This is a genomic window from Streptomyces sp. NPDC050617, assembly GCF_040654795.1.
Taxonomy (GTDB): domain Bacteria; phylum Actinomycetota; class Actinomycetes; order Streptomycetales; family Streptomycetaceae; genus Streptomyces.
The window spans coordinates 56,099-113,769 of the sequence record NZ_JBFAIS010000027.1 but is presented as its reverse complement, the minus strand read 5'-3'; the positions used below and the strand labels follow the sequence as shown (position 1 = coordinate 113,769).

47 protein-coding genes, 1 tRNA gene and 3 pseudogenes (2 of these 51 running past the window's edge) are annotated in these 57,671 nt (G+C 69.9%); 24 read left to right on the top strand and 27 right to left on the bottom strand.

Annotated elements, in window-relative coordinates; translation table 11 throughout:
- Positions 1-546, top strand: partial view of a GntR family transcriptional regulator gene (locus AB0I49_RS29730; protein WP_363230203.1) — the 3' portion only. Its footprint begins 141 nt before the window's first position; 546 of the gene's 687 nt are visible here — the last part of the coding sequence; its start codon lies off the left edge, out of view; its stop codon occupies positions 544-546.
- Positions 547-726: 180 nt separating this feature from the next.
- Here AB0I49_RS29730 and AB0I49_RS29725 read toward each other — a convergent pair whose 3' ends face one another.
- The 3 genes from AB0I49_RS29725 to AB0I49_RS29715 all read right to left on the bottom strand — a co-directional run bounded on the left by AB0I49_RS29725 (position 727) and on the right by AB0I49_RS29715 (position 5,098).
- The gene (locus tag AB0I49_RS29725) at positions 727-2,121 is read right to left on the bottom strand and encodes an OFA family MFS transporter (RefSeq protein ID WP_363230220.1); all 1,395 of its coding nucleotides are present in this window, start codon (positions 2,119-2,121) and stop codon (positions 727-729) included.
- Between the two features lie 199 nt (positions 2,122-2,320).
- A complete protein-coding gene (frc, locus tag AB0I49_RS29720; RefSeq protein ID WP_363230202.1) occupies positions 2,321-3,580 on the bottom strand; it encodes a formyl-CoA transferase in 1,260 nt (419 codons plus the stop codon).
- A gap of 228 nt (positions 3,581-3,808) precedes the next feature.
- Complete coding sequence (locus AB0I49_RS29715; RefSeq protein WP_363230201.1) at positions 3,809-5,098, bottom strand: DUF2254 domain-containing protein; 1,290 nt, start codon at positions 5,096-5,098, stop codon at positions 3,809-3,811.
- A gap of 141 nt (positions 5,099-5,239) precedes the next feature.
- On the opposite strand from AB0I49_RS29715, the gene AB0I49_RS29710 reads away from it, so the two are divergent.
- Positions 5,240-5,324: transfer RNA gene (locus AB0I49_RS29710), tRNA-Leu, on the top strand.
- 165 nt (positions 5,325-5,489) lie between these two features.
- Here AB0I49_RS29710 and AB0I49_RS29705 read toward each other — a convergent pair.
- Complete coding sequence (locus AB0I49_RS29705) at positions 5,490-6,212, bottom strand: DUF998 domain-containing protein (protein WP_363230200.1); 723 nt, start codon at positions 6,210-6,212, stop codon at positions 5,490-5,492.
- A 403-nt stretch (positions 6,213-6,615) separates the two neighbouring features.
- On the opposite strand from AB0I49_RS29705, the gene AB0I49_RS29700 reads away from it, so the two are divergent.
- Positions 6,616-7,653 (top strand): amidohydrolase family protein, encoded by a 1,038-nt coding sequence (locus AB0I49_RS29700; protein ID WP_363230199.1) that lies wholly within the window; start codon positions 6,616-6,618, stop codon positions 7,651-7,653.
- 110 nt (positions 7,654-7,763) lie between these two features.
- Here AB0I49_RS29700 and AB0I49_RS29695 read toward each other — a convergent pair whose 3' ends face one another.
- The 4 genes and pseudogenes from AB0I49_RS29695 to AB0I49_RS29680 form a co-directional block, all read right to left on the bottom strand.
- Positions 7,764-8,315, bottom strand: a complete 552-nt coding sequence (locus AB0I49_RS29695; RefSeq protein WP_363230219.1) for a lanthionine synthetase LanC family protein — start codon at positions 8,313-8,315, stop codon at positions 7,764-7,766.
- A gap of 94 nt (positions 8,316-8,409) precedes the next feature.
- A pseudogene (locus AB0I49_RS29690) lies at positions 8,410-8,808 on the bottom strand (lanthionine synthetase LanC family protein); the annotation flags it as partial.
- 267 nt (positions 8,809-9,075) lie between these two features.
- Positions 9,076-10,008 carry a thiopeptide-type bacteriocin biosynthesis protein gene (locus tag AB0I49_RS29685; protein WP_363230218.1) on the bottom strand — a complete coding sequence of 311 codons (933 nt, stop codon included), beginning with the start codon at positions 10,006-10,008 and terminating at the stop codon, positions 9,076-9,078.
- 207 nt (positions 10,009-10,215) lie between these two features.
- Positions 10,216-12,271: pseudogene (locus AB0I49_RS29680) on the bottom strand (lantibiotic dehydratase family protein); the annotation flags it as partial.
- 265 nt (positions 12,272-12,536) lie between these two features.
- On the opposite strand from AB0I49_RS29680, the gene AB0I49_RS29675 reads away from it, so the two are divergent.
- Together AB0I49_RS29675 and AB0I49_RS29670 are read left to right on the top strand one after the other, a co-directional pair.
- On the top strand, positions 12,537-12,680 hold the full coding sequence (locus AB0I49_RS29675; RefSeq protein WP_363230198.1) for a hypothetical protein: 144 nt from the start codon (positions 12,537-12,539) through the stop codon (positions 12,678-12,680).
- A gap of 416 nt (positions 12,681-13,096) precedes the next feature.
- Positions 13,097-14,134, top strand: coding sequence for an NAD(P)-dependent alcohol dehydrogenase (locus AB0I49_RS29670; protein WP_363230197.1), 1,038 nt, complete (start codon positions 13,097-13,099; stop codon positions 14,132-14,134).
- Positions 14,135-14,268: 134 nt separating this feature from the next.
- Here the strand turns inward: AB0I49_RS29670 and AB0I49_RS29665 are convergent, their stop codons facing one another.
- The 7 genes from AB0I49_RS29665 to AB0I49_RS29635 form a co-directional block, all read right to left on the bottom strand.
- Positions 14,269-15,834: a carbamoyltransferase C-terminal domain-containing protein gene (locus tag AB0I49_RS29665; protein WP_363230196.1), complete on the bottom strand. Its 1,566-nt coding sequence runs from the start codon at positions 15,832-15,834 to the stop codon at positions 14,269-14,271.
- Positions 15,828-16,664, bottom strand: a complete 837-nt coding sequence (gene hisN, locus AB0I49_RS29660) for a histidinol-phosphatase (RefSeq protein WP_363230195.1) — start codon at positions 16,662-16,664, stop codon at positions 15,828-15,830. Before hisN ends, AB0I49_RS29665 begins: the two co-directional genes overlap by 7 nt.
- A 79-nt stretch (positions 16,665-16,743) precedes the next feature.
- A complete protein-coding gene (locus AB0I49_RS29655; protein ID WP_363230194.1) occupies positions 16,744-17,433 on the bottom strand; it encodes a methyltransferase in 690 nt (229 codons plus the stop codon).
- Positions 17,434-17,521: 88 nt separating this feature from the next.
- Positions 17,522-18,811: a DegT/DnrJ/EryC1/StrS family aminotransferase gene (locus tag AB0I49_RS29650; protein ID WP_363230193.1), complete on the bottom strand. Its 1,290-nt coding sequence runs from the start codon at positions 18,809-18,811 to the stop codon at positions 17,522-17,524.
- A 125-nt stretch (positions 18,812-18,936) separates the two neighbouring features.
- Positions 18,937-19,914 carry a Gfo/Idh/MocA family oxidoreductase gene (locus tag AB0I49_RS29645; RefSeq protein ID WP_363230192.1) on the bottom strand — a complete coding sequence of 326 codons (978 nt, stop codon included), beginning with the start codon at positions 19,912-19,914 and terminating at the stop codon, positions 18,937-18,939.
- A gap of 168 nt (positions 19,915-20,082) precedes the next feature.
- Positions 20,083-20,592: an NUDIX domain-containing protein gene (locus AB0I49_RS29640; RefSeq protein ID WP_363230191.1), complete on the bottom strand. Its 510-nt coding sequence runs from the start codon at positions 20,590-20,592 to the stop codon at positions 20,083-20,085.
- An 864-nt stretch (positions 20,593-21,456) separates the two neighbouring features.
- Positions 21,457-22,314, bottom strand: a complete 858-nt coding sequence (locus AB0I49_RS29635; protein WP_363230190.1) for a methyltransferase domain-containing protein — start codon at positions 22,312-22,314, stop codon at positions 21,457-21,459.
- 634 nt (positions 22,315-22,948) lie between these two features.
- Between AB0I49_RS29635 and AB0I49_RS29630 the strand changes: the two genes are divergently transcribed.
- A complete protein-coding gene (locus AB0I49_RS29630) occupies positions 22,949-24,328 on the top strand; it encodes an SUMF1/EgtB/PvdO family nonheme iron enzyme (protein WP_363230189.1) in 1,380 nt (459 codons plus the stop codon).
- 14 nt (positions 24,329-24,342) lie between these two features.
- A complete protein-coding gene (locus tag AB0I49_RS29625) occupies positions 24,343-25,404 on the top strand; it encodes a hypothetical protein (protein WP_363230188.1) in 1,062 nt (353 codons plus the stop codon).
- On the opposite strand, the gene AB0I49_RS29620 is transcribed toward AB0I49_RS29625, so the two are convergent.
- Positions 25,401-25,928, bottom strand: coding sequence for a GNAT family N-acetyltransferase (locus AB0I49_RS29620; protein WP_363230187.1), 528 nt, complete (start codon positions 25,926-25,928; stop codon positions 25,401-25,403). The genes AB0I49_RS29625 and AB0I49_RS29620 overlap by 4 nt on opposite strands.
- Before the next feature lie 50 nt (positions 25,929-25,978).
- Here AB0I49_RS29620 and AB0I49_RS29615 point away from each other — a divergent pair.
- The 3 genes and pseudogenes from AB0I49_RS29615 to AB0I49_RS29605 all read left to right on the top strand — a co-directional run.
- Positions 25,979-26,116 (top strand): annotated as a pseudogene (locus tag AB0I49_RS29615) (serine/threonine-protein phosphatase); the annotation flags it as partial.
- Positions 26,117-26,281: 165 nt separating this feature from the next.
- A complete protein-coding gene (locus AB0I49_RS29610) occupies positions 26,282-26,575 on the top strand; it encodes a hypothetical protein (RefSeq protein WP_363230186.1) in 294 nt (97 codons plus the stop codon).
- Positions 26,576-26,734: 159 nt separating this feature from the next.
- Complete coding sequence (locus AB0I49_RS29605) at positions 26,735-27,352, top strand: GDSL-type esterase/lipase family protein (protein ID WP_363230185.1); 618 nt, start codon at positions 26,735-26,737, stop codon at positions 27,350-27,352.
- A gap of 166 nt (positions 27,353-27,518) precedes the next feature.
- Here the strand turns inward: AB0I49_RS29605 and AB0I49_RS29600 are convergent, their stop codons facing one another.
- The 8 genes from AB0I49_RS29600 to AB0I49_RS29565 form a co-directional block, all read right to left on the bottom strand.
- Positions 27,519-28,718, bottom strand: a complete 1,200-nt coding sequence (locus tag AB0I49_RS29600; protein WP_363230184.1) for an MFS transporter — start codon at positions 28,716-28,718, stop codon at positions 27,519-27,521.
- A gap of 61 nt (positions 28,719-28,779) precedes the next feature.
- A complete protein-coding gene (locus tag AB0I49_RS29595) occupies positions 28,780-29,520 on the bottom strand; it encodes a class I SAM-dependent methyltransferase (RefSeq protein ID WP_363230183.1) in 741 nt (246 codons plus the stop codon).
- A gap of 179 nt (positions 29,521-29,699) precedes the next feature.
- Positions 29,700-30,545, bottom strand: a complete 846-nt coding sequence (locus tag AB0I49_RS29590; protein WP_363230182.1) for an enoyl-CoA hydratase-related protein — start codon at positions 30,543-30,545, stop codon at positions 29,700-29,702.
- On the bottom strand, positions 30,542-31,708 hold the full coding sequence (locus AB0I49_RS29585; protein ID WP_363230181.1) for a CoA transferase: 1,167 nt from the start codon (positions 31,706-31,708) through the stop codon (positions 30,542-30,544). Before AB0I49_RS29585 ends, AB0I49_RS29590 begins: the two co-directional genes overlap by 4 nt.
- 98 nt (positions 31,709-31,806) lie before the next feature.
- A complete protein-coding gene (locus tag AB0I49_RS29580; RefSeq protein ID WP_363230180.1) occupies positions 31,807-33,609 on the bottom strand; it encodes a class I adenylate-forming enzyme family protein in 1,803 nt (600 codons plus the stop codon).
- Positions 33,596-34,792, bottom strand: a complete 1,197-nt coding sequence (locus AB0I49_RS29575) for a hypothetical protein (protein ID WP_363230179.1) — start codon at positions 34,790-34,792, stop codon at positions 33,596-33,598. Before AB0I49_RS29575 ends, AB0I49_RS29580 begins: the two co-directional genes overlap by 14 nt.
- 406 nt (positions 34,793-35,198) lie before the next feature.
- A complete protein-coding gene (locus AB0I49_RS29570) occupies positions 35,199-35,594 on the bottom strand; it encodes a DUF6234 family protein (protein WP_363230178.1) in 396 nt (131 codons plus the stop codon).
- A 311-nt stretch (positions 35,595-35,905) separates the two neighbouring features.
- Positions 35,906-36,922 carry a LacI family DNA-binding transcriptional regulator gene (locus AB0I49_RS29565; RefSeq protein WP_363230177.1) on the bottom strand — a complete coding sequence of 339 codons (1,017 nt, stop codon included), beginning with the start codon at positions 36,920-36,922 and terminating at the stop codon, positions 35,906-35,908.
- A gap of 453 nt (positions 36,923-37,375) precedes the next feature.
- Between AB0I49_RS29565 and AB0I49_RS29560 the strand changes: the two genes are divergently transcribed.
- Positions 37,376-38,716 (top strand): MFS transporter, encoded by a 1,341-nt coding sequence (locus AB0I49_RS29560; RefSeq protein ID WP_363230176.1) that lies wholly within the window; start codon positions 37,376-37,378, stop codon positions 38,714-38,716.
- A gap of 386 nt (positions 38,717-39,102) precedes the next feature.
- On the top strand, positions 39,103-40,398 hold the full coding sequence (locus tag AB0I49_RS29555) for a hypothetical protein (RefSeq protein WP_363230175.1): 1,296 nt from the start codon (positions 39,103-39,105) through the stop codon (positions 40,396-40,398).
- On the opposite strand, the gene AB0I49_RS29550 is transcribed toward AB0I49_RS29555, so the two are convergent.
- Positions 40,370-41,170, bottom strand: a complete 801-nt coding sequence (locus AB0I49_RS29550) for a class I SAM-dependent methyltransferase (RefSeq protein ID WP_363230174.1) — start codon at positions 41,168-41,170, stop codon at positions 40,370-40,372. The two genes, AB0I49_RS29555 and AB0I49_RS29550, sit on opposite strands and share 29 nt — an antisense overlap.
- Positions 41,171-41,869: 699 nt before the next feature.
- On the opposite strand from AB0I49_RS29550, the gene AB0I49_RS29545 reads away from it, so the two are divergent.
- The 12 genes from AB0I49_RS29545 (at position 41,870) to AB0I49_RS29490 (ending at position 56,652) form a co-directional block, all read left to right on the top strand.
- The gene (locus AB0I49_RS29545; RefSeq protein ID WP_363230173.1) at positions 41,870-43,117 is read left to right on the top strand and encodes an MFS transporter; all 1,248 of its coding nucleotides are present in this window, start codon (positions 41,870-41,872) and stop codon (positions 43,115-43,117) included.
- 368 nt (positions 43,118-43,485) lie between these two features.
- Entirely contained in the window at positions 43,486-44,298 is an 813-nt protein-coding gene (locus AB0I49_RS29540; protein ID WP_363230172.1) for an NAD(P)-binding domain-containing protein, read from the top strand.
- 193 nt (positions 44,299-44,491) lie between these two features.
- Positions 44,492-45,409, top strand: a complete 918-nt coding sequence (locus AB0I49_RS29535; protein WP_363230171.1) for a hypothetical protein — start codon at positions 44,492-44,494, stop codon at positions 45,407-45,409.
- Positions 45,410-45,491: 82 nt separating this feature from the next.
- The gene (locus AB0I49_RS29530) at positions 45,492-46,553 is read left to right on the top strand and encodes a GNAT family N-acetyltransferase (protein ID WP_363230170.1); all 1,062 of its coding nucleotides are present in this window, start codon (positions 45,492-45,494) and stop codon (positions 46,551-46,553) included.
- A complete protein-coding gene (locus tag AB0I49_RS29525; protein ID WP_363230169.1) occupies positions 46,540-47,538 on the top strand; it encodes a DegT/DnrJ/EryC1/StrS family aminotransferase in 999 nt (332 codons plus the stop codon). Before AB0I49_RS29530 ends, AB0I49_RS29525 begins: the two co-directional genes overlap by 14 nt.
- A 41-nt stretch (positions 47,539-47,579) precedes the next feature.
- Positions 47,580-48,743, top strand: a complete 1,164-nt coding sequence (locus tag AB0I49_RS29520; RefSeq protein WP_363230168.1) for an aminotransferase class I/II-fold pyridoxal phosphate-dependent enzyme — start codon at positions 47,580-47,582, stop codon at positions 48,741-48,743.
- Between the two features lie 7 nt (positions 48,744-48,750).
- Entirely contained in the window at positions 48,751-50,097 is a 1,347-nt protein-coding gene (locus tag AB0I49_RS29515) for a histidine phosphatase family protein (RefSeq protein ID WP_363230167.1), read from the top strand.
- Between the two features lie 137 nt (positions 50,098-50,234).
- Complete coding sequence (locus AB0I49_RS29510) at positions 50,235-51,494, top strand: hypothetical protein (protein ID WP_363230166.1); 1,260 nt, start codon at positions 50,235-50,237, stop codon at positions 51,492-51,494.
- Positions 51,491-52,243 (top strand): TIGR00730 family Rossman fold protein, encoded by a 753-nt coding sequence (locus AB0I49_RS29505; protein ID WP_363230165.1) that lies wholly within the window; start codon positions 51,491-51,493, stop codon positions 52,241-52,243. The genes AB0I49_RS29510 and AB0I49_RS29505 overlap by 4 nt, the downstream gene beginning before the upstream one ends.
- Before the next feature lie 88 nt (positions 52,244-52,331).
- Positions 52,332-53,264, top strand: coding sequence for a glycosyltransferase (locus AB0I49_RS29500; protein WP_363230164.1), 933 nt, complete (start codon positions 52,332-52,334; stop codon positions 53,262-53,264).
- Positions 53,261-54,742, top strand: a complete 1,482-nt coding sequence (locus AB0I49_RS29495; RefSeq protein ID WP_363230163.1) for a DUF6271 family protein — start codon at positions 53,261-53,263, stop codon at positions 54,740-54,742. The genes AB0I49_RS29500 and AB0I49_RS29495 overlap by 4 nt, the downstream gene beginning before the upstream one ends.
- Before the next feature lie 65 nt (positions 54,743-54,807).
- Positions 54,808-56,652: an asparagine synthase-related protein gene (locus AB0I49_RS29490; protein ID WP_363230162.1), complete on the top strand. Its 1,845-nt coding sequence runs from the start codon at positions 54,808-54,810 to the stop codon at positions 56,650-56,652.
- A 36-nt stretch (positions 56,653-56,688) separates the two neighbouring features.
- Here the strand turns inward: AB0I49_RS29490 and AB0I49_RS29485 are convergent, their stop codons facing one another.
- Positions 56,689-57,192: a hypothetical protein gene (locus AB0I49_RS29485; protein WP_363230161.1), complete on the bottom strand. Its 504-nt coding sequence runs from the start codon at positions 57,190-57,192 to the stop codon at positions 56,689-56,691.
- 127 nt (positions 57,193-57,319) lie between these two features.
- Positions 57,320-57,671, bottom strand: partial view of a hypothetical protein gene (locus AB0I49_RS29480; protein WP_363230160.1) — the final stretch only. 584 nt of this gene lie beyond the right edge of the window; only the last 352 of its 936 coding nucleotides appear in the window; its start codon lies off the right edge, out of view — the gene reads right to left on this strand; its stop codon occupies positions 57,320-57,322.

Genomic DNA, 57,671 nt, shown 5'->3' with positions numbered 1-57,671 from the left:
CTCGCCGGCCACCTCGGCGTCTCCCGACAGCCCGTGCGCGAGGCGCTCCAGCGGCTCAACACCGAGGGCTGGATCGACCTGCGCCCGGCGCAGGGCGCGTTCGTCCACGAGCCCACCGAGGAAGAGGCCGACCAGCTGCTCTCCGTCCGTACGCTGCTGGAGGCCGAAGCCGCCAGGCTCGCCGCGGCGAACGCCACCTCGGCCGGCATCTCGGAGCTGGAGACGCTGTGCGCGCAGGGCGAGGGAGCGGTGCGCGAGGACGACGTGGAGGCGGCCGTCGCGGCCAACGCCGAGTTCCACGCCAAGGTCATGGAACTGGCGGGCAATGCCGTGCTGACCGAGCTGGCCGAGCAGGTCGGCCGCCGCGTCCGCTGGTACTACACGCCGATCGCGCGGCAGCGCGGCAAGCAGTCGTGGATCGAGCACCGCGAACTGATCGCCGCGATCACCGCCCGCGACGAGCAGAAGGCGACCGAGATCATGCGCACCCACACCGAGCACACCCGTCTCTCTTACCACCAGCGCGACACCTCGATCCCTTCCTGACGCGAGCTCCGGCCTGAGCCCCGCCCGGGGCCCGCGCCGCTCCCCGCGTCGGTACGCGCGTACGTACGGCCGTACCGACGCGGGACCGTACGGCCGTACGGCCCGGAGGCATCCGTGCCTCCGGGCCGTACGCGCGAGCGCCGCCGATCGGCCGCGGGCCCGCCGAACCGTGTGGATCGCCTAGATCGCCTCGCGGTGAACCGGCAGCGGGCTCGTCTTGACCTTGGCCCGCCGGGGCAGCCGGGGCTGACCCGGCGGCCGCAGCAGCATGGAGCACCCCGCCGCGACCAGCGAGATGCCGCCGGCCAGGACGTACGCCCCGGAGAAGCCCCAGGCCGAGACCACCATCGCGCCCAGTCCGCCGCCGAACAGGCCGCTGACCAGTTTCGCGCTGTAGACCAGCCCGTAATTGGACGCGTTGTGGTTTTCGCCGAAATAGTCGGGGACCAGTGCGGCGAACAGCGGGAAGAAGGCGCCGCCGCCGAATCCGGAGATGACGGCGAAGACCAGGAACATGAATTGGTTGCGGGCGTCGCCGGCCCACAACACTCCGAACTGTGCCAATCCCTCGATCACGAGCACGACCACCAGCGTCGGCTTCCGTCCCCACCGGTCCGATATCCAGCCGACGGCGCCCCGCCCCGTTCCGTTGATCACCGACATGACGCCCATGGACATGGCCGCGACCAGCGGGCCGAATCCGACCTCCTTGGCGAAGGGCACCTGGAAGGAGATGCCGAAGATCGACACCCCTGCGATGATGACGAGGCAGAACCACATCAGCGGCAGCATTCCGGTACGGATGGCCTCCATAGGACCGTACTGACGGGCCGCCGGGGGATTCTTGGAGAGGCTGCCGGCGTTCTTGCCGGCAGTGCGCGGGCTCAGCGGGTCGATATGCGCGGGCCACCAGTTCTTGGGCGGGTCCTTGAAGAAGAAGGCGCAGCAGCCCACCACGAGCAGCACGTACAGTCCGACCAGGTCCAGCACCTCCCGGTAATCACCGGCGTCGAAGGTGTAGTTGAAGATGAAGATGAACGGCAGCGCGCCGTACGCGAACCCGCCGTTGACGAATCCGGTCTTGCCGCCGCGGCGCTCCGGGTACCACTTGCCGACCATGTTGATGCAGGTCGCGTAGACCATTCCGGCGCCGGTACCGCCGATGACCCCGAAGCCGACGATCGCCTCGACGACGTTGTGCAGATGCGAGATCGACAGGAATCCTACGCAGGCCAGCGCGGCTCCCAGGAACATCGCCGCACGCGCCGACAGCAGCCCCTTCTCCCGCAGCCGGCCGGCGGGGAAGGCGATGCCGGCCTGGAAGAAGACCCAGACGCTGAGGATCCAGAAGGTGTTGGTGTTCGTCCAGCCGTGCGCCTTGTGGAGCGTGCTCTCGGCGGACCCGTAGGCGTACTCGAAGACGCTGATGCCCATCATCGCGACCCACGGCAGTATCACCATCAGGCGGCGTTTGTGTCCGAGGATGTCGAGGTCGGTCTCGCCGACGCGATAGACGCGCCCTTTGCTGTCCGTGATCTCCCGGAAAGCAGGTGCTCCGGCGTCCTGCCGGCCCATGTCCTGCCGTCCGTCGTTCCGTCGTTCCGCTGTGCTCATGCTGTTGTCCCCTTGCTTCGAAAGAACCCGATCAGTTCCCCCTGTTCCGGTCTCTTCGCGAGCTCGGGGACGCGCTACATCACCAAGTGGCCCACCGTCCGGGCACATGCGGCTCGCATCGCACGCACGGTCCGTACAACCGCCTTGACATGACCTTTCATCAAATCACCCCTTCCATTGCGAGTTGCCGAAGTTCCTTCTCGTCGAGGCCCAGCTCCCCGGCGTATATCTCCGAGTTGTGCTCACCGAGCAGCGGCGGGCGGTCGATGTCGGTGGGGGAGTCGGAGAGCTTGATGGGCGACCCGACGGTGGTGAACGTCCCGCGCTCGGGGTGCTCGACCTCGACGACCATTCCGTCGGCGGCGAGCGAGGCGTCCGCGAGGATCTCCTTGGTGGAGAGGACGGGGCCGCAGGGAATGCCGTGCGCGGTGAGCCGTTCCAGCACTTTCCACTTGGGCAGCGTGCTCGTCCATTCCTCGATCAGCTGGAACACCTTGCCGAGTTTGGGCAGTCGGGCCTCGGGCGTCGCCCATTCCGGGTCCGACGCCAGCTCCGGGCGGCCGAGCAGCTCGGTGATGGGCTGCCAGCCGGCGGGCTGGACGATGACGTAGACGTAGTCGTTGGGGCCGCCGGGCGCGCACTTGACCGCCCATCCGGGCTGGCCGCCGCCGCTCGCGTTGCCCGAACGCGGCACCTCGTCGCCGAAGCCCCCGCTCGGGCAATCGGCGGACGGGTACTCGGCCAACGGTCCGTTCGCGAGACGCTGTTGGTCGCGGATCTTCACCCGGCAGAGGTTGAGGACGGCGTGCTGCATGGCGACGTTGACGCGCTGCCCGCGCCCGGTGTGCTCGCGCTGGTAAAGGGCGGCGAGGATGCCGGCGACCGCGTGCACGCCGGTGCCGGAGTCGCCGATCTGCGCGCCGGTCGCCATCGGCGGCCCGTCCGCGAAGCCCGTCGTGGCCATCGACCCGCCCATGGCCTGCGCGACCACCTCGTACGCCTTGAACTCGGTGTACGGGCCGTCCCCGAAGCCCTTGATGGAGGCGTAGACGATCCGGGGGTTGATCTCCTGGATCCGCTCCCACGCGAAACCCATCCGGTCCACCGCGCCGGGCCCGAAGTTCTCCACCATCACGTCCGAGCGGCGGATCAGCTCGGTGAGGATCTCCTTGCCGCGCGTGGTCTTGGTGTTGAGGGTGATGCTGCGTTTGTTGCAGTTGAGCATGGTGAAGTAGAGCGAGTCCACGTCGGGGAGATCGCGGAGCTGGCCGCGGGTGATGTCTCCGGTGGGAGCTTCGAGTTTCACCACGTCCGCGCCCATCCAGGCGAGGAGCTGAGTGGCGGACGGGCCGGACTGCACATGCGTCATGTCGAGCACACGCACACCGTCAAGTGCCCTGGCTGTGCCGCGCTTTGCCACAGCGGGCCTCCTTACTTGTCGCACCTGTGCCACGTGGGGGGAGGGGGTGGCGCCCCCGTTCGCAGTGGATTGCATACAGTCGACGAATACTGTATGAGACTTGGTACTCCCTCTCGGCGGTCGCTGTCCAGAGGGCCGGGGAGGGGCTGAGGAAATTGAGACAAGAACAAGCGAGGCGGAGCGAGCGCGTGGCCGTGAGCGTGCTCCGAAGATGTGCGGAAGCGTCGCTCAGCCGATGCCCTGCCGATCGGGCAGCAGCGCGAACGCCCGGTCGGCGGCCTCCGGGACCGTACGTTCCACGGCCTGGACCAGGAGCGTACGGTGCCGGGCCAGCGGCACCCGCCGCTCCTCGTCAGCGAGCCACCACAGATCGTCGAGCGCGGCCATCATCCGCCGGCTGACCTGTGGGTTTCCCTCGGCGCACCCCCGAATCTCGCTGAACCCGAGATCCACGAGGTCGGTCCACGCCGGCAGCTCCTGCACCAGCCGCACCACGCCTTTCGTGTCGCGGTGGTGCAGCACACCCAGCGGCCGGTCCGCGACGGCCGCCAGGAACTGGGTGATCCGGTCCAGGCACTGCACGGCCGTCGTCGGATCGTTCACGGCGGGGGACAGGGCGCGCAGCGCGATGTCGGAGAGCTGGCGCAGCCCGAACGCCGGGTCCTGGTGGTACGTGCGCTCGACGCCGACGGTCATGGTGTGCCGCAGGGCGCGCCGCGACGGTTCGGTGCCGCCGTGCACGGCGAGTACGGGCGTCCCCGGCACCACGAAGTCCCCGATCCGCGGTACGAGCCGCAACACCGCGTCGTTCCGTCGGGCGATCCGTACGAGCCGCGCGATATGCACATCCCGCAGCACCCCGGCCCGCCCCTGGTGCGCGGCCTCGGCCACCGCCTCCGGCAGGACGGGCGCGTCCCCGCTCCCGTACTCGTACCGGTCGAGCACCCGGAACGCCTCATGCGTGATCCGGTCGACGACATGGCTGACCCGCATCAGCCGGATCGTCGAGTTCACGTAGGCGATGAACAGCACCAGACTCACCAGCACCAGAACCACACAGGTGAGACTGGAGATGACGGGCACCGTCGACACCGTGCGCGGGTCCGCGTCGCCTTCGTACGACGTCTGCACCAGCAGGGCGAACAGGAAGGTGGCCAGGAACACCGCGAACGTGCACTTGGTGATCCGGCTGCGCACGTAGAGCCGCACCACGCGCGGTGAGAACTGCCCGCTGGCCATCTGCAGCGCGACCAGGCTGATCGAGAAGACCACGCCGATGAAGGTGAGCATCGCGGACCCGACAGTGGTGACGATCGTCTTGGTGTCCTCGGCGATCTTGATCAACGAGCGGACGGTCCCGTACTCGCCGTCGTCCTGCAACACCTCGATCAGCAGATTGTCCAGCGCGAGCACCACCGCGGCCAGCGCGATCGCCCCGACGAGCCCCACCGCGGGCGTGAACCAGAACGTATCCCGCAGATGCTCCCGCAACGGCGAGAGCGGCCGCGGCCTGCGCATTCCGCCGATCTGTACAGTTTGCCCGCTGTTGCCCATAAATGGAGATTATGTCTTGAGCGAATAGCCAGGTGAAAGGCACTCCGAAACCTTGGTATTGTTGTCCATGTCGCCGCGGGCAACGCCCCGCACCGACGACACCTGGTCCGGGTGGCGGAATGGCAGACGCGCTAGCTTGAGGTGCTAGTGCCCTTTATCGGGCGTGGGGGTTCAAGTCCCCCCTCGGACACAATCAGCAAGATCACCGGTGCTGGCCGAATCTCGGCCGGCACCGTTTGCGTTTCCCGGCCGTACGTCGGTCGCGGTGCGAGCTGTCGGTAGACCTCGGCCTTGGCGGCGGGGAGAGTTTCGGGCGTCCTGCGGTCTGCGTACGCCGGTGGTCTGCGTGCGGCGATCAGGCGTTCGCGGTGCCGGAGCAGCTGCTGCGGTCGGCCGGCTGTGCCGGGCTGTTCGGCAGGTCGGCTGCCAGCAGGCACAGCCACACCCCCACCGTGACCAGGTGCAGCCGCTGGGTGATCCCCTGCCCGCCCGGATAGCCCACATACGGCCCGGCGGAGGCGATCGCCGTGGCCATCGACACCGGCAGCAGCCACACCGCCCAGCGGCCCGCCCGCGATCCGCTGCCCGTGGCCGAACGGGCGGCGAGGATGAAAGCCGCTATCGAGGCGAAGATGAACAGGTGCACCAGACCGCTGGTGAGCGTGTGCGCGACGTTGTCGACCGGGCATCCCGCCTCCTGGGAGGGCGCGCACCGCATCGGCAGCGCGACATCCGCCACCGAGCAGACCCCGAACGCGGCCACCGCCCCCCATCCCGCGGCCGACCACCCACGCCGCCCCGGCGCGGCCGCGGCCAGGCCGGCCGCGGCCAGAACTATGGCGGCCGTGGCCAACTCGACCACGTTGAACACCATCCGGTGCGGCCGGCCGACGGCGAAGGCCTCGCTGACATAGGAGTCGCGCCAATCCAACCCGGTGGGCACCCACCACTGCAGCAGCCAGTCGTTGTACAGCACGCCGGCCGCCGCCAGCAGACCCGCCGCTGCCCACTGCCGTATCCCCGCCCCGTCGGTCGGACGCCGGACGTCGCGCCCGCCGCGCCTGACCACACCCCGCATTTCCACCTGTGGCCCTCACTGATCGACCCGGTCCCGATCTTCGATCCCTACCCGCGCCGGGCGAGGGGCTAGCAGGAATGGGAGCGGCGCCTCCTCGAATCCGCAGGTCAGTGCTGGTGACGCGGTCCCTCCAAAGGAGCAATATCCGTCAGCCTTGCCGCAGCGGATCGATCGCGGCGTCGATGGCGGCGATGGCGCGGCGGGGTGCGTCCGCTCGCGCGCGGTGGTGCCGGGCTCCGCGGCGAGCCGCGTATGGGGCGGTTCGGCAGGTACGCATCAACGGTCACGCCGCTCGGGATCCAGTGTGACTATCGCTGATATCGGGATCGTGTTGACATCGATAATATCGGCGGTATCGTTGATGTCGTTCCACTGGAAACGTCAGTGTGGGGGGGGAGCCGTCATGTCCGACCGTCTGCGGATCATCGGGGTGGAAGAGACCGTGGTCGTACCGGCCGTCTACGAGGCGTACCAGCGGGCCGGATCGCCGCAGATCTTCTCGCGCGGCTTCGGTGACAGCCCGATCGCGAAGAACCTGCGCGAGGTCGGCGAGCGGCGACTGGCGCACATGGACGACCAGGGCATCGACGTCGCGGTGCTGTCCCTGTCGTCTCCGGGCGTGCAGGACCTGCCGGAAACCGACGCCGTCGCGGTGGCCCGCGACGTCAATGACCAGCTCGCCGAGATCGTCGCCTCCCGGCCCGACCGCTTCCAGGCGTTCGCCGCGGTACCCACTCAGTCACCGGCCGCGGCAGCCGCCGAGCTGGAGCGCGCCGTGGTCGAGCTGGGATTTCCCGGAGCCATGCTGTACGGCCGCACCGGGGACAAGCCGGCGGACCACCCGGACAACGATGAGTTGTACGCGACCGCCGAGCGGCTGGCCGTGCCGTTGCACTTCCACCCGCAGACACCGCCCCAGCCCGTCATCGACGCCTATTACTCCAACCTCCCGGAGCCCATGGGCCCCGTGCTGGCCGGAGCAGGGCTCGGCTGGTACTACGACCTCGGCGTCCAGTACCTGTGCATGATCTTCTCGGGTGTCTTCGACCGCTTTCCCGGTCTGCAGGTGATCGCCGGACACTGGGGTGAAGTCGTGCTGTTCTACCTCGACCACACCGGATTCTTCGGCGAGGCGGGCGGCTTGCGGCAGCCCTTGGCGGACTACTTCAAGCAGAACTTCTGGGTCGCGGGCAGCGGCACCAACAGCCCCCGCTACCTGCGCTGGACCGCCGAGGTGATAGGCACCGACCGGATGCTGTACTCCACCGACTACCCCTTCACCTACGGCTTCCGCCCCGGCGGCTTCCCCTACGTCGACACCAGCAACGGTGAAGCCCGCTCCTTCCTCGAGAACTCGCCCTTCACCGACGAGCAGAAGGCCGACATCGGCCACCGCAACTGGGAACGCCTCACCGCCCGCGCCAAACGGCCGTCGGCCTGAACCACCAGGCGGCCGCGGGGATCAGGGGATCAGTCGGAAAGCCATCGCGCGCCGGGCGGGGGCCGCTGTCTGGCCGGACGCGCCTCGCCCGGGGGCCGGTCCGCGCCGTGTCAGCGGAGCAGTAGAGCCGTGTCCCACGGCAGTGCCCCGACGGGGGCGGACGGGTTCAGGGCGAAGTGCAGCGCGAGCGCGACGCCTGCCGCCCCGTCGAGGAAGCCGGGGCGGTGGACCGTGGCGGGGCCGACGGGGGCGGTCGCCGGCCACAGGAAGGGGTGCTCCGGGCCGGCGGCTCGGATCAGCGCGGTGGTCAACTCGTCCAGGTGGCCGGACAGTTGCTCGCCGCCGGGTTCGCGGGCCATCAGGGCTGCCACGGTGGTCAGTCCCGCCAGACCGTGGCAGAGCGTGGCGTCGTCGTAGCCACGGTCCCCGCCCGGCGGATCGCAGGCGGCGGCTACGGCCGCCACCGCCTGCCGGTTCCATTCGGGCTCCGCCAGGGCGAGGGCGGCCAGTTGGAGGGAGCGGGCGACGCCGGCCGTTCCGTAGCACCATCCGGCGCGGACCCTGGCCAGGTCCGGACGGTCGCCGGAGGCCGCCGCCAGTTCCGCGTCGAGGGACACGATGTTGGGCCAGCCGGTGCCGTCCGCGCTGCGGCGGGCGAGCAGCCACTCGGCGATGTCGCGGATGGCGGATGGCCTGCTCCTGGCCGGGGACCCGTACGCCCGCGTCGTAGGCCACGGAGAGCAGGGCGAGCGGCCCGGGGATGCCGTGCGCGAGGCCGGCGTTGAAGTGGCCGCCGGGGACGCCGTCCGGCTCGCTGAGCAGGATCGGGTCGGCGGTCCACCAGCCGGGCACGCTCCGTCCGCCGGGGCCGGTGCCCGGGCGGGTGAGCGCGACGAGGTGGGCGAGGACCAGCTCCGTGGTGTCCCGATGCTCCGGCCCGGCGGCGAGCAGCACCCTGCCCAGCCCGGAGAGCCCGGCCACGACGTCGTAGCCGGTCATGCGGGCCCCCGCGGTCCCGGCCGCGATCCGGGGCGCGTCCTGATCGACCAGCTTCCGGGCGACCAGAGCGACCTGCTCGTCGAGTTTGGCGAGGAGACCCGCGTACTCGCCCGGCCTGGTGACGGCGGTCCGGGCGGCGAACGCGACGGCGGGCAGCCCCAGGTACAGGCCCCTCGTGCGCGGGCCTGCGGACTGCGGTGACCGCCGCTGTCAGGTGGGCGTGCGCCGTCCATGCGTACTCGGGCGAGCCGTGGGCCAGCGCCGCGAAGAGGAGGCCGACCCCGGCGTGTCCGTCCGTGAGGGACTGCGGGTGCCACAGCGAGCGCGTCTCGGCCAGCTCGGGATGCTCGTCCGCCGTCACCTGCGCCGCGAGCGCCGCAGGATCGGAGAGCCGCTGCGCGAGGAGCGCGACGAGGTCATCACTCATGAACGTGCCATTTCCCGGTCTAGGTGCGCCTGCACAGCGCCACGGGCCACGGCGAGCGCCTGGGCCTCGGCCGTGCGATCGGTACCGAGCCGCCGATTGCAGTGCATGTGGACCAAGGAGGCGAGCACCGCGTCAGGGGCGACGCTCAGGGTGCCCCGCTCCTCCTCTTCCCGTACGAGACGCCGGAACCGCCGCGGGGCCGCCCAGTAGGAATCGCCCATTGCATCCATCGCGCCCGTTGCGTCCGCTGCTTCCGACGCGTTCGATGTGTCCGGGACGCCGTCAGGGGTGATCCGGGCGAGTGCGGCGCCGCGCCGTGCGGCGAATGCCTTGTGATGCTGTTCGCGCTTGGGGTACGTGGCGGTGAGCCAGTGTCGCCAGTCGCCGCCGTAGCCGTCGTGGAAGGACCGGACGAGGCGCGCCACATCCTGCGCCGCCGACAGGACGCGGTCGTCCGCCGGGGCCGCGAGCCGCTCCAGGACCAGCAGGCTGTCCGCGGGGAACACCTTCTCGGCCGCGTCCAGGAGCGCCGCACCGCCGTAGCGTTCCGTTTCGGGGGAGTAGCTGTCGATCCGCAGGCCACGGGCGAGCCCGGCGCCGGCCAATTCCCCGGCCAGACCGTGCAGTCGGGGCAGTAGGAGGCCGTTGAGCAGGTCCGGGTCCCCGTGGAGTCGTAGCCGCAGGTGGGGGTGCGGGTCCGCGTACCGGATGAAGAACCAGCGGTCGACGCCGCCCGGGGTATCCGACGATGAAGGCAGTTCGGTGAGGAAGCGCCGGAGCGGGCCGGTCAGAAGCTCGTCCTGGCGCTCGGCGGAGGAGTAGAGCGTCGCGTACAGCCAGGGGCCTCCGGGCGGAATCTCGCCCGTGCCGTGGCGCAGGGCCGTTCTGGGGGCGCGGGCGACCGTGGCGGCCTTGGCGGGCCGACGCACAGGGGTCTGGGTTCGACGCGGCGTCAGTGTCACGACGGCCTCGACGTCATGGGCCCCGCCCGGACCGTGCAGCCAGCCGCCGTCCACGTCCTGCCCGGCGGGCGGCTCGTGGACCACGGCCACGCCCGAACGCTCGTACTCGCGCCGCAGGATCTCCCGATGCGCGGGGACGGCGAGGTTCAGGGGGATGCGGTGATCGCCGATGGCGAGCTGGACGTGGTCCGGCACGCCCCACAGCGCACGCCAGTCGTCGAGCGGCGGGCTCGCGGCATCAAGGCGCCAGCGGGCCGGACTCAGAACGGTGCGGCCGGTGCGTACGGCGGGCAGGAACGGCAGGTCGTCGGCGGCGCCCCAGTCCCACATGCGTCACTGCCTGCGGCCGAACGCGGCGGCCTCGATGAGGAAGCGCACCGCGTTGGGCGCGGCCAGCTCGCGGTTGAGCACGTGGAGCGCGGCGGGCGTCACCTCGCGGCCCAGCGCGGCCGAGGCGATCCGGAAGCCCTCGGAGTCGGCCGACACCAGGACGTCGTCGAGCGTGAGGTCCGTGACGCCGGGCGCGGCCGGTCCGGGGTGGGCCCCGACGACGAGCCGGCCGTCCAGCCAGGTCGGCACCTGGGCCACGTTGGCGTGCCGATGGTGCGCCGCCTGGTGGTGGACATGTACGGGCAGCCGCTCGCCGTCCTCCCGGGCGGCCCGTACGGTCCGGCGCATCGCCTCGGCCTGTCCGGGCGGCAACAGGTGGGCGAACGGGCCCATGAGCCCGCCGGAAGCGGTCGCCGCGCCGTTCAGGACCAGGGTGAAGTCGCCCCGGTCCACGGCGGTCGCCGACTCCGCCGCGATCTGCACGATGAGTTCCAGCGGAGGCGGCGCCGCGGTCTCGGCGTCGGAGTCGGTGTCGCGGTCGGCGGCCTTGAACCTGCTCAGCCACGCCTCGTCGAGGACCGCCTCGCGTGCGCCGCGCGCCTGCGCTTCGGCGGCGATCCCGAGGAGCAGGCGCTGCCGTGCGGCTCCGACGGGGAGACGGGGAGCGGACTGGGGGGGCGGGCCGGTCGAGGAGTCCCTTGACGGGTACGAAGCGCCCGAGTCCGTAGCGCTCCACGAACTCCTGGTGGTACTCGGTGAGCCGGCCCGGCCCCGGGGGCGAGAGCCGCCAGAGTGCGGCGGCCAGTTCGAGCTCGCGCGCCACTTCCCGCGACAGGACGACGGTCCCGTCGAGGCGCAGGTCGACCTGGACGGAGTGGGCGGGCGCGGTCGGCGATGCGGCGGTGTTTCCATTGCCGCTGCCGCTGCCGCTGCCGCTGCCGTTGCTGATGCCGCTGCCGATGCCGCTTCCGCTTCCCGGTGGGATGGAGGTGGCCGTGCCAAGTGCTGTGCGCCAGACGGGGGTTCCGGACCCGAGACGAGTGTCGCCGTACTCGGCGGGGGCCGAGCTCAGCGCGGCGATGTGCTCCGCGGCGGGTGAACCGGTTGGGAGGAGGCGTACGACGTGGGCCAGCGGGTCGGTGGCGTCCTGGGGCGGTCGTAGATCCGTCAGCAGCACCTCGGCCGCGATGAGTTGGGTGATGAGGCCGCGTACGGCGCCGTCGGGCGCCTCGGGGAAGTCCGCTTCGACCTGCCGGACGAGTTCACCGTACGGGAGCGGCCGGTCGGCTGCCTCGACCGCGGAGCGTACGACCGGGGTGTACTTGAGGGTTCGCGTCTTCGGGAGGCCGTCGTCGGCCGCGGAGTCGCCCGAGGGCGCGGCGGACTGGAGGCGGGTGCCGTCGGGGGCGAACGGCAGCACCAGGCGCTCGCCTCGTACGAAGCAGAGCCCGTTCGCCACGAGGCTCAGCCCGGGGAGCACCGAGGGGACGCGCTCCCACGCGGCGATCCGCCGGGAGAGCCAGCTCGCATCGGGCCGGGCCGACTTGTGTCCCTCGCCGGTCAGTTCGCCCTTGGTGGTGTCGCCGAAGGAGCCCCACAGGACGCCCGCCATGAGGCCGAACGGCGTGGGGCGGGACGCGGCCCTGAGGCGGTAGCGCGTCACGGCCCGCAGCGCCTTGCGCAGGTCCGAGGCCGCCACCGCACGCCCCGAGAGCACGGCGTCGGCGGTACGGGCGAGCGGGGGGCTGGAGACCTCGACCGCCTCCCTGAACCGGTCGTCGGCGAGCGCCCCGGCCAGGCGGGTGCGGAGCACCTCGGGGCTCAGCGCGCCGCCGTTATCGGTGTCCCACCAGGTCGCGCGTACCGCGTTCCGCGCGAGCAGCGGCGCCCGCAGCAGCATTCCGCCCGCGCAGCGGAACAGCGGTTCCGTGCTCTGTCCACCCCGCATGCCTGTCACCCCCCATTACTGACTGCTCTATGAAACGAACTGAGGAGTTCTTCGTCGAGCGGATCGCTGAGGAATGTGTCACCGTAACCTCGCAAACGCGTTTCCAACACCCCTTGACTCTGTTTTCCGACGCCTCTTGACTCCGCTGGCTGTCCGTACCTAGATTCCGCCATGGCCGCCAAAGGGTGGCGTACTTGACAGGCAGGGAGGAATTCTTATGCCCGAGAACCTGGTCCAGGACCTCTTCGACATTGACCTCACCGAGACGAGCATCCAGGACGTCGCGCCCGCGTCCGGGGGCATGGCCATATCCGCCGACGGCTCCTGCGTCCGGACCTGCACGACCTGCGCCATCTGCTGACGCGGGCGGTTGGAAGAGGGCCGGCCCCTGCTTTGTTTCGCCGGGCAGATTTTTCGAAGTCCATGGAAATTGGTTTATCAGACCTTTGAATTGCGTCCCGGTGGTGCGGGGGGTGAAATGACTTCCCTTCGTCTGTATTGACGTGCTCAATTCAATGTCATCGGATTTGTTCGCGCAAACCTGCCCGCCCGTCGGAATTCCTTGCTTTCCCGGCCGGGGAGGGAATCGCTGCGTGCGAGTCGGCCGACGGCGACAGGGGCGACAGCGGCGCCGGCGAGGCCGAACTCGGTCAGGTGCTCGCCGCCGGGGCGACCTACGTGGTCGACTGGCCGCGGCCTCATCACGACGATCACCGCACCGGCCGGTACCCCATCCCGCCCCTCCGCTCTCCACCCCGCCCACCAAGGAGCACTGACATGGGCCACCCCGCCACCACCCAGGACCTTCCCCGCACCATGCGCGCCTCGGTCCTCGTCGCCAAGCGGCAGATCCGTACGGAGGAACGCCCGGTGCCCCGCCCCGCGGCCGACGAAGTCCTCATCGAGGTGGCCTCGGTCGGGGTCTGCGGCTCCGATGTGCACTACTACCGGGAAGGGCGGATCGGGGACTTCGTCGTCGACGCCCCGCTGGTCCTCGGCCACGAGGCGTCCGGCCGGATCGTCGCGGTCGGCGCGAACGTACCCGAGAGCCGGATCGGCGAACGCGTCGCGATCGAACCCCAGCGTCCTTGCCGCGTATGCGCCCAGTGCACGGCCGGCCGCTACAACCTCTGTCCGCACATGGAGTTCTACGCCACCCCGCCCGTCGACGGCGCCTTCCAGGAGTACGTGACGATCCAGGCGCCCTTCGCCCATCCCGTGCCCGACGCGGTCACGGACGACGTGGCCGCGCTCCTCGAACCGCTCTCGGTCGGCATCTCGGCCAGCCGCAAGGCAGAACTCGCGCCCGGCTCGCGGGTGCTGATCGCCGGAGCGGGCCCCATCGGCGTCATCACGGCACAGACCGCGAAGGCGTTCGGGGCCGCCGAGGTGATCGTCTCCGACCCGGTCGCCGAACGGCGCGCGATGGCCGGACGGTACGGCGCGACCGCCACGCTCGACCCGACGACCGACTCGGTCGCCGATCTCGGCGTGGACGCCTTCATCGACTGCTCCGGCGCGACGCCCGCCGTTCGCTCGGGCATCACCGCGGTACGCGGCGCGGGCGCGGTCGTACTCGTCGGCATGGGCGCCGACGACGTCCCCCTTCCCATCCCCGTCATCCAGAGTCGGGAGCTGAAGGTCACCGGCGTCTTCCGCTACACCGACACCTGGCCCGTCGCCGCCCACCTCGCCGCCACCGGCCAGGTCGACCTGGCGTCCCTGGTCACCGGCTGGTTCGACCTCGACCACGTCGAAGACGCGCTCAACGCCGACCTCACGCCCGGCTCCCTGAAGCCCGTGGTGCGCCCGTGACCGGGAGGAACTCCTCGCCGCCCGTACGGGCACCGGCCGGCAATCTCCCGTGATCCGGGTCCGCTGGGGTCTCCACCGGTCTGGGGCGAACACTTCGGGCCGGGGAATGGTCGCTCGACTCGGCAGTAGGTGCCTTATCGCCGAGGGGTGATGAAGGTGTCGTTTACGACGTATCCGTCCAGCCCGTGGAGTTCGCCGTACGCGATCAGATCGCTGGTGCGGTTGATGAACCCGCGCCCCGAATAGTTGAGGGAGGTGTTGCAGAGGACGCTGAATCCGGTCAATTCACCGAAGGAGGTCAGCAGGTCGGCCATTTCCGGGTTCGCCGTGGGGTCGACGGTCTGGGTGCGAGCTGTTCCGTCGACATGTGTCACCGCACGCAGTTCGCTGGAGTCGACGTGGCCGAAGTACAGCATGTAGGGGTCGGGGACCCCGCCGCGGAACCAGCGGTCCGCGTCCTGCTCCAGGCAGATCGGGGCGATGGGGCGGTAGCCCTCACGCTGCTTGATCTTGTTGAGTCTGACGGTCGTCTCCTCGGTGAAGGGAGCGGCCAGGATCGACCGGTTCCCGAGCGCGCGGGGGCCGATTTCCCAGCGGCCCCGCGCCCAGCCGATGATGTTCCCGTCGCGGAGGTAGCGGGCGACCTCTCCGTAGCGCACCGGGCGGGATTCGTAGCGCCGCGGGTCGAATTCCATGTCCTCGACGAATTCGCCGCCCGCGTAGACGTCCCAGTCCAGGCCGGCCGACCCGGTGTAGAAGTGCTGGGCGTCGATGGCGGTCCCGATCGCGGAGCCGCTGTCGTTGGGGCACGGCGGGACGAAGACCGCGGGGAAGAGCCCGCACTCGCGCCAGCGGCGGTTCCACTCGCAATTGAGTCCGCAGCCTCCCGAGATGAGCAGGGGGAGGCCCTCCGTCAGATGCCGGCGGGCGTAGGCGTGGAACCGGTCGAAGATGGCGTTCGACAGGCGGGCGGCGAGGCTCTTGTACGCGCTGGTCTCCACGCCGACGTTATGGAAGGGCGAGTCGGTCATGCGGTCTTTGAGGCTGCCGGTGATGACGTTCTTCTGGCCGAGAATGAAGTCGATGACTTCCTGTTCCGCCTGGGTGGCCGGCCGGTCCTCGGCGAACCCGGCCAGGGCCATCTGCTTGCCCGCGTCCTGGAAGCGGACGAATTCTTCGTGCGGACTGTACTGGGGATCCGCGAGCGCGAAGCCGTAGGAGTACTTGTTTCCCGGGTAGTTGAGTACCTCCTTGAGATGCGTCACCTTCCCGCGTTCGTCGATGCGGTAGAACGAGCCGATGTTCCCCTCCCACACCAGGCTGTAGAAGGGCTGGTCCCTACGGAATGCCGACATTCCATAGGACGTCATGATGTGGGAGCGCTCATGGGTGGAGGAGAAGACGCGCACGTTCTTGCCGAAGAACCGGCCGGCTTCGTCCGAGATCGCGGTTTCGCCCACACCGTAGTACCCGGCACGCGAAGGCTGGTCGGTGGCCTGGGTGCCCTTGATCCAGCCGCTCACGGCGACGACATCCGGCTGTTTGTCCAGCCGGTCCGCCGCTACGGCGAACGCCTCGGCGGTCAGACCGCTGTAGCGGACGAAGGAGTCCTTCTCCGCTTCCAGGGAGAACAGCAGCCTGCCGTCTTCGACGGCTGCGATCGCCCCGTCATGGCCTTCCTTGAGGGAAAGAATCAGCATGATGGTCCTTTTCTCCGCGTAACGCCGTCGAAGGCGGAATCGGGCCGGGCCGAAAGGGCTTTGAGGGAGAGCTCATGCAGCCGCGGGTTGGCGGACAGGGCGCCGGTGCCGCTTTGGGGCGAGGCGCCCAGAAGGTCGGTGCAGATGCCGCCGGCTTCCTCCACGAGGATCTGTACCGCGGTGATGTCCCATGGGTTCACCACCGGTTCGGCCGCGATGTCGAGGGTTCCTTCGGCGACCATGCAGTGCTGGAGGAAGTCCCCGAAGGCACGGTCCTCCCAGCACGCTTCGGCGAGGCGCAGATATGCCTCACGCGAGTGGAAGACGTCCCAGGTGCGTGTGCTGGTGGTGGACAGATAGGCGTCGGCGAGGCGGGCGTTGCCGGAGACGTGCAGGGGCAGGGGGGTGCTGTCGGGCGCCCCGCGGCGCAGCCAGGCGCCCTGTTGGTCCGCCGCCCACCAGCGGCTGTGGAGGGCGGGGGCGCTGATCACGCCGACGGTGGGCCGGCCGTCCTCCAGCAGGGCGATCAGCGTGGCCCAGACCGGCACCCCGCGCAGAAAGTTCTTGGTGCCGTCGATGGGGTCGACCATCCAGGTGCGCCCGGCGGTGACGGAGCCGCCGGTCTCCTCCCCGGCGAAGGCGTCGTCCGGGCGGGCGGAACTCAGTGCCTCGCGTACGGCCGTTTCGACGGCGGTGTCCGCGTCGGTCACGGGCGTACGGTCCGGCTTCTCCCGGCTCCGCAGGTCGCGGGCTTGGAAACGCCGGCTGGTGATGCTGTCGGCGATGTCGCCGAGTCGCAGGGCCAGTTCGAGATCATCCTGTCGTGACATAGGGCGCCTCACCGCGCACACCGTAGGTTTCGGGGGCTCGGCCCTTGGCGGTCCGGGCGGAGCGCCGCGGACTGCGGGATCACTTCGCGTGCAGTTCGAGCATGTGGTACTCCATCACCCCTACTTCCTCGATCCGGCGCACGCGGTGCAGCAGTTCGGCCCGCAGACCTGCTTCCTCGGCGAGGGCGTCGAGCCGTTCGCGGTCGCCGAGGTCGGCCGTGCCCAGCAGCAGCCTGCCGCCGTCGGCCAGATGGTCGTGGGCGCCGGCGAGGTAGCGGGCGTGGCCCTGGTAGCCGGGGTCGAAGACGGCGGAGTGCAGATCGGTGGAGAGGGGGAAGCCGTCCTCCACGTAGGTCCAGGGCACGTTCCAGAAGATGACGTCGAAGCGTTCTGCGGGCTCAAGCGCCGCGTACATGTCGCTGTGGAGGACACGTACCCGGTCGCTTACGCCGTGCCGCTCGGCGTTGGCAATCGTGTTGGCCACTGCCTTTTCGTTGATGTCCAGCGCGGTGACGGAGGCGCAGCCGTCGAGCGCGGCAGTTACGGAGATGACGCCGGTGCCGCAGCCGACCTCAAGGAACGAGCCGCCCTGGGGATAGGGCACGATCGAGGCCATCACCTCGGTCGCGGCGCCCAGGGTGCTGGGGAAGACGCCTCGGTGCAGGCTCCATTCCCGCCCGAGCAGGGTGAAGGAGTCCGGCAGGTCGTCACCCGCGAGGGCGTGCTCCAGGACGTGGTCCACGTCCTCGGGGGACTCCTCGATGGTCATGTTCTCCACCTCTTCTGTCGTGCCGGTCGTCTTCGGCGGTGCGGGGCGTCTTCCGTGGTGTCGGTGCCGGTGCCGGTGCCGGTGTCGGTTATCGGGACGGGGCGGCCGCGTACCGTACGAGCGCTTCGCGGTGGCGGCCGATCTTGCGGAAGGCTTCGACGTACTGGTCGATGAGCGTCGTGTCCTCGGGCCAATTGGTGAAGGTGGGCAGGGACAGCGCGTGCTGTTCGACGTACTCGGCGTGAGAGCCGGTCTCCGGAGCGGCGCCTGTCTTCGGCGTTCCGGGAAAGAGGGGGTTCTCCGGACGGGCGTAGAGCGGCAGGGCCGACAGCCGGGGGCCGGAGGGGGCGCCTACTTCCATGCCTTCGGCGCGCAGCGCCTCGATGAGTACGGAGCGTGGGACGCCGCCCAGCGCCTCGGGCCGGTAGAGCGGTTTGTAGCCGTACCAGGCGCCCATGTCCACGTGGTCGGCGACGTGTACGGGCTCCAGATAGGTCACGTCGCCGAGTTGCTCGCCGAAGTAGCGCAGACAGCGGTGCCGGGCCTCCTTGCGCGCCGGGAACGCCGCGAGCGCGTGCCGGGCGACGATGGCGTTGAACGGCGACATGCGCAGCTTGAGCCCGAAGCCGGTGACCCAGTGCGCGCGCAATTCCTCGTCGAGGACGGCGTCGCGGGAGCGGTCCCGGTAGTGCCCGAGGAGCGTGGCGCGGTCGTGGACCTGAGGGTCGCTCGTGACGAGGATGCCGCCCTCCCCGGCGTAGACGGCCTTGTTGGCCTGGAGGGAGAAGACCGCGGCGTCGCCGAACGTGCCGACGGGTTTGCCCTTGTAACGGCTGCCGTGGGCATGGGAGCAGTCCTCCAGCACGCGCAGCTCGTGTCGCTCGGCGATCCGCAGGACCGCGTCCATGTCGCAGGGGTGGCCCCACTGGTGGACGACCGTGACCACCTTGGTGCGTTCGGTGAGCGCGGCTTGGAGTGCTTTGGGGTCCAGGCCGCGGGTGTCGGGATCGATGTCGGCCAGGACCACGTCACCGCGGAGCGCGAAGACGGGGCTCAGCGCGGCGTGATAGGTGAGCGCCGGCCCCACGACGTCCACGCCGTCGCGCACACCGAGCGCGAAGTAGGCGGCGAGGAGGGCGCTCGTACCGGAGTTGAAGGTGATCGCGAAGCGGGCTCCGCCGTTCAGAAAGGCCAGGAAGTCGGCCTCCAGCCGGCCGATGGGACCGCTGTTGCCCTTGATGGAGATGTCGGTGTTCCGCTGCTCGGCCAGCTCCGAGAGCTCCGCCTCGTCGGCGGGGGGCGGCCAGACTTCGTGCGGCAGCGGCTGCTCGATGGCGGGTGCGCCTCCGAGGAGGGCGAGCGGTTCGGTGGAGGTCATGTGTCCTGCCTGCTGTCGCGGCGGATGGGCTCGGGCCCGGGGATGTCGGGCCCGGGGTTCGTCGGGCCCGGTCGGTGTGCGTACGGCCGAAGCGGCGACGCGGAGCGCGCTGTGCGGTGGCGGGGTCAGGCGCACCGGTCGGCGAGCGCGTTCTTCTCACGTAACCGGTCCTGGTAGATCCCGTCGATCGTGCGCACGACGGTGAGTTGACGCCGGAGGTGGTCCTGGCGGTAGGGGCGATCGTGCAGGTGCTCCAGATAGTGGGTGATCATGGAACGCACGGCGTCGGTCCGGGGTTCTTCCCTGGTGCAGCGCTCCAACGGCAGCCCTCCGACGGAGTGCAGGACGGCGGCCTCGGGCGCGACGTTCAACGCGCCCTTCGTACCGAGCACGCAGAGGTGCTCCGTCTTCTCGTAGTGATGGCGTGAGATGCGCAGCGAGCCCGCCAGCCCCGTTGAGGGATAGCTGCACATGAGGCTGACGAGGTCCTCCAGCCGGCGATCCCGCATCTCCTGGTAGTGGTGCACGAAGGCGGAGTGCACCCGAGGGGGTTCGGGTTCTGGGAACATTCCGCTGAGTACGTCGATGAGGTGGTAGCCCATGTCGAGGAGCACACCGCCCATCGCCTGCTCCCTGGAGGCGCGCCAACCGGTCGTCGGGTGCGCCAGGTTGAAGTGGTAGTCGTACGAGAACCAGTAGGGCTTCCCGATTCGTGCGAGGTTCCTCTGGGCGTACTGGAACACGGGGTTGAAGTTCCGTTGCAGCAGCGTGAAAACACTGCGGTCGGCCCGTTGCGCCAGGTGTACCAGTTGCCGGGCTTCCTGTTCGGTGACGGCGAACGGCTTCTCCTTGATGACGTGCCTGCCGTGCGCCAGGAGTTCCGTACAGACCGGGAAGTGCTCGCTATGCGGCACGGTGACCACCGCGGCATCGAAGTCGACTTTTGCGAGTGCCTCACCGAGAACATCGAAATGCGGGAATCCCCACTCGTCGGCGAGTGACGAGGCGGCCGGGGCGGGGTCGACGCCGCCGACGATATCCGTGCTCTCCCGTACGATCGGCAGGTACTCCTTCCCTTGATGTCCGGCGAACCCGACTGCCAATACTCGCCGCCGCGGAAGCGTATTGTTCAACCTGTCACCGGCCATGCGGAATATCCCCCTCGTGAAATATCATTTGAGGATGACGTGGACAGCCAGGAAGGGTTCGTGGAGATCTCGATCGGACTCTTGGATTAGATGGTCGGCCGCGGGTGGTTGCTCGCGGGTGGTTCAGAGAGCCTTGCGGCTCTTCCTGGAAGCATCGGCGAGCCAGGCGTGTGCCGCGGTCACCACATCCTTGATGAAGGTACTGTTGCCGCGCCGTGCATTCTCGTCGAGCAGCGAGACGTCCTCGGCCGCTACCCAGGCGAACTCGGTGTGCTTGTCCCGTTCGAGTTCAGGAGACGAGAGATCGCCGTCCACCTCGACGACATAGTCCGACTCGATGTGCCGTAGCCCGTCCGCCGTCCACTCCTCGTGCGCCACCCGGGCGAGGACGCGGCGCAGTCGCCAGCCGGTCTCCTCTGTTATCTCCCTGCGGAGCGCGTCCAGCAGGGACTCCCCTTCCTCTACGGCTCCGCCGACGACGTCCCAGCACTCGGGGAAGAGGCGCCGGCCGGCCGAGCGGCGCTGGACGAAGATCCGGTCGTACGGGTCGCGGATCAGCGCGCCCACTATCCGTCGGGGTTCGGCCCCCTCAGTTCCCCCGGTCGCCTCGGCCCCCTCAGTCCCTTCGGCCACATCGCTCACGTCAGCCGTTCACCGCGCCCGGTCGACGGTGGAGGCGGAGTGGCTGGGCACCCGGAGGAAGATGTTTCCGTGCCGGGCGTTTCTGTGCCGTTTCGCCGTCCCGCGGTGTTCGATTGCCCACGCGGAACCAGCTGACCATTCTTCCTTCGTTTCACCTGCACGCAAAAATATTTGCGTGCCATGCACCAGGCAAAATATTCGCAGAGTTCGAACAACCTGAACGGAAGAAATGAAGCAGTTCGAATCGTCGCTGGACCGTGATGGCCATAGGGCCTGCTTCCCCTCCGTGAACACTACCTGGAATTCTATGAGGCGCATGGGTTCACACAAGGCTCCGGACGCCCCAACTTCTCCTTGACATAACGTCGACTCATGCATTGAGGGAGGCGGGTGGTTCGGCGGTGGTTCGGTGAGTGCTGATCATCCGGCTGGGAACAGGTGCTCGGGCAGCCCACACCGAATTGCGACTCGCTGACGCCCCGGCCCTCGTTCCGCGGGCGAGGAGTTTCCTCATGGGTTTACACAAGGCTTCAGACGCCTCAACTTCCTCTTGGCGTGGCGTCAATTCATATGCAGAGAGGTGTGGCCTGTTGGATACCGTGCAGTCGATCGGGCGCAGGTCCCCTGGCGGCTCACACAGATCCGCAGGCCACTATCGTCCCGCCCTGCCTGTTCCGCGGACGGCAGGTTTCCTCATCGCGCTTCCCCTAAACGGGCATTTTTCTGCCGCTGTTGGTCGTTCCGAGGCCGAATATGTTGTCCGGATTCGCCACTCACACTCACGTGCCTTGGTGACGCCGTCCTCGGCGGCCGGGTGGCCGCGTGGCCACCCGGCCGAAGCAGCAGGTCCTGCGTTCACGGGCGACGGGCGACCAGGAAGACGTAGCCGATCTGTGGGAGCGCACCGAACTGGGGAAGGGAGCGGGTGGAGTTGAAGAACTCGTAATGACGGTCATCGACGGAGGGCGCGACAGCGTCGAAGGCGTCGGCGAACGCCTGGTAGGTGCGCTGGACGTGCTCTCCGATGTCATCGAACTCCACCACTTCCAGACCGGCGCGGTCGAGGGCCGTGCGGAGCTCCGCCGGTTCGGGCAGCGAGGGGGACTCGAACGCCCGGCACGTCCGGCGGACCAGCTCCGCGGCGTCCCCGGTCACCGGAGACCGGAGCAGCACATCGGTGATCACCAGTGGGCTACCGGGGCGCAGGGTCCGGGCGATCTCGGTGAGGGCGGTGGTCCGTTCGCTGATGTGCATCATGGACTCGATCGCCCAGGCGCCGTCGAAGGACGCCGCTTCGAAGGGCAGTGCGCGGGCGTCCGCGTACCGGAAGTCCACCTGGTCGGTGAGCGCGGCGGCTTCCGCCCGGGTGCGGGCGAGGCCGATGTCCTGGTCGCTGACCGAGATTCCAGACACACGGGCGCCGGTGGCGCGGGCGATGCGCAGGGCGGGTCGTCCGGTTCCGCAGCCGACGTCCAGCAGGCGCCGGCCGGGTGCGGCGGCCAGCCGTCCCGCCACGAGGTCGGTGAGGTGGTCGGTGGCCTGGTCGAGCGAGCGGCCGTCTGTGTCGCTGTCCCAGTAGCCGACGTGAATGTTCCCGTCGACGGCCGCGCCGTTCATGGTCTCGGTCTCGGTCTTGGTCTCGGTCTGCTCGTCCGCGGGTCGGCTGACGTCCGGCGGCGTGGCGGCGTGGTGCGCGGCTGGGTCGTTGGTCATCGTGGCCTCCCGAGCATGAGGGGCGTGTCAGCTGGTGAAGAGGCTCATCTGCCGTATTTCGCCGAGTGAGCGGTCAGAGGTTTCCGGTACGGACGTACGTGCTGTCCCTGTAGGTACGCGCTGTTCCTGCTGAGGTGGACGGCCGAGAACAGCAAATGCGTGGAACTCCGGCAGATACCCACCGTGCGCCCGCGTCCAGGAGGCCGGGGCCGCGGACGCCTACGCGTTGACACCGCTGAGAACGTCCGTGAGGCGTCGTCTCACGTAGGGCATCCGGAGGTGGCGTATGGCAGCGGTGAGCATCGAGCGACCATCTTCCTGGGGGACGCGCAGTTCGTCCAGGGTGCCGGGGGAGAGCGACTTCTCCGACCCGTTCAGGACGGCTTCTCCAGGAGGCCGCGGTCCAGGCGTGGTCCAGGCGCGGTCTGCGGTCCGCGGGCGGTGAGCAGCGGGCAGCCAGCAGCGGGCATTCGTGGGTTTTCCCGTAGGCCATCGGAGCTATTCGTGCTGCCTTTCCCCGTCGGGTGCGGTGTCGGTCGTATCACTCGTTGAGCTGTTGCTGCCGAGTGCTTCGCGTCGGTTCGTGCGAGTCTCGCTTCGATGGCTTTTGCCGGACGGAATCAGGAGTCGTTGGATGCAGGGTTACGCTGCCGATCGCCCCGGAGGGAAGCAGCTTCGCGACCTGACGAGAGAGCAACTCGCACGGTACTTCGCCGATACCTGGGAGACGTACGAGACGCTCTTTCGTGGGGTGCGTGATTCGACGGAGTCCTACTGCGTACGTGTGCACCCGCTCCGCCTTCCTCTCGTCTTCTATCTCGCGCATACCGCCTCGTTCTATGTTCAGAAACTCAAATTGGCCGGGCTTGTCGGCGGAAGCGGGGAAGCCGAGTTCGATGAACGTATGGAACGGGGGGTTTCTCCGGAGGACCCCGACGAGCTGGCCGGACTCACCGAGTGGCCCACTCCGGAAAAGGTGTGGGCCTACCGAAAGCGTGTCCGCGATGTGGTCCTGAAGGCCATCGAAGAGGTGCCGCTGTCTGCCACCGTCGCTCCCCGGTCACCCCTTCGAGCTCTGCTCATGGGCATCGAGCACGAGAACATCCACCTGCACACCTCCCTTCCGCTCATCCGCCTGCTGCCGCCTCGGCTGAAGCAAGCTCCTGAAGGATGGCCGGCCATCGTGGACGAACGCGCGGGTGCGCCGGGGGCGGAGGCCCCCGACGAGCGGTTCGTGCAGTGTCGCGGCGGTCCGGTCCGATTCGGCGATGAGCGGCGAGAGGCGGACCGATTCAGGTGGGACAACGAGTGCGGTCGCCGGGAGGCAGAAGTCGCGCCGTTCAGGGTCAGGTCTCATCCGGTGACCAATGGGCAGTTCCTGGAATTCATCGAGGACGGCGGGTATGAGGAGTCCAGGCTGTGGACGACACACGGAGCGCGCCTGTTCCTGGACCGGATGAGCAAGGGGCACCCCAACGCGTGGCTTCGGACGCACTCTGGCGGCTACCGGTATCGCGGTATTTTCGACGACATCGACATGCCGTGGGACTGGCCCGTGGAAGTCAGCCGACATGAGGCCGTCGCCTACGCCAACTGGGCCGGGGCGGCACTCATCTCGGAGGAGCAGTTCCACGCGTTGCTGAACCAGGAATTCGGCGGCGTCGAACAGGTAGCGGACAGGATCGATGAATTCAATGTGGGCCTCCGGTTCGGCAGCCCGCGCCGTGTACGCGGCGGCGACGGCGCAGTGCTGGGCCGCAACGGAGTCGACTTCATCGGCAATGTCGCACTGTGGCTGAAGGACGACTTCACCGCGCTGGGCAAGGGTTCTTTCCACGTGGACCCGCTGTACCCGGATTTCTCCGAGCCGTGGTTCGGTGAGGAGACCGGCACGCTCGCCGGCGCCAGCTACGCGGCGCGCGGCCACATGGCCGATATCGGGGTCATGCGGGACTTCATGCAGAACCACATGGACCAGCTCGCCGGCATCCTCCTGACAAGGCCCGCGCAGTGACCAGTGAACGGCACATGCGTCAGACCCACCTCATGCGGGCGGCAACCTCGTTGGGGATCCAGGTGCACGACCGTATGCCGGAAACCGGTATCGACCTGGTCGTCTACAGTCACGGCACGAGAACCATTCCCGTGCTGGAGGGACGCTACGACGACCAGCTCCGAGCCCGGGACTTCTTCCTCACCGAGGACAAATACGCGACCAAACTCCTCCTCGACCAGGCCGGGTTCGCCACCCCCGCGGGGTTCGTCTTCCAATTCGGCGGATCCGATTGCTCCGGCAGCCTTGACCGCTCCGATCGCTCCGACGAAGTCGACCGCTCCGGCAGCCCCGGCAGCCCCGGCAGCTCCGACCACTCCGAAGACGATGCCCGTGTGCACCGTTTCGCCGAGGAAGTCCTCACCGAAATGGGCGGAAGCCCGGTAGTCGTCAAACCGCGAGACGGGATGCGTGGCGACGCCGTGCGCATGAATCTCGCCACCGCCGATGCCGTCGTCGCGCACATGAGCGCGTGGCGGCACCGTTTTCCGTCCTGGATCATCGAGGAACAGGTCGACGGACACGATCTGCGGCTCCAGATCGTCGGCGACGAATTGGTGGCCGCGTGCGTCCGTAAGCCCGCCTACGTCACCGGCGACGGACAGACCCCGCTGGACGCGCTGATCGAGGAACACCGTGCCAAGATCAAGGCCGCCAACCCCGGCAACCGACTCGTGATCGACACCGAGACGGAGGACCTTCTCAAGGACCAGAGCCTTGAGCTGAAGGACACGCCGATAGCCGGGCGGGTGGTCCGGCTCAAGAACTCGGCGAATCTCGCGAAGGGCGCCGTCGCGGTCGATGTAACCGATGCCCTGCACCCGGATTTCGCCAAGTGGGCTTCCTCAGTGGCCGAGTTGTTCGACACGAAGATCCTGGCGATCGATGCGATATGCACGTCCCCGGACCAGCCGCCCGGAGCGAACGTCAAAATCCTGGAGGTCAACACCGCACCGGAATGGGTCCATCACACATGCTCCGACAATGGCACTCATGACATCGCGGCACGCATCCTGCGTTACTGGTTCGATCTCTAAGAAGCGACGTCGGCCGGCAGGGTCTTCTCGAGGAGCGTGAATGACTTGGGCACTCCGCCCGGCAGCGGTTTGCGCTCCTTTTGGCCGATGACCCGGTAGCCGTTGTCCACGTAGTAGGCGTTCAGGCGCGCGTTGCCGGCCAGGCAGTCCAGGCGCGCGTACGTTCGCCCCACCTCGGCTATACGGCGCTCCGCCGCGCGCAGCAGCCGTTGCCCCGTCCCCGGCTCGGCGCTGCCGCGGTCGACCATCAGCCGGTGTACGTAGCCGGCCTCCGGCGGTTGCGGCCCCCAGGCGTCCTCGTCGTCCCACCACAGCTCCCACGCCCCGACCGCGCGGCCGTCGGCCTCGGCGATCCAGATCTCGCCATCCGCCATCACCTGGCGGAAGTGGTCCTCGTCCAGCTCGCCGGGCTGCCACTGGCCGGTGACGCCCCGGGAGAACATCCAGCGGGCGGCGTCGTCGCGCAGGCGGACGAGCGTGGCGAGATCGGAACCGTCGGCGCGGCGGGAGTGCAGATCGTTCACGCCTTGATCTTCGCACGGCCGTTCGTCGCGGTCTCGTCGCGGAGGAGAGCGTGGACCGGTCGGAGGGATTCGGCGAGCAACTGCTCGGCGTACTGCTGGACCGGGCGCGGCTGATGCCGCCGCAGCTGCTCGCCCCGCTGGTCGCGGAGGAGGTGGCCAAGGTCGGCGGCCGCGACGTCGCCACCCTCTTCATGATCGAGTGGCACGGGGGCGCCGCCGAGCACCTCGCGATGCTCGACTGAACACCCGCCTCCGGCGCCGACAGGCCACTTCGGGGGTGAGGCTATTCGTACGGCGCGTACGCCCAGAGCTTCGTAGCCGCCGACAGTGGCGTCCCATACAGTGCCGAAGGCATGACGGCACTCGCATCCTTCACCTTCGTGCGCCACATCGACGGGCTCCGCTACCGCTTCGAACGTGACGGCGAGCGCAATGGCCGCCCGGCCTATCGCAGAACGGACGGGAACGTGTGGTGTATCTGGTCGCCGTCCGAGGGCTGGCACTGCGAGATCGCTGACGGACTCGTCACCGCCCGCCCCCTCCATAGTCACGCTGAGGAACCCGAACCCCCGGCCACCGTCTGGCGCAGCTTCAAAAACGACCGCTCCTACCTCTACGAACTCCGGACTCTCGACTCCGAAGCGTGATCCACCGGACAGTTCCTCGGGTAACTCGGGTAACTCGGGTAACTCGGGCAAGGGGACGGCGTCGATTTCGTGGTGTGCGTCGGCCCCGCTGGAAAGGCGTCCGGCGTCGTCCAGTACCCCTTGTCGGTATCGCCTGGGCCCTGTTCGTAAGGTTGCCTGATGAATAGGCATGTACGTATTTGCTTCATCGGTGACTCTTTTGTTCAAGGGATCGGCGATCCGGAATACCGGGGCTGGGTCGGGCGGGTCCTCCAGGACACTCCCGGTGACATCACGGCTTTCAACCTCGGCATTCGGCGCAACACCTCCGAGGATGTCCGGCGCCGCTGCTGGCAGGAGGTCGGGCCCCGGACGCTGCCTGGGGCCGACAACCGACTGGTCGTCTCCTGCGGCAGCAACGACATGATCGAGGAAGGCGGCAGGGTCCGCGTCGACCCGGCCCAGTGTCTGGACAATCTGGAAACGCTTCTGGACGACAGTCTCCGCCAGGCTGTCGCTCCGCTGGTGGTGGGGCCCCCTCCGGTCATCGACGCGGGTGAGCCGCATCTGCGGCGGGTATCGGCACTCGCCGACACGATGGCCGCCCTCTGCCGGTCGCGAAGCGTGCCTTTCATCGCAACGACCCGGGGCCTGGCCGACGACCCCACCTGGATCCGGGAAGCCATGGCCGGCGACGGCGGCCATCCAGGCAGCGGCGGCTATCGGAAACTGGCCGACATCGTCCTCAGCGGCCAGTGGCACGAATGGATCGCCCAACCCCAGCGGACAGGCGGCTGAAGGGCCCACAGAACCAGCCCGCGGGCGGTGAACCGGAAGGCGGTGAACCCGAGGGCGGTTATCCCGCGGCGGCGAACCCGAGAGCGGTGAATCCGCGAGCGGGGAAGCGGCGAACCCGCGAGCGGGGAAGGGGAAGAGGAAGAGGCATACGGCACGGCGGCCTTCGTCAGGCCCCCACCGTCGATGCCCGCGTGGAACCGGCGAACGCGGTGCCGGCGGCTGCGGCGGCGACAAGGGCAGCGGACAGGAAGGCCCAGGAGGTGCCGCCGGGTTGGTCGGCCATGGGGCCGGCGACGGCGGTACCGGCTGAGCAGCAGACGACGGTGAGGCTGGCCACCCATACATAAGCCTCGTTGATCATCGCGGGCGGCACGATGTCGGCTACGAGCCCGTTCAGCACGATCAGTGTCGGGCCGGTGACGAGGCCGCAGAAGAGCGAGCCCGCGGAGAGGGCCGGCAGGTTCGGCGCGGTGGAGAGTACCGCCATGCCCGCGGCGAGCATGAGCAGTAGCCGCGACAGGCGGCGAAAGGGCGGTCGGCCGCGGTTGTCGGCGCCGAAGAGCAGGCCGCTCAGCAGGCTGCTGCCGGCCCACAGCGACAACAAGAAGCCTGCCGCCATGCCCGTACCGCCATCCCCTCCGGCACGGTGGAGGGCGGCAGCCGGGATCGCCACGTCGGTGATGCCGAAGGCCGTCGACACCGCGGCCGTGCACCACAGCACCGCGCCGAAGCCGGGGAGGCGGAGGGGGCCCAGGCCCTGGGTCCGGGTGGGGCGGGGGCGGAGCGGCTGTCGAGTCGCGATGTTCCGGGCGAGTACGCAGGTGCCTCCGACGCAGCACAGTGTGGACAGGACCAGCGCCGAGGTCACGTCGGCGATCAGCAGGGTCCCCGCGACGAGCAGGGGGCCGAGTACGAATACGAGCTCAGCGCAGACCGTCTCCGCGGCCAGGGCGTACGAGCGCAGTCCGGCCTGCTCGGAACCCCTGTCGGTGCGCAGATACCAGGCCGCGCGCACGACCGCGGTGACCGGCGGTGTGGCGGCCCCGGCGAGGACGAGCAGCAGCAGGAGCACAGGGCGCGGCGCGTCCTGATGGACCGCCGCGAGCAGGCCGAGCATGGCCGGCAGATGCACGGCGCACACCGCGTACAGGACCGGTGCGGGGCGGATACGGTCGCACAGTCGGCCCAGGGGCGGACCGGCCATGGCACTGGCCACGGCGTAGAGCGCGCACGCCACCGCGGCGAACGCGTAGCGCCCCGTGTGCTCCTTGAGCAGGAGCAGCAGCGCCAGCGGGTTCATGGCCGTGCCCAGGCGGGAGACCACTCCCGTGACGAGGATGCCGGGCCCGCCCGGTACGGTCCGCAAGGCGGAGTACCCGCGCAGGCTCCGCGCAGCGTGTCGCATCAGGAACGGGCGGCGTGCCGCATCACGAGCGGTCGGCATCGGCGAGGATCAGCTGGGTGGTCATCGCGCCGTCGTCGTCGTTGCGCCGGGTATAGGAGAAATCCTCGATCACCAGGCCGCCGGAGCGCAGAAAGGCGCAGAACTCCTCGCTCGCCCACTCGCGTACGTGCGTACGGTTGTCCGGCGGTCCGTTGAACTCGGCCTGTCCCGGCAGCACTTTGCGCTCACGAGCCGGTGTGGAGAGCACGGCCCTGGCAGCTCCGCCGAGAAGCAGCGCGCGGAGGGCCGTCACGGCGACTTCGGGGCGTACGAGGTGTTCCAGCACATCCGAGCAGATGACGACGGAGCGCCCGACGGATTTCCGGTCGCCGAGCAGCCGGACGTTCTTCTCCAGATCGGCTTCCACCCACTCGCCGAAGTCCCAATGGGATCGGCACCATTCGATGTTGGCGCCGTAGTCGACGCCGATGAAGTGCCAGGAGGGGTGTTCAGCGGCGAGCCCCGCCAACTTCTCGGCCCGGCCGCAACCGAGGTCGATGACCGTATCGCAGCCGTGCTCCAGCGCCACGGCGGCGGCATACGGGTAGACATCCGGCTGCCATACGATTCCGTCCTCGTCCTCGTCGACGAAGTAATCGGGTGGAATGCGCTGCACATATCCGGGGCGGAGGAAGTATGCGTCCCGTCCCGTTTCGAGTTCCTGTGACGAGCCGTTCGGATGCTGTGTCGATCCGTCCGGATTCTTCTCCGGTGTATCGGTCATCCTTCTTCCTCTCGGGGCTTCCGCTCAGGGATTCGGAAGGCGAGGAAGCATCGAAACCCACGCCTTGACCTGGCGAATTCGGATGCTGACACGTGCAACAGCAGCCCACAGTGACACGCTGGACGAGCCGGGACAAGAGGCAGCCGCGGTGCCGTCGTACCTCGTGCCGCCGTGAGCGGTCAGGACCCCGTGAACCGGGGCGTGCGCTTGTCGAGGAACGCGCTGATTCCCTCCTGCCCGTCAGCGGACTCGAAGAGTTGACCGAGCGCCGCCTGCTCCGCCGAGAGCGCCGCGTCGAGCCCCTGGGCCACCCCGCCGTCGATGACGCGCTTGGCCTCACGGACCGCGAGCGGTGCTTGCGTCGCGAGGAGCACGGCGAAGGCCAGGGCCCGTTCCATCAGCGCCTCCGGCTCGGCGACCTCGGTCACCAGGCCCCGCTGGAGGGCCTCGTCGGGGCGGACGCGGCGGCCGGTCATCACGAGTTCCTTGGTGAAGCGGGTACCGGCGGCCCTGGCCAGCCGCTGCGTGCCGCCGCCTCCCGGTATGAGGCCGAGCGTGACCTCGGGCAGGGCGAACCTGGCACGGGCGGAGGCGACGATGAAGTCACAGCAGAGCGCCACCTCGAACCCGCCCCCGAAGGCGTACCCGTTCACGGCGGCGATGCTGGGCTGCGGCAGGCGTTCGAGGGCGTCGAAGACCTGGCGCGACATCCGCTGGTACTCCAGGAACGCGTCGGCGCCGACCCCGGAGTACTCGCCCACGTCGGCGCCCGCGATGAAGCCGCGACCGGTGCCGGTGAGGACGACCGAACGGACCTCCCGGTCCTGCCGGACGCGTACGATCTGCTCTCCGAGCGCCGCGACGAGTTCGCCGGAGAGCGCGCCGAGCTTCTCCTCCCGGTCGATCCTCAGGACGCGCACGACACCGCCGCCGTCGACGGCATGGTCCTGGACCGCCAGATTCCGGTGCGGATGGTCGATCTCGCCGGCCACGACGGCCGGCCGCTGCTCCTGCCGCGCGGTCACCGGCCCTCACCCACCAGAGCGGTCAGGCTCTCCGAGTCGAGGACCTCGCCGAGGACGGCCGCGGTGTGCTCGCCGGTGCGCGGCGGCGCGAGGCGCTGCCGCCATGGCGTCGCACTGAGCGAGATGGGGCAGCCCACCAGCTCGATCGGCGTCCCCGCCGGACCGTCGAGGGTGACCAGCAGGTCGGAACCCTCCTCCCGCAACTCGTCCACCGCCTCCTTGGTGGTACGCACCCGCGCCGCCCAGATGCCCTTCGGGAGCAGCGCGTCGAGCCAGTGCTGGACCGTGTTCGTACGGGTGACGTCCTCCAACGCCCGCTTGGCCTCGTCCCGTTCGGCCCAGGCGTCGAAATCGGCGAGGGCGGCGACCCCCACGGCGTCGGCGACCGTTTCGAGCGGCGCCATCGCCACGGCCAGCCACCCGTCGCGGGCCTCGTAGACCCCGAACGGCGCCGACAGCCACGCCTGGCCGATGCCGGAGTCGGACCGCCGGTACTCCGTGCCCTGGTTGACGAAGGTCGAGATCTCCTGGCACTGCATCGCGATGGCGGTCGAGTACAGATCCACCTCCACCCGCTGGCCGATGCCGTGGGTGGAGCGGGCGATGATGGCGGCCATGATGCCGTTGGCGAGGGTGAGCGCGGTCGCGTGGTCCACGATGGCCGTCCCGGCGGGGGTCGGCGGATCACCCGCGCGGCCCGTCGAGGCCGCGAGCCCGGACATCGACTGGATCAGGAGGTCCTGGCCCGGCCTGCCCTCCCTGGCGAACGCGGTGTCCTGGCCCCAGCCGGAGCCCGAGCAGTAGATGATGTCGTCCCGTACGGCCTTGAAGTCGTCGTAGCCGAGCCCGAGCCGGTCCATCACGCCGGGGCGGAAGTTCTCGACGACGACGTCGCACGTCGCACCCAGCCTCAGCAGCGCTTCCTTGGCCCGCGGGTCCTTGAGGTCGAGCGCCACCGAGCGCTTGTTGCGGTTCATCGCGAGGAACGCCGCCGACTCGCCGCCGACGTACTCGCCCATCATGGCGAGGTCGCGTTCCCACTCGCCCTCGGGGCGTTCCACCTTGATCACGTCGGCGCCGAGGTCGGCGAGGACCTGGGTGGCGAATGGGCCCAGCATCATCTGCGTGAAGTCGAGGACGCGGATGGCGTCAAGCGCTTGCATCGTCTTGTTGTTCCTTTCGGCTGGATGGGTGGGGACCAGTCGGGTTGTTGGCTCTGGCGGTATTGGTGGGGTTGTGGGGGTTGTTGGGGTTGGTCGGGTTAGTAGGGCTGGTGGGTTTTTTGGGGTTGGTCGGACAGGCTCCGCCGCAGCGCCTTCCGGTCGACCTTGCCTGCGGCGTTCCTCGGGATCTCGGGTACGGCGCGCACGGCGACGGGCTTCTTGTAGCCGGCCAGGGACGCCGCGCACGCCCGCGCGATACCGGCGAGGACCTCGGGGCCGGGCGTGCCGGTGGCCGGGCCGCCGTCGAGTACGACCGCGGCGTTGACGCCCTCGCCCCACACCGGGTGCGGCATGCCCAGGACAGCCGCCTCATGGATGCCGTCGACCGTGGAGACGACGCGCTCGACCTCGGCGGGGTAGACGTTGAACCCCCCGGTCACGATCATCTCGCTGGAACGGCCCAGAAGGCGTACGTAGCCGTCGGCGTCGATGTCTCCCAGGTCGCCGGTACGGAACCACCCGTCGGTGAACGCGGCCGCGGTCAGCTCCGGACGGTTCCAGTACCCGGCCATCACGGTGTCACCGCGTACCACGACCTCCCCGTCCACCAGGCGCAGCGCCACCCCGGCGGCGGCCCGCCCCGCCGACCCCAGACGGGCGGGGTCCCCGGAGGCGTGGTCGGCGGGCGTCAGCACCGTGAGCGGCGCCAGGGCCTCGGCCAGCCCGTAGAACTGGGTGAGGATTCCGGGGAAGACCCGCTGCGCCCGTTCGAGCGAGGCGACGCCGAGGGGCGAACCGCCGTACGGGATGGCCCTGATGCTCCGCGGCAGGGGCAGGGGCAGGGGCACCGGCTCCTCGGCGGCGCGCGCCAGGCGGTCGAGCATGATCGGCGCCAGCGGGAGGACCGTCACCCCGAACGCGTCGACGGCCTCCAGGACCGCGAGCGAATCGAAGTGCGGCATCACCACCGTGGCCGCGCCGCTCACGGCGCAGTCGAGACCGATCGACCCGCCGAAGTGACTCATGGGAGCCACGGCCAGGACGACGTCCCCGGGACCGATCGCGGGCAGTTCGCGCAGCGCACGGGCGGTCTGGGCCACCCAGGTCGCATGGGTGACGACAACCCCCTTGGGGCGGCCCGTCGTCCCCGAGCTGTACATCAGCATCGCGATGTCGGAGGGGGCCGGCGGGGGCCACGCGGCGTGCGGCGGGGGCGGTGGATCCGCTGTCGCTGATGCCCCGGACGCCGCCGACGCCAGCGAGTCCGGAGAGAAGGGGGCTGCCGTCTGGCCTGGTGGGGGCGCCTGGTTGGCCTGGTCGGAAGGGGCCGTCGTGTCGGAGCAGACCGCCACGTGTGCCGCCGACCCGACCGCGGCGAGCGCCGCGCGGATGTCGGCCTCCGCCTCCGCGCGGCAGCAGACCACCCGCGCGTCGCAGTCGGCGGCGATGTCGGCGATCTCGCGTGGGTGCAGCCGGGGGGAGAGAGCCACTCTCACGAGCCCGGATCCGAGCACGGCCCGGTCGAGGAGGCGGAGGATCACGCTGTTCGGCAGCGCGAGTACGATCCGGTCACCGGGTGCGGCGCCCATCGCGGCCAGTCGCGACAAGGCCGCGTCGGCGAGAGCGGCGACCTCCGCGAAGGTCAGCCAGCCGGGTTCCCGCTTGGTCGCTGTTGACTCGTTCCTCTCCGGCCCTGTACCCGGCTCCTTCGCCAACTGCGTTGAACGTAGCGCCGGGTGGTCTCCGTACGCGGCTTCGATCCGCGTGAACTGTTCGGCGACGGTGCGGGGGAGCGGGCCATCGTCTGGGCGGGGGAGCGGGCCATCGTCCGGACGGGAGTGCGGGCCGTTGTCCGGGTGGCGGAGCGGGCCGTCGTCCGGGCGGGGGTCAGACGCGGACATGCTTGCGCCACAGGTGGGTCAGCTCGGTGGCGAGAGCCTGCGGCCGTACGCCGTCGGCCACGCCGCTGTGCAGCGTGTGCGCCGCCGCACGCTGGTAGTCCGGGTAGCCGGGGAGCCGGGGCCGCAGGAAGGAACGGTCCATCGTGGCGAGCGTGTCGCGGTAGAAGTGCGTGACCTCGGCGTCGACCCGCTCGTCGGTCCATACGGAGCGGCGGCCCGCCTGCCCTCCGGCCTCGTGCGCGGCGCCGGCCTGGATGTCCGCCGACGTCGCGAACCGTACGAAGGCGGCGGCGTCGCGCCCCGCTGCCGACCGGGCCGAGACGGCGAGCCCCACCCCGCCCGTCAGCGTGCCGACGGGGGCGTCACCGATACGCGGAGCGTCGCCGAACGCCACGAGGGCGTCACGTGCGCCGGGCCGGGCGTAGGTGATGTAGCCGAACACCAGCGGGGAGTAGAGGGCCGGGTCGCCGGGGCGGGCGAGGCGTTCGAGCACAGTGATCGGGTCGCTCGCCACTGACGCGGGCGCGCAGAGCGACAGCAGGCGGCCCGCCCGTTCGATGCCCTCTTCCAGGAGCGCGGGCTCGATACCGGCGTCCCCCCACCAGGCCGGGCGGCCGTCGTCGCCCCGGCGCCAGTCCGCACACGGGCCGACGGCGGTGTTCGTGACGGCCTCGCACAGGGAGAGCACGGTGCCCCAGAGATGGGTCGGGTTGGCCGCCAGCAGTACGGACTCCCGTCCGTGGCGCCGCGCGAACTCGTCGACCTCGTCCCACCGGACCGGTATCTCCGTACGGGCGACGGCGCCGGCGCGGTGGGCGCTGACCATGCACGCGGCATCCACGGCGCCGCCCCACTGGTGCCCCTGCCAGAGGTAGCTGGAGTCGCTCGCGCCGGCTGAGTCCTCGGCGCGTTCGGCCAGTTCCGCGGGGAGGAGCACGCTGTCCAGCGGGAGCAGGGCGTCCGCCTCCACCGCGTCGCCGATGAACGGGTGGTCGAGCGCCACGAGATCGTAGGCCGCCGCCAGTTCGGCGACCGGCGTGTCCTCGAACTCCCGGAGCGAGCGGACGCTCCAGTCGATCGCGATACCCGTCCTGCGCTCGAACTCGTCCCCGCCGGCACGGAGGGCGTCGATGCCGCGCGGGTGGTCCCAGGTAATTCCTCGAAGGCGGCTCGCGTTCCGCATCAAGGCATCTCCTCGTCTGGCTCGTGTGGCTCGTCCGGAGTGTCGGGCACTGGTTGGTAAAACGTCTTACCAGACTAGCCTCTCTACCTGGAGCTGGGCAAAGGGGAGTTTGGTCAGCTACTCGCGGGCCGCTGGGGCGGGCGGCAGGGCATGCGTACGTGGAGCACGTACGTACGTGGAAGCGCGAACGTCCACCGCGGCGGGCTGACGCGCCAGGGACGGGCGGCGGAGACCCCCGGCTCGCGTGCAGGGCAGGGCATACGCATGCGAACGGGCGAGGCAAAGCCGGGGACAGTCCTGTCTCGGGCGTGGACCGACCGTCAGGTGTATGCGACGTGCGGCTCTAGGCACGTACAGCAGGGACGTGGTGCACGACCCGACCCCTCCCCGAGTCGTACCGGCTCGCTCAGCAGTGCGCGGCATAGCGGACGCACCCGGACGGGGTGTGGCCGCTGTCCCACTGATGCTGCGCAGTCACCAGCACCCCGCCGGCGAGGAGAGCCACCAGCAACTGCGCGATCGCCGCCCAACGGGCACGGAAGACACCCGCGAGAACCGCCATGCCGAGTGCGGAGATCAGCAGCACCTGGACCCGCCCGATGTGCGCGAAGGTGGCCGCGTCGATCTGACCCTGTTCGCCTTGCGCTGCCCATATCTCCAGGCCGAGGCCGAACATCCAGTCCAGCACGAGCCACGCGATCTCCAGCAGGAACAGCGGGATCGCGAGGGCGAGGTCCGCGCCCCGACGCGTCGGCTGCGACCAGGGGCGCCAGGGCTTCGGATTCGGAACGGCGGTCGTCATGGCCGCAGGGTGCCGAGTCTGACCGTGAGTACGCATGAGTACGCGTACTCAACTGCGGCCTACCCGGACTGCCCCCCCCGCTCTCAGCAAGTCGCCGGCGCCGGAGAACACCGGCGACAACACAAGGGCGCCGGCGACAACACGAGGGCGCCAACGGCAACCGAGGCAGGACACGCGTAACCGATGAACGACGACCACGACAGGGCACGCGTCACCGACGAACGACAACCGCGACAGGCCACGCAGGGCCGGCGAGAGGCGAGGAGGGACGCTCGGCGTGGGCGGCGCGCGCCCGGGACGGCGCACCCGAATCAGCGGCTCGCGGGCGGTGCGCTGGACTCGCGGATCACCATGGCGGGAGCCGGGTTCGCGATGCTCTCGTGCCGGGCCTGCTCGTTGTTCATCTGACTCAGGAGAAGAGTCACCGCCCTCGCGCCGAGCTCGAAGAGCGGCAGCTTCACCACCGTGAGCCGGGGCCGGAGGAAGTCCGCGACGAAGACGTCGTGGAGGCCGACGAGCGAGACGTCGTCGGGGACCCGTACCCCCATGTCGTGCGCCGCGCTGAGCGCGCCGACGGCGGAGAGGACGTTCGCGGCGAATACGGCCGTGGGGCGCGCGGGCGCCGAGAGCAGTTCGCGCATGCCCCGGTACCCCTCCTCGGCGGTGTGGCCGCCGCGGAAGACACGTGACTTCGGCGCTTCCAGCCCGGCGGCCGTCAGTGCGTCGGCCCACCCCTTGCGCCGACGGGCCGCACGGCTCCGGGGGCCGTCGACCTGGAGCAGGCCGATGTGCTCGTGGCCGAGCTCGACGAGGTGGGAGACGGCCAGGCGGGCCGCCGTGTAGTCGTCGACGGCCACGCTGCCGATGGCGCCCCGCGTGTGGTCGTTGAGCAGTACGGTCGGCACCTCGCCGGACGCGATCTTCGAGACCAGCGAGTCGGCGGCGTTGCCGGCCCGCTGGAGGAGCAGGCCGTCGATCGCGCCGCCGGAGACGAACCGTTTGAACATCTCGTCGTCCGTCGCCAGCGCGTCGACGTCGGACAACATGAGGGCGTAGCCCGCGTTCGCCGCCGCGGCCTGGGCGCCGGTGATGATCTCGCTGTAGACGGGGTTGCTCGCGTCGTGCACGGCGAGACCGATGACGCCGACCCTGGCCTTGCGCAGGGCGCGTGCCGCGTAGTTAGGCGTGTACCCGAGCTCGGCCGCCGCGGCTCTGACCCGCTGCTTCGTCTCGTCCCGTGCGCGGAGAGTGTCGTCGCCGTTGAGCAGCCGGGACACGACCCCGACCGACACCCCTGCCCGCTTCGCTACATCAGCGAGAGTGGCCATCGCGTGCATTCCTCCCCAAAGCTGATGCACACCCTAGCCTGACCAGCGTCGCGCCCACCTCGGAGGCACCCCGCCACCGCCGCGCCTGCGCCGGAGGCACCCCACCACCGCCGCGCCCACGCCGAGGGCACCCCGCCACCGCCGCGCCCGCGCCCGCGCCGGAGGCACCCCACCACCGCCCCTGCCCGCCACGACACCGGCGCCCCCCCCGCTACGACACTGCCCCCGCCCGCCGCCGACGCCCCAGGTGACTCCCGAGCAGGTAAGGAAGCGTCCGGGACCGCCCCTGATGCACGGACCGCAACGCTGCTTGACGACGTAGTGGCCGACGCTTACTTTGACTTTGGTAAAACGTCATACCAGATCGTGCAGCGACCTGGTTCCGAGCATCGAGCGACCGGCATCCGCACCTCGCGCGATAGTGGCGCCCGCCTGACCGCCAAAGGAGACCCGGTGGAGACAAAGGGGTCCGGCAAGGCCAAGACCGTCGTCGCGGCTGCCGTTGGAAACTTCGTGGAGTGGTATGACTTCGCCATCTACGGCTACTTCTCACCCGTTCTCGCCAAGACGTTCTTCCCCGATTCCGACGGGCTGACGGGTCTGCTCGCCACGCTGGCCATCTTCGGAGCCGCGTTCGTCCTCCGCCCGGTGGGCGCGGTCGTCTTCGGTCACCTCGGCGACAAAAGAGGACGGCAATGGGTGCTGTCCATCGTCATTCTCACCATGTCCGGTGCGACCACGCTGATCGGTGCGCTGCCCTCGTTCGCCTCGGTCGGAGTTTTCGCGCCGGTCCTGCTCACCGTGTTGCGTCTGGTCCAAGGGTTCTCGGCGGGCGGCGAGTTCGGCGGCGCCGCCTCGCTGCTGTTCGAGCACGCGCCGGCCCGGCGGCGTGGCCTGTTCGGGTCCACCCAGGCCGCGAGCATCGCCGTGGCGCTCGCCCTCTCCGCGGGCCTCGGCACGGCCCTCACCAGCTGGATGAGCCACGATTTCCTCTACTCGGCGGGGTGGCGCATCCCCTTCCTGCTGGGCCTCCCACTCGGCGTCGGCGGTTGGTACATCCGGCGGCACGTCGAGGAGACCCCCGCCTTCACCGCCCTGCGGGAACAGGGCGAGGTCGCCGACAGCCCGGCGAAGGAGGTCTTCCGCGGCCACTGGCGCATGATCATTGCGGGCACCGCGGCCATCGTCTCCTGGACCGCGGGCGGATACGTCACGCTCCAGTTCCTGCCCGCCTTCTTCGACGGCGTACTCAAAAGGAACCTGTCCGAGGGCCTGACCGCCTCGCTCGTCGGCCTGACCGCCTACGCCGGGTTCATCGTGCTCGGCGGATGGCTCTCCGACCGCGTCGCGCGCTGGAAGGTCATGGTGACGGGCGCCGTCGGCCTGGCCGTACTCGCCGTACCCTGTTACCAACTCCTCATCCAGGGCAGTGCGTTCAGCATCGGACTCTCGGTCGTCCTCTTCGCGGCCTTCCTCGGACTGACCGCCGGCCCGACCCCCGCGATGCTCTCCGAACTCACCGCGGACAACGTCCGCAACTCGTACCTGTCGATCGTCTACTCCATCGCGAACGCAGCGTTCGGCGGCTTCGCGCCCTACATCGTCACCGCCCTCATCGATTCGAGCGGCGACCGGCTGTCCCCGGCGTACTACCTCATCGGACTGGAGGCGCTGGCCGTCGCCGGGCTCGTGGGCATCGCCGTCCACCTGCGCAACCGTGCCCAGCGCCAGCCGAAGGTCGAGCCGGCGCGTACGGGCGTGGGCGCGGGATCAGGTGCGAGTTCGGGTGCGTAGAAAACCCAGGTCTTCGCGGGAGTGCGCTGCTGGGCAGGACTTTCTTCTGCGGGTGTACGGGTGTACGGACGTACGGGCGTACGGGCACGAGTTCCCTGAGAACCATTCTGCGCTCGGCGCGCTCATCGCCCGACTCCGCGAATCAGCTCACGTCCGCTCTGGACGAACCTCGTGCCACCGGGTCCAGTCTCCGGGCCCCGGGCCCGCGAGTTCGTCGGTGCGGGCGGGCCTCCAGGCAGGACCTGCATCGGCGACGTGCGGCGGGCCGTCTACACTGCCGCCCAGTCGATGCGCCCCCGGTATACCGGTATAGGTGCCCGCGCGACTCGGCGGCGTCGGATGGCGGACAATCAGGGGGTAACGTTCACATACCCGACGGAGTTCTCATGACCACGCCCCCGGACACCGCGCCCGCCCCCGAGGAACTTGTCGCCCCCGCTGTCGGCGACGTTCCTGCCGAGGAGGCGAATGTGTGGACGGAACCCCTCGCCGCCGCGGAGGGCGCCGCCGCCCCCGCACTTCCGGCGCCCGCCCAGGAGCAGGCCCCCGCTGGAGAACCGGGCATGGCTGAGGAACCGGAGTCGGCCGGGGAAGAGGACCCGGGTTCGGCCGGGGAAGCCGAGACCGATGCCCAGGACGCCGGCGAGGGCGGCGAGGGCGGCGAGAGCGCTGTACGGCGGGACGCGCGGGAGTTCGGGGCGTTCGCGCGGACGGGCGGGTGGACGTTCGCGCTGAAGGTGGCGCGGAGCGTACGGCCCGGCGGAGCGCCCGCGGGCCAGGCGGACGAGCCGGAGCCGAAGGTGTCGGCGAAGGAGTTCGCCCGGCTCGCGGGCTGCTCCGCCGAGCGCGTGATGCGGTTCTGGCGGGCCTGGGACCGGGCGGCGGACGACGGCGTGGTCCCGGTGTTCGAGGCGCTGTCGCCCGGCGTGGACATCGACCTCCCGGACGCGGACGTGTGGCTCGGCTACTACACCTCGCGCTCCAGCGCGGACTCGACGCGCGGCCAGGCGATCTCCGCCGTGGCCGAGGCGGAGGGCATCCGCCCGACCAAGGCGCTGGAGGTGGCGGAGAACCCGACGGCGCTGCGCGCCGCGATCCTCGCCGATCCGGGCACCGCGCAGGCGGCCCGGCACGCGCTGCTGGACCGGCTGGAGGACGACCCGGAGCTGGCCGAGGAACTGGCCAAGGACATCGCCCGCACCGGCGAGCTGTCCAAGACAGTGGCGTCGGCGGCGCGCGTGGCGTCCTCCGTGGAGTTCGTACGGGATGTCATCGACAGCGGTGAGATGACGACCCCCAGCGGCGAACGCGTGCCCGCCCCGGAACACGTCGTGACCGAGGCCAAGCAGCACCTCGCGCTCATCGAGGGACTGGACGCGGAGGACGAGGCCCCGTACGTCGCCGACGCGCAGAAGACCATGCGCACCCTGGTCGCCGAGGCCGTCGAGAGCGACCCGCAGCTGCGTGCGCACGAACGCCGGTCGCGGTTCCAGGGGAAGGTGCGCAAGGCCGCCAAGGCGTTCGAGGAGCTGACGCTCGACGACGCGGCCGACATCTATGAGGAGGAGCTCCTCGAACAGCTGGAGACCCTCCAGCGGGCGATCACCGACTGCATCGCCGAACTGCGGGCGTCGGCCCAGGCCGAAGAGCCTGTCAGGGACGGCGACGACCGTGGTGAATAAGACGGTGGGGTGAGGCGCCCGCGCCGTATCCGTGGTCGGTGCCGGCAAGGTCGAAGCCCGCGCGGTCGAGTGCGGTCTCGAGCTGGAGGGAATCGAGACGGGCCCAGCGTTCCTGGACCTCGGTGAGCGCGTGATCGCCGACGCGAAAGGACTTCTCGATCAGCACGTGATCCGGCAGCGGCGTCTGGCGTTCCCATTCCTCCACCGTCCCGCAGGCCTCGGGGCAGGGTTCGGCCAGCACGAGACGCCAGTCGGTCGCGGTCCGGGTGTCGAAGTTCCCGCTCACGTCGATGTGGATGTGAGCGCCCGGCGGCAGTACGCGCGCGGCCTCGGCGAGCGCCCGCCGCCGGTCGTCGGCGGTCGGCAGGAGCTGCAGCGTCGAGTACGGCACGACGACGGCGTCGAACCGGCCGCGCAGCGGCAGTTCGCGCATGTCGGCGCAGACGGGCGCCAGGCCGCGCGCCTGCGGCATCCGCCGCAGGCGCGCCGGGCTCGTGTCGACGGCCGTCACGCCGCGGTCGCGGTGCTCGGCCAGCGGCACCGCGACGCGCCCGGTGCCCGCGCCCAGCACGAGCAGCCGGTCGTCCCGGTCGGTCAGGTTCAACCAGTAGGCGATGTCGCGCTGCTGACGGCGCAGCCGGTGCTCGTTGTGCCAGTCGTACAGGAGCGCTTCCCACTCCTGCGCTGCTTCCGCTGCCTCCGGCGAGGCGGGAGCGCTCGTTCGCGCGTACGGTCGGGTCCGGGCGGGCGCTGCGTTTCCGCGCCCGTTCATGGCGTACGGCTCATGGTGTGCGGCGGCGGCACCGGGTAACGGATGAGGTCCTCCTCGGAGATGAGGTCGGATGGCGTCTGGCGTCGATCGTGTGTCGTAGCCGCGACGGGTTCCGTATTCGAGAGCCCCGGCTGTCTCCGGGGAATCACTCTCAAGCGAATCACTGCCCGCGGAGATCTGATGCATCCGTGCTTCGGGAATATTTTTCTCCTGGAGTGGAGGTATCGTTTTTCCTCGGCAGTCTCATTCCGTGCCCGGGGCGGCCGTTCAGCGATATGGGCCTCGAAGATTCGATGATCGTCCTATCGGAGACCGGACATTCGTATCATCGATACTACTGTTTCCATGTGGATATTTCGTCACCGGATTTCCGTCGATGGTGACGTCAGAGGGGTGTTGACCGCCCGCTCCGGACGATGCTTGACTATTAACGCGGCGCGAATGCCATGCTCTATGGCGTCGCCGCATTTAGCTGTTGTTCATCGCGGACGTTTCGCGTGTGCTGACCGCCCAACTCTTGAAAGGCGCCGAGTCGCGGCACGGTGCGCGCCGCTTCAGTGTGCCTGTCTGCAAGGCCGTAGCCGTCCCCTGCTGCTGATTGGGGCTCACCCGAAAATGGCGAGTGCGGTAACGAGCGTCCGTTCCCGTGCGGAGATCTGGAGGGGTTTTTCCGCGGGGGAGCGGCGCGAGATCGGCGTCGTGATCGTGTCCACCTTCCAGAGCCAGAGCGCTTCCACGCTGCTGCTCATGCTGCTCTCGCTGCTCGCGCTCGACATCAGCGGGTCGTCGGCGAGCGTTCCGCTGGTGGTGGCCGCCGGAGCCCTTCCGCCCCTGCTCTTCGTCCGCTGCGTGCGCGCGGTGAACCGTCTGCTGGACGAACGGTGGGTGATGCTGCTGTCCGACGCCGGCGCGTTCACGGTCTCGTCGGTCCTCTGGATGCTCGTGCGCCATGACAGCGCCCGGTTGTGGCACGTATACCTCGGCATGTTCCTCTTCTCGACGTTCGGCGCCTTCTACCTGCCGGCGATGCGGGAATGGGCAGCCGGCCGGACCGGCGGCCTGGAGCAACTGACCTGGCTCAACGCGATGCTGGCCGTGGCGACCCAGGCGTCCGTCGTCGTCGGATGGGCGGCGGGCGGCGTACTCGCCGCATCGCTCGGCATCGCGACGTCCCTGCTGATCTGCGTCCTGTCGTACAGCGTCGGGATGGTGCTGCAGTTCGTGGTGTTCGTGGTCGCCGGCCGGGCTTCCTTCTGGCGGACGCCGACCGGCCCGCCGCGGGAGAAGGGGGCGCCCCGGGCCGTCGCGACCGCCTCGGCGGCCGGTGCGCGGAAGGACACGGCCGGGACGTGGCAGGACATGTGGGCTCCCCGGCGGCTGGGTCTGTTCACCGCGTCGCTGCTCCTCCTGGAGCTCACGCACACCCTCGCGTTCAGCATGTTCATCCCCCTCCTCACCGCGGGCGACCAGGACCGGTCATGGGTCGCGGGCATCGCGAACGCGTCCTTCGCGCTGACCGCGGTCATCAGCGGGCTGGCCATCTCCGGCGGGGTGTTCGGACGGTACGCGCGCGCCTTCGCGCCGCATATCGTCCTCACAGGCTTCGCCGTCCAGGCCGTCTTCGGACTCACCGCCGCCCACCCGGCCCCGGCCATCTGCCTCTACGCGCTCGTCGGCCTGCTCAGCGGTGGCGACAGCGCGCTCCAGAGCGAGGTCCAGGACCGCTGGAGGCCAGTCGGATCCGCCCAGGCGTACGCCGTCTTCGGCGCGGTCCACGGACCGTCGCAATTGGCCGGCGCGCTGCTGATCGCCTGGTTCCTCTCCCGGCTCCCGGTGCGGACGCTGTACGTCGCCACGGTCCTCACCTGCGGGGCGGCGGCCGGAATTCTGCTCCTCGTGGCGAGGCTGCGGACTCCCGCCGGGCCGTTGGCCGGACAGGAGGCGTGAGAACCGGTGCCTCTGTGCATCGAGTGTGCGTCGAGCCCTCTGTAAATCGGACCTCTGTAAATCGGACCTCTGCGAATCGGGCCTCTGCGAATCGGCGCCCCCGAATGCCGGCGGCCCGAGTAGGCAGCCAACGCCACAAAGGCTGTAAATGCCGCCAACGCCGCCGCCAACGCCGCCGCCAACGCCGCCGCCAACGCCGCCGGTAACGCCAACGACGCCAACACCGGCAACTCCGACAACGCTACGAACGCCGCATCCGCGGCAGTCCCGATTTCCGCTCCCCGCATTCCCACGAGCAGCCGAAGACTCCGGCGAACAGTGCGATGAAGACCCCACCGAGCGTGAGTTCCGACGAAAGGGAAGTGACGATGCCGGACATCGCTGTCTACGGCCTGGGAGAAATGGGCGCGGACATCGCGCGCTGCATTGCCGGGAGCGGGCGGGAACTCGCCGCCTATGACCCCGTGGTCGACCTGTCGGGCGAACTGCCCGGCCTGCGGCAGTGCGCCTCCGCGGGCGAGGCCGCCGACGGAGCGCGGGTGCACCTGGTCGTACTCAAGAGGCTGAGCGACCTCCAGTCGCTGCTCTTCGACGACGGCGGACTGTGTGCCTCGGCCCCTCGCGGCTCCCTCGTGGTGCTGCACACCACGCTCACCCCCCAGACCGTGCGCGAACTGCACACACGGGTGCGGGACGGGTACGGGCACGCGCTGATCGACGCGGCGCTCAGCCGACGCGGGGGCAGGGTCAGCGAAGGGTCCCTCTCGCTGTTCCTCGGCGGCTCCGGCGCCGACATCGCCGCCGCCAGGGCCACGCTGGAGGTGTACGCCGACAACATCGTGCACGCCGGTCCCACCGGCGCAGGCATGACCGTCAAGCTCTGCAACAACTGGCTGCTCTACAGCAACCGCAACGCGGCCCTCCAGGCGCTCAGGACGGGACGGGAGCTGGGCGTCGAGATCGATATGCTGCGGCAGGCCCTGGCCACGTCGACCGGGGCGAGCTGGGCCCTGGCGCACTACTCCGAACTCGACGAGGGGATTGTCGCGGGCCGCGGGGCACCTCGCGTCGCCCGCGACCGCACCGCGTCCGAACTGGACATGGCGCGCGAGATGGCGGCGTCCGTGGGTGAGCCGCCGACGAGCCTGCAGGAGGCCTTCGCACTGATCGCCGCGATGTGAGCCGGCTGCTGAGAGCGGTGGCGTGAGGCGCTGGCGTAGTGCGTTCGCGTAAAGCGCCTGTGTGAAGCGTCTGTGTAAAACGCCGGTGTGAAGTAGTTGCGTGAAGCGGCTGCGTAAAGCGGTTGCGAAAGGAAGAGCGAAGACGGGGCGACGGCGCCGTCAGCGCACGCACGTGCACAGCAGAAAGGCGGAAATGCGCAGCACAGCCCTCCACGGGAACGGACTGTCCGTTCTCGCCCATACCCTCCCCGTCCCGTTATGGAATTCGGCCCTCGCCGCGAAGATCTACGGACGCACGCTCGACGTGGTGTGCTTCCGGCGCGGCGACAGACCCGTAGGAATCTGGGTCTGCCCGCTCGACGGCGGCGCGGAGGCGCCCGCCGCCCAGCGGCCCTACCGGCTGCTGCCCTACGCCTCGCCCTGGGTGGCTCCGGAACTCCACCCTCTCGACCGGCACCGGGTGATCGTATCGATGACGACGACGCTGATGGACCACGTGGAGTCGGTCGAGCTTCCGATGGATCCGCACTTCGGCGAGGCCGCGGCCCTCATCGAAGCGGGCGCCGTCGCCCTGTGCCGGCACACCCGGATGCTCACCCCACTATCGGGCGGCGGTTTCCGGGCCGCGTACGCACCGACCGTGCGCAACCACATTCGGGCGGCGGAGAAGAAGCACACTGTCGAACGCGTGAAGCCGGAGGAATTCGATTTCTCGCGTGCGATCGTGGGGCAGCACGCCGCCGCTGTCGCCGCCCGCCGGGAATCCGGGATCGCGGTGAGCCGGGAGAGCGCCGCCCTGTGCCTCGCGGCGGTGGACGGCCAAGGGGTCTGCCGGGGCCAGGCGTTCGTGCTCCGGTCCGCCGGGACGGCGATCCTGATGCATTCCTGGTTCGACTCTTCGGGGGCCCGGGGCGTACCGAGTCTGCTGGTGGACCGAGCCATCGATACGACGGTCGCCGAATGGGGCGTGACCGCATTCGATTTCGAGGGCAGCGTGCTGCCCACCATCGACCGGTTCATGGCCGGATTCGGCGCCCGCGCCGTCGCGTACCCGCATATCAGGTGGCAGCGCTCCGACCCGTCGCTGACTCCCGAGGCGGAATTCGGGTGACCGCGAGATGACGCGAACGATGCTGTGGACGCCGTACTCATGGAGACGAGGCCCCGGCCCCGCCCCGAGGAAGGACTGACGCATGGTGTCCTTCGTGGACTGGAACGGCCTTACAGCCGGCCAGGCCGAGCGCTGGCGAGCTCTCTACGCCCGGTACGGCACCAGGGTCCAGCAGTCGCCCGCCTACGCGGAAGCGCTGCACCGAGCGGGCGAGCGCCTGCTCGTGGCGGTCGGCCGGGACACGATCGTCCTCTTCGCCGTCAATGCGACGACGCTCCAGACCGTGTGCAACGACGTGCCGATCCTTAGCGCCGAATCGCCCGAATCGACCGAATCGACCGAAGCAGCTCAAGCTGGACCAGCCGAACCAGCGGGCTGCAAGCAGCTGTTCGCCGTTCTGGCCGGCGCTCGGCGGGTCACCGGCCTGTCGGTGTACGCCCCGCTGGTCGCGGCCGAGTACGCCGGTGTGCCGGAGAGACCGCAAGGAGAGGGGTTCCGCGCCTGGCCACGGCCGCCCAACTCGGTGGTCGACTGGTCGCTAGAAGGCGCCGACCTCTGGCCCCGCGCCCTCGGCCGCGGTACGTCCCAACTGGCCCGCAAGCGGCGCCTGGTCGAACGGGACGGCCTGGTCCTGGACTCGGGACGGTCCGGTGCGGCGGCCGCGCGGGACATGCTGGCGGTGGACGGCAACTCCTGGAAGGCGGCGCGCGGCCAGAGCATGCGGCAGCGCGGCACGCAGTCGGAGGTCTACGGCGGACTGGTCCGCGACGGCCTGCTGACGGTCACCTTTCTGCGGGACGGCGGTCGCCCGGTGGCCTTCCGGCTGGACGGCAGGGTCAAGGACCGCCTGACGTGCCTGAAGTGGTCCTACGACGAGGCGTACCGCCGCTACTCGCCGGGGCTGTACCTGCTCACCGTCGGCCTGACGCGGCAGTGGAGCGGCGTCGGCATCCGTACCGTCGATCTCTTCGGCGGGCCGGACGCGCTCAAGGACCTGCTGTACAGCGCGCGGACGCGGCGCGCGGACCTCTGGTACGGGAGTCCGGAGCTGGGCGCGGAACGCGCCGCGGAACGGCGGCGGTTGGACGCCCTCACGAGCAGGGCTTGGAAGGCGGGGAGGGGGATCCGGCATGCGTACGGGTGACGACGTGCACTCCGCGGTCGTGGCAGGTGACGACGGCTGCGCACCGGCTGTGGCGGACGACGACGCATGTGCCGCTGCCGTGGCCGAACTGGCCCGCCGGTTCGGGCAGCCGGACGCCGCGCTGACGGCGACCGGAGCCGCGGCCCTCGAAGTGGCGCTGGAGATCCTCGGAATCGGCCGGGGCGACGAGGTGGCCGTTCCCGACCTCGGCTGCCACGCGCTCGCCGCGGCGGTGGTGCGCGCCGGCGCGACACCGGTGTTCATCGGCGTCGGCGCGTCGCTGACGCTGAACCCCGCGGACGTCGCGGCCTGTTGGTCGCGCCGCACCCGCGCGGTGATCGTGCCGCACCAGTACGGGCTGCCCTGCGACGTACGGGGCATCGTGGCCGCCGTGCCGCCGGACGCCATGGTGATCGAGGACGTGGCGCAGACCTGGGGCTCGTACGTGGGGAAGACGGTCTCAGGGGCGACAGGCGTCCTCGCGGTCACCTCGTTCGGGCCGTCGAAACCCGTCGCCCTGGGGGCCGGCGGCGCTGTCCTCGGGCCGGCCGGCCTCTTGGCCGGAGCGGTCGCGCAGGACGGCGCCGGGGACCGGCTCCTGAACCGCGTGCCCTCTCCGGCCCGGTTCCCCCGGCCCCTGCTGGAGCGGCTGCCCGGCGCGTTGCGGCGCGCGGACGAAAAGCTGGCGGCACGGCGGGCCGTAATCATGGAATTCCTCGCCGGTGAACTGTCCGCCAGTTTCCGCCTGCCGCCGCTGCCGCCGGACAGCGGTGCGGCGTGGACGAGACTGCCGCTGTACCCGTTGCCGCCGATATCCGAAAGACCGGTCCGGGAACTGCGCAGAATGCTCGAACACCTCGGCGCCGTACAGGAATTGCACCCGGTTCCGCCGTCGGGGCTGCCCATGTTCCGGAGGGTGGAGAAGACGATCGTCCCCGGCGGGAAGAGGCCCGCCGACCCCCTCCTCGTAAAGCTCTCCTCGTAAAGCCCTCCTCGCAGAGATTGGATGACTACATCGTCATGACAGTGGTGAATCCCCACCAGTTCTTCGACTTGCCGTCGGAATCCCCCGACACCTTGCCGTATTTCCACTCGGTGCTGGGCGACGGCCAGCTCTTCCGCTACGTCGAGAGCGACCGGGAGTCGGCGAACACCGCCCTGGAACGGCACTTCGCGGACTACTTCGGCAAGGAGGCCGCGGTGGCGGTCGCCAACGGCACGGTCGGCCTGCGCCTCGCGCTTCAGGCCGCCGGTGTCGGACCGGGCGACCGCGTCCTGGTCAGCGCGTACTCCTTCATCGCCTGCGCCATGGCCGTCGCCTCGGTCGGCGCCGTGCCGGTGCCGATGGACATGGACAAGCCGCTGACCGTGGACACCACGGCCGTCAAGGCCGCCGGGGGAGCGGTCGCCGCCGTCATGGTCGTACACGTCCAGGGCCACGCCGTACCGGCCGGGCGGCTGCGCGAGCTCTGCGACGCACTCGGCGTCCCGCTCATCGAGGACGTCTGCCAGGGCGTCGGCGCCGCCTCCCCGGACGGCCGCGCGGGCCGGCTCGCGGACATCGCCGTCACGAGCTTCCAGCAGTCCAAGCAGATCGCGTCGGGCGAGGGCGGGCTGGTCGCAGGCGGCGCGGAACTGATCGAGCGCGTCTACCGGCTCTCCGACCTCGGCGCCGTACGCCATGGCGGCGGGCTGCCGGACTGGGACGACGAACGGGCCGTACTGGCGGACAATCTCCGGCTCACCGAGCTCCAGGCGGCGCTGGCGATGGATCAGGCCCTCGCGCTCGACGACACCCTGGCCCGGCAGCGAGTGAACCGGGCACGGCTCAGGGAGGCGCTGGGCTCCGCGGTCACCGTTCTGGACAGCGAGCATCCCGCGGGCGACGCCGGCTCGCACACCCTGTTCGTGGCCCGCACCGCCCTGGACGCGCAGCGGTTCTGCGAGGCTTTGAAGGCCGAGAGCGTGGTCGCCCGGGTCGTATGGAAGAAGACGTTCCGCGAATACGGGGTGTTCCGGCGGTCAGGGCTCGCCGACGAACTGTCCTCGCAGCGGTGGCCCAAGACGGCGGTCGCGCTGGGGCCGCGCATTCTCAGCGTCCCGGTCTCCAAGTACGTTCCGGAGTCCGGCGTCGCGCGCGTCGCCGAGGCCGTGCTGAACCACCGCCACCACCTCGCACGGGAATGGTGAGGCGCCGGTGAAAGGCATCGCACTGCTCCTGCGCGGGCTCCCCGGCACCGGCAAGACCACCACGGCCGCCCTGCTGCGCGACACGCTCGTACCGTCCGTCCGGGTCTCGAACGACTCGGTGCGGTACATGGCGCAGCCCCGTGATTTCAGCGACTTCACGCTCAAGGCGTCCGAGGCCGCGTGCGTCGATCTCGCCGTCTCCTACCTCGACAGCGGGTTCACCCCGGTGATCGACGGGGTCTACGAGGACGTGGAGTTCCTGGCAGCCCAGGAACTCCGGCTCCGCCGCAAGGGCCTGCGACTCGTGACGATCACCCTGCGAGCGACCGTCGAGGACCTGCTGATCCGCAACGGCGCACGCGACCCGCTCGCCCGCATGGAGGAGAGCCGGATCAGGGAACTGCACGCGTCGTTCCAGTCCTTCGGCACGGTGCTCGATGTCGGGGACAAGCAGCCGGAGGAGGTCGCCGACGACGTACAGGATCTGCTGGAACTGATTCCGGAGTCGGCTCCGGGGGAGGTTCCGGCGCTGATTCCGGGGCTGGATCCGGGGCGGATTCCGGGGGGTGAATCCGCGCCGTGCGCCGGTACTGGTACTCGTACCGATACCGGTACGAGTACCAGTACAGACCTGCTGTTCCTGCGGCACGGGGCGCCGGAATACCCGCCGGACGTCTACCCCGACCCCTTCACGATGGGCCTCTCCCGCGAAGGGCGCGTGGAGGCGCTCGCCGCACGCGCAGCCGTCCAGCGGTTCGCGCCCCACGCCGTCTACACCTCCGACTTCAAGCGCGCGTACGAGACGGCCGAGGCGGTGGCCGGGGGGCTGGGAGCGGACATCCAGCGCTGTCCCGCCCTGCGGGAGCGGGTGTTCCACCAGTTCATCGGTGTGCCGTTGGGCCGGGTGCGCGAGCTCCTCGGCGACGAGGCGGACCGCGTGCTCTCGGGCAACAGCGACCTGTGGGAACACCCCGGCGAGGAGACCCTGGCCGCGGCGCAGCGCAGGACGCTCGCCTTCTTCCGTTCCCTCGCCGCCGAACACCGCGGCCGACGGGTCCTGGTGGTGGGCCACGGCGGCCCGCACGCGTGGCTCGCGGAGACGGCACTGCGCGCGGACATGACCGGCGTCAGGAGCCTGACCTGGGAGACCGGCCACTTCTCCCGCTTCCTGCTGGACGGCGACGAGGTGTGCGTGCGGTACCTCAACCGGACGCCTGACGATGTCGCGGGTGGCGGTGGCGGTGGCGGTGGTGATGGCGGTGTCGGTGTCGGTGGTGAAGGTGGCGCCGGTGGTGGCGGTGGTGCCAGTGGTGAAGGTGGCGCCGGTGGCGGTACGAGGAAGGGGGCACTGTGATGGGACGACCGGCCGGCCGTTCCGTACGGCCTCCTGACCGGACCGGACAGCCCACCGACTGGTCTGAACAGCCCACCGGCCGGTCTGATCAGTCCGACGGCCGTACTGAACAGCCCACCGGCCGTACTGAACAGTCCGTGGGCCGGACCGCGCGGATCGCCGTGGTGGCGACCCCGTTCGGTTTCGGCCCGGCGTCCAAGGCTCACGCCATCACCCAAGTGCTGACCGGGCGTTACGGCATGCGCGTCCAGTACTACGGTGCGGGCTCGGCGGGCGACTTCTTCGACGCGCAGGGAGGGGCCCGCGCCCGTCCCATCGGCGTTCAGGCGCTGGAGCGGGAGCCCGGGCTGCTGGCCGGCTACGACGCGATCCTCAACGTGCTGGCCCCCGAGCTGATCCGATCACCGGAGACGGCCGGGATGACGTACTACGTCGACAGCCTCGGCTTCATGTGGCAGCCGGCCGATATCGCGGCGGGCAGCCTGCTCCGGCGGGTGCGCGGCTACTTCGCGCAGGACGTCTTCGGCAGCGCCGCGCACCTCACCGCGCTCGGTGTGCCAGGCGTACGGGCGGTGTCCGGCATCGTGGCGCCTCCAGCACTGCCGGCACCTCCAACGCGTACAGCCCCTCCGACACATACGACACCCGCGACGCCCGCGACACCTCCGGTTCCTTCCTCTCCTCCGGACCCCGCCGGCCCGCCCACCGGCCGCGCGTCGGAGGGCGGAGCGCCGGCCCGTGCCCGTACGCGTGCACCTGCCCGTGTCCTGGCCCACCTGGGCGGTCTCGGCAACCCGGCGGGCAACGGCTCGGCGCACGCGTACCTGCCGCTGGTGCGGCAGCTTCTCGGCGGGCTCCGCCGCGACGACTACGAGCTGACGGTGGCCATGAACCAGGCCGGCGACACATTCCGCCTGGCCGCCGGGACAGCGGTGCGGCACCTCTCCGGCACGGACTTCCAGCAGGCGCTGGCCGACTGCGCGACGGTGCTCAGCTCACCGGGCCTGACGACCCTGATCGAGGCATCGCAGGCGGGCCGGCCCTACGTGCCGCTGCCGCCGCAGAACTGGAGCCAAGTGGTCATCTGCGAACACATGAGCCGGCATTCCGGTCAGGCCGTCTGGCCGTTCCTCGCCGAGCGGTACCGCGCGATCGACGTCCGCGCGGCGGAGGCGGCCAAGGCGGCCGCCGTACGGGAGGTCAACCGGGACCTGGCCGTCGACGCGGAGTTCGTACGGGAATACGGCCTCCTCGCCCGACGAGCGGTACGTGAGGGCGAAGTGCCCGCTGTGGGCGCCCCATTCCGCGGTGCGGCCGAGGTCGCCGCGGCGGTCGCCGCCGACCTGGGCGTATCAGCCGGAGCCGGATATCTGTCGATGAACGCGGGGGCACGATGACGGAACAGACACGGGGAAGCCTCGCGGCGACCCTGCGATCGCTCGCCGGCGAGGTCGAGAGCGCCCGAAAGTGGAGCCAGACCTCCCGGTCCCTGGCCCGGGAACGCGTCGCCACGGTCTTCGGCTCGGCGCGCACCCGCCGGGGAGAACCCGCCTACGCGATGGCCCAGGACCTCGGCGCCTCCTTGGCCGCACACGGCTGGACGGCCGTGACGGGCGGCGGACCGGGCATCATGCAGGCCGTACGCGACGGGAGCGGCGAGGTCCTGTCCCGAGCGGTGCGGATCGACATCGAGGGGGAGGCGCCCGAGACCGTGCTCGACTCCGCCCGGTCGATCACCGTCGGCACGTTCGCGCTGCGCAAGCTGCTGATGACGCACGACATCGACGCCCTGTTCATCTTCCCCGGCGGCGTCGGCACCTTCGACGAGCTGTTCGAGGTCCTGGTCCACCAGGACACCGGTCGGCTGGGCCGGTTTCCCGTCGTCCTGATGAGCCCCGAGGGCGAACGCCTGTGGGACGCGTGGCTGCGCTTCATGGACGAACACGTCGTCCAGGGCGGGCTGGCCGATCCCTCCGTCCTGTCCGGACTGACCGTCGCCGGGAGCGTCCAGGAGGCCTTGGCGGCGGTGGCGGCGGTGGCGGCGGTAGCGGACCCCTGGAGCGGGGGCGGCGAGGACCGCGGGGTTCCGACGTGCGCCGGCACACCGCGCACACCGTCGGCCGGCCTCGGAATCGAGCCCGTATGAGGGGCCGTATGACGGGCGGTATGAGGGGCCGTATGAGAGGTCGTCGTATGAGGGACCGTATCGGTCCTGGGGAGGTGTGACGATGCGGGTGAGCGTCGTCATCCCGGCCTATAACGCGCGGGATTCGTTGGAGCTGTGCCTGCTCTCCCTGTCCCACCAGGAAGGATGCGGTACGGCGTACACGGCGGAAGTGATCGTGGTGGACGACGGCTCCACGGACGGTACGGACACGATGGTCGCCGAGCTCGGCGGCGGCCTCGGCATCCGCGTCCGCTGCGTCCGCGAGCCGCGCACCCCGGCCTCGGGCCGGGCACGCGCCCGCAACATCGGGCTGCGCCAGGCGACCGGCGATCTCGTCGTCCTGCTCGACGCGGACCAGGTGGTCGCGCCCGCGTTCCTCGCCGAACACGTCGCGTCGCACACCGGGCAGGAAGCCCTCGTGGTCCTCGGCCCGCGGTTCCAGCTGGGGGAAGGGGCGGCCGACCGGGAGCGGCTGCGCAGCGGGTTCAGCCTCGAAGCGCTGCCTCCGGTGGTGCGCGGCGACGAGCGCGAGCCGGTCTTCGCCGCCCTGGACTGCGGGCCCGACGATCTGGAGACCGCCTGGCACTCCATGTGGACCTGCAACGTCTCGGTCCGGCGGAGTCATCTGACGGCGCTCGGCGGCTTCGACGAGGCGTTCCTCGGCTGGGGGCTGGAGGACAGCGAACTGGGCTACCGGCTGGCGCGGGCCGGCGTGCGGTTCGCCCGCAACCCCCGCGCCGTCGTCTACCACGAGCACCGGCCTGGCGTCACCGCCCGGATGCACCGCGAATGGCGCCGCAACCTGGCCCGTTTCGAGCGCAAGCATGACGACCCGGTCGTGGCGCTGCAACGCGTCTTCGGCCCGGTCATCGACCCGGCAGCCGGATCGGAGCTGACCTGGATCGAGAGCGCCGTGCGGTTCGAGCTGGCGGCGCGTGCGCTGCGCGGACACGGCCGTACGCCCCTCGGCCTGCTGCCCGAGAACAGCGGTGCGTCATGAACAGACCTGTCCCTCCACCGCATGACGCCGCCCCCGGCAGACCTGTCACCCGACTCGTCTACGTTCCCACCAACCGGCCTTTCGCGGCCGCTTTCCAATCGGTGGTGGCCGAGACGGTCGCGTTCCAGGAGAGCTCGCCCTTCTGGGAAGGGGCTGTCGCCGATGTCCGGTTGCTGGTCATCGACGATTGTTCGCCGGAGGTTTCCCGGCGGAACGGGGAAGTGGCCGAGCGGGCCGTTCGCGAGCACGGCTGCGACATCCACGTACTGGCGTCGGACGGCTGGCGGCGCCTGGCGGACGAGATCGTGGCAACGGCGGCCCTGCCGCTCGCGGAGGCGGCCGCCGCGCGGTCGGCCCTGGTCAAACCGAGCGGCTCGTACGGAGCCGGGCCCAACAAGGCGGCTCTGGTCGCGGCGTTCACCGGCGCCGTCTCCCTGCACCGCCGCGACAGCGACCAGATCACGGGCGTGGACCAGCGGACTGGCTGGTCGCCCCTGCACGTAGAGAGCCGGCTGCTGTCCCCAGACGCCACGGCGCTACCGGGCACGGAAGCGTACTGCGTCGGCTCGTCGTTGACGGGGGAGCCCACCCGCGACCGCCGCGATCTTCTGTACGACTCCCCGGACTTCGCACGCCGGATCGACGATCTCAGCAAGCCGCTGCCTGGAACTCCACGGCTGTCTTCTCGGCTCGCACCGGTGCCCGCGCGGACCGTCGTCGGCGGTGGCGGTGGCGGTGGCGGTGGCGGTGGCGTCGGCGATGGCCCCGGCCACGGCGTACAGGTGGACCGGGACGACACCGGACTGGTGGAAATGGGCATCGCGGCCCTGCGCCGGGTGTACGAATGGATTCCCGAAATGCCGGCCGTCGGCGTCCTGGGCAGCGACTATTTCCAGAAGGGGCTGCTTTACCAACTCGCCCTGCCCGTGTTCCACCATGAGTTGCGGGCACAGCACGTGTACGAACAGTGGCGGGCCGAACAGCGCGACGCGCGGCACCTGGGCTGGTACGCGCTCGCCGAGCTGCGCTATTCGATCCTCCGCTACCACTGGAACGCGTTCAATGAAGCTTTGAAGGCCGACCGTGAGCAATTGCTCCGCGCGGACGGCGGTTTCGACTCGCCCGCGTATGGCGCGCTGTTCCTCGACGCCGCGCGGCGCGGCGCCGACCGGGCCGCGCGTCTCCCGCACGAGTACGTCGCCGTCTACAAGGAAGCGGCTGCCACAGCCGCCGGGGAGGTACGGGACCGGCTGGACATCCGCGTCGCGGCACTGGAAACGGCGGTGGACGCTGCTCCGCTCGAAGTCGCTGCCGCCATTGAGGAGTTCGCCGGTCTCGTACGGCTTTGGCCCACGCTCGTATCCGCTGCCGCCCGCATCGGGCAGCGGTACGGGCGACGGCTGGAGCGGCTGGACCAGGCGGACGGCCGGGGGAGTCCGGCGGCGGCCGGCTGGATCCGGCCCGATGAGAAGGGATAACACCTGTGTGTGGCATCGCCGGAGTCCTGCTGAAAAGGCCGCGAGCGGCCGTACACGACGAAGCCATGGTGAGGCGCCTGGCCGCCTCCCTGGTCCATCGCGGCAGGTCGGGGGAGGGCGCGTACGCCGACGAACTGGTCTCGCTGCACTCCGCCCGGCACGCGGTCATCGCCATCGAGGAGGCGCGGCAGCCCCTCCGCGACTGCGACGGCGTCTACACCATGGTGGGCAACGGGGAAGTGCTCAACTACCGGGAGATGGCGACGCGTCTGCCGTCCGAACGGCGACGACGCCTGCCGCCGGGCGACCTTCAGGTCGCGCTGGAACTGTTCGCCGCACGCGGCGCCGACGGCTTCGAGCCGCTGCGGGGCCCGTTCGCCCTGGCCGTATGGGACGGCGACGAACTGACGCTGGTCCGCGACCGCCTGGGCGAACGGCCGCTGTACTACTACGAGACCCCCGACCTGTTCGTGTTCGCCTCCGAGGTCAGATGCCTGGAGAGCGCGCTCCGAGGCCGCCTCGCCCTGGACGAGGCGAGCGTTCTCTCGTTCGTCGGCCTGGGCCGCATGACCGGTGACCGCACGCTCTACAAGGAGATCAAGTCCGTCGCCCCCGGAGAGGTCCTACAGATCAAGGGCGACCGTGTGAGGCGACGTCAACTGGCGCCCGTGCCAGACCTGTACGACGCGTCCCGCAGCCCTGGCGACGAGGCCGGGGTGCGGCGCCTCATCGAGCAGGCGAACCACCGCATGCTCGTGGCGGACTGCCCGGTGGCCGTCGGGTTCTCCGGCGGAGTCGACTCGACCGTGGTCCTGAAGGCGGCGCTGGAGGGGGCGGACGTCGCGGCGGCCATCACCCTCTTCTCCGAACGCGGACCGGGCATCGACGAGAACCTGCGCCGCGCCCGCGCCGTCGCCAAGGTCATGGGCGTCGACCTGATCGAGGTGCCCTTCACCATCCCGTCCCTCGACGACACCGTGGCCCTGCTCGACGAGACCCTCGACATGCCCGCCGCCGAACCCCTCGTACTGCACAACAACGCCCTGCACACCGTCGCCCGCGACTACGCCCGCGTCCTGCTCGGCGGCCACGGCGCGGACGAGGTCTTCGGCGGCTACGACCGTTACACCGCTCTCAAGGACGACGCGAACCACGCCGCCACCTCGGAATGGATGAGCGCCTCACCCTGGGAGAGGTGGCGCCGCACGGCAGGCTGGAAAGCTTTCGTCGCCGAATGGGCCGGCGAAGCCTTCGCGTCACAAGCCGCCTTCGCGTACGCAGACTCCGATCACGCGGACTTCGCGCATACCGACCTCAGCCGCGCGGACTTGACACCTACCGGCTCCAGCAGCTCGGACTTGACACATACCGGCTCCAACCACGCGGGCTTCGCGTATGCCGACTTCAAGACCACCGATGCTCTCGACCGCCCGTTCCCCTACGAATTCGCCGAGAACAGCGACCCGGTGCTCTTCGGCCAGGCACTCGACCTCTTCCGCCTGATGACCTACGACAACTTCCGCGCCACGGACGAGAACGGAATCGCCCGAGGAGTGGAAGTACGCTCCCCCTTCTTCGACCTCGACCTGATCGCCGGCGTCTACGCCCTGCCCGTACACCGCCGCATCGTCCCGCATACCAAGAAACACTTGCTGCAGCGCACCCTGCACGGCACCCCGATGCAGGACATGTTCGCCGCCCGCAAAGTCGGCTTCGACGACGCGTTCTCCTACTCGGACTGGATGTCCGAGAACTGGCCGGAATTCTCCTCCACCATCACCACGGGACCGCTGGCCGAACTCAGCGTAGTACGGGCCTCATTGCTGCAACGCCTCTCCGAATTGGACTGGCGCTTGTTGTGGCGGCTGTTCTCCCTGACGGCCTGGTTGAAACGCCGGGAACGCTTCTGAACGGAGAAGGCACGGCACCGGGCGGGGGGTGTTTCCTCAGTCGGCCGTGGGGGATGGGGCGGACCGCATGTGCTTGGCTCGTTCGGCGCTGCAGACCTGCATGCCGAACATGCGCAGGCGCCACATAGTCGTCGTTTTCGACGATGCCTTGAGGGTGTCGGCGCTGGGTAGTCCCTGCTCGTCGTGGGCGACGTTGTTGAGTGCGTATTCCTTGCCGTCGGGCGCAGTGAAAATGATCGCGAAGCCGCTGTAGTGCGTCTTGACGCAGGAGACTGTCCCCTTCTGAGGCTTGACCGGCCAGGCGTCGCCGAGCTGTTGTGCGTTGACGGACTGCGGATTGTGGGTGGCGGGGGGCCACTTCGTGACGGCGTCCCGTTCCTGAGAGCAGCCGGCGAGCAGGAGGACGGCGGACAGCGCGGTGACCGTCGAAACGGAGGCCATGAGTTTGCCGCCGCCTTTCTTCCCGCGCGGGTGTCTCCGGTGATGAAGAGAGCCATCGTCGCGATGCCGTGACGATTCCTGGCCGGGAGTGGAGCGCATTGGCATTAACTCTTTCTGCTACGTGATGTAGCAATTACGGATGGAGGGACGCACGGTCCGTGTGTCTCCTCGGGAAGCGGTGAGCGGTGAATGGTGAGCGGTGCCCAATGGCGGATCGTCGGTTGGATCAGAGCAGAAGGGCTACCGTTGCAACGGCGGCGACCGCCGCCGCGCGCACCGTCCAGGCCTGCCAGGTCGGGATCGCCTGGGGCGGGCGGGCCAGGGCCTGAGCCCGGTGGGTGAGCGCGACTCCCGGATCGAGGAACCCGGTGCCGCCTCCCGCCAATGCGACGTCCTGGTGAGCCGAGCGGCTCCTGGCCTCAATCCGCGCGCACAGCGCCTTGGCTACCGCCGCGGCGCCTTCGGTCTCGCGGGCATACTGGTCCGCCCATAGCTCGGCGGTCAGCCGCAGTTCGGCAAGGACCGCTTTGCGGCCGGGGATCCACCACCACGAGCGCAGAACGCACGTTGCGACGAAG

Coding starts and splice junctions, on each gene's coding strand:
- AB0I49_RS29570 (WP_363230178.1), bottom strand. CDS start 35,594: ATGACGACCGCCGTTCCGAATCCGAAGCCCTGGCGCCCCTGGTCGCAG.
- AB0I49_RS29525 (WP_363230169.1), top strand. CDS start 46,540: ATGCGTACGGGTGACGACGTGCACTCCGCGGTCGTGGCAGGTGACGAC.
- AB0I49_RS29485 (WP_363230161.1), bottom strand. CDS start 57,192: ATGCGCTCCACTCCCGGCCAGGAATCGTCACGGCATCGCGACGATGGC.
- AB0I49_RS29550 (WP_363230174.1), bottom strand. CDS start 41,170: ATGAACGGGCGCGGAAACGCAGCGCCCGCCCGGACCCGACCGTACGCG.
- AB0I49_RS29670 (WP_363230197.1), top strand. CDS start 13,097: ATGGGCCACCCCGCCACCACCCAGGACCTTCCCCGCACCATGCGCGCC.
- AB0I49_RS29635 (WP_363230190.1), bottom strand. CDS start 22,314: ATGACCAACGACCCAGCCGCGCACCACGCCGCCACGCCGCCGGACGTC.
- AB0I49_RS29505 (WP_363230165.1), top strand. CDS start 51,491: ATGACGGAACAGACACGGGGAAGCCTCGCGGCGACCCTGCGATCGCTC.
- AB0I49_RS29625 (WP_363230188.1), top strand. CDS start 24,343: ATGCGTCAGACCCACCTCATGCGGGCGGCAACCTCGTTGGGGATCCAG.
- AB0I49_RS29665 (WP_363230196.1), bottom strand. CDS start 15,834: ATGCTGATTCTTTCCCTCAAGGAAGGCCATGACGGGGCGATCGCAGCC.
- AB0I49_RS29650 (WP_363230193.1), bottom strand. CDS start 18,811: ATGACCTCCACCGAACCGCTCGCCCTCCTCGGAGGCGCACCCGCCATC.
- AB0I49_RS29655 (WP_363230194.1), bottom strand. CDS start 17,433: ATGACCATCGAGGAGTCCCCCGAGGACGTGGACCACGTCCTGGAGCAC.
- AB0I49_RS29495 (WP_363230163.1), top strand. CDS start 53,261: ATGAACAGACCTGTCCCTCCACCGCATGACGCCGCCCCCGGCAGACCT.
- AB0I49_RS29605 (WP_363230185.1), top strand. CDS start 26,735: ATGAATAGGCATGTACGTATTTGCTTCATCGGTGACTCTTTTGTTCAA.
- AB0I49_RS29540 (WP_363230172.1), top strand. CDS start 43,486: ATGCCGGACATCGCTGTCTACGGCCTGGGAGAAATGGGCGCGGACATC.
- AB0I49_RS29610 (WP_363230186.1), top strand. CDS start 26,282: ATGACGGCACTCGCATCCTTCACCTTCGTGCGCCACATCGACGGGCTC.
- AB0I49_RS29530 (WP_363230170.1), top strand. CDS start 45,492: ATGGTGTCCTTCGTGGACTGGAACGGCCTTACAGCCGGCCAGGCCGAG.
- AB0I49_RS29490 (WP_363230162.1), top strand. CDS start 54,808: ATGGTGAGGCGCCTGGCCGCCTCCCTGGTCCATCGCGGCAGGTCGGGG.
- AB0I49_RS29535 (WP_363230171.1), top strand. CDS start 44,492: ATGCGCAGCACAGCCCTCCACGGGAACGGACTGTCCGTTCTCGCCCAT.
- AB0I49_RS29565 (WP_363230177.1), bottom strand. CDS start 36,922: ATGGCCACTCTCGCTGATGTAGCGAAGCGGGCAGGGGTGTCGGTCGGG.
- AB0I49_RS29630 (WP_363230189.1), top strand. CDS start 22,949: ATGCAGGGTTACGCTGCCGATCGCCCCGGAGGGAAGCAGCTTCGCGAC.
- AB0I49_RS29715 (WP_363230201.1), bottom strand. CDS start 5,098: ATGCGCAGGCCGCGGCCGCTCTCGCCGTTGCGGGAGCATCTGCGGGAT.
- AB0I49_RS29575 (WP_363230179.1), bottom strand. CDS start 34,792: ATGCGGAACGCGAGCCGCCTTCGAGGAATTACCTGGGACCACCCGCGC.
- hisN (WP_363230195.1), bottom strand. CDS start 16,664: ATGTCACGACAGGATGATCTCGAACTGGCCCTGCGACTCGGCGACATC.
- AB0I49_RS29705 (WP_363230200.1), bottom strand. CDS start 6,212: ATGCGGGGTGTGGTCAGGCGCGGCGGGCGCGACGTCCGGCGTCCGACC.
- AB0I49_RS29595 (WP_363230183.1), bottom strand. CDS start 29,520: ATGACCGATACACCGGAGAAGAATCCGGACGGATCGACACAGCATCCG.
- AB0I49_RS29580 (WP_363230180.1), bottom strand. CDS start 33,609: ATGTCCGCGTCTGACCCCCGCCCGGACGACGGCCCGCTCCGCCACCCG.
- AB0I49_RS29725 (WP_363230220.1), bottom strand. CDS start 2,121: ATGGGCCGGCAGGACGCCGGAGCACCTGCTTTCCGGGAGATCACGGAC.
- AB0I49_RS29700 (WP_363230199.1), top strand. CDS start 6,616: ATGTCCGACCGTCTGCGGATCATCGGGGTGGAAGAGACCGTGGTCGTA.
- AB0I49_RS29555 (WP_363230175.1), top strand. CDS start 39,103: ATGACCACGCCCCCGGACACCGCGCCCGCCCCCGAGGAACTTGTCGCC.
- AB0I49_RS29675 (WP_363230198.1), top strand. CDS start 12,537: ATGCCCGAGAACCTGGTCCAGGACCTCTTCGACATTGACCTCACCGAG.
- AB0I49_RS29585 (WP_363230181.1), bottom strand. CDS start 31,708: ATGCAAGCGCTTGACGCCATCCGCGTCCTCGACTTCACGCAGATGATG.